The sequence below is a fragment of the Methanosarcina baikalica genome (assembly GCF_031461075.1).
Taxonomy (GTDB): domain Archaea; phylum Halobacteriota; class Methanosarcinia; order Methanosarcinales; family Methanosarcinaceae; genus Methanosarcina; species Methanosarcina baikalica.
This window is the reverse complement of the sequence record NZ_JAVKPK010000008.1, coordinates 1-57,671: the sequence shown is the minus strand read 5'-3', so window position 1 is coordinate 57,671 and position 57,671 is coordinate 1. Positions and strand designations below refer to the sequence as shown.

General features: G+C 41.8%; 47 protein-coding genes and 3 tRNA genes (1 of these 50 running past the window's edge). 22 read left to right on the top strand and 28 right to left on the bottom strand.

From position 1 onward, the window contains the following. A protein-coding gene (locus RG963_RS03260) for a glycosyltransferase family 2 protein (protein WP_310574844.1) crosses the window boundary here: on the top strand, positions 1–199 show its final stretch. It extends 728 nt beyond the left edge of the window; the window shows 199 of its 927 coding nt (coding positions 729–927); the start codon falls outside the window, past its left edge; the stop codon is at positions 197–199. On the opposite strand, the gene RG963_RS03255 is transcribed toward RG963_RS03260, so the two are convergent. From RG963_RS03255 to RG963_RS03245, 3 genes are read right to left on the bottom strand one after another with little or no spacing between them, the layout of a single operon-like run. Beyond that, positions 196–1,338, bottom strand: coding sequence for a glycosyltransferase family 4 protein (locus tag RG963_RS03255; RefSeq protein WP_310574843.1), 1,143 nt, complete (start codon positions 1,336–1,338; stop codon positions 196–198). The two genes, RG963_RS03260 and RG963_RS03255, sit on opposite strands and share 4 nt — an antisense overlap. Before the next feature lie 22 nt (positions 1,339–1,360). Next, positions 1,361–2,521 carry a glycosyltransferase family 4 protein gene (locus RG963_RS03250; RefSeq protein WP_310574842.1) on the bottom strand — a complete coding sequence of 387 codons (1,161 nt, stop codon included), beginning with the start codon at positions 2,519–2,521 and terminating at the stop codon, positions 1,361–1,363. A gap of 8 nt (positions 2,522–2,529) precedes the next feature. Further along, positions 2,530–3,660, bottom strand: a complete 1,131-nt coding sequence (locus RG963_RS03245; protein ID WP_310574841.1) for a glycosyltransferase family 2 protein — start codon at positions 3,658–3,660, stop codon at positions 2,530–2,532. Positions 3,661–3,945: 285 nt separating this feature from the next. Between RG963_RS03245 and wrbA the strand changes: the two genes are divergently transcribed. Next, the gene (gene wrbA, locus RG963_RS03240) at positions 3,946–4,575 is read left to right on the top strand and encodes an NAD(P)H:quinone oxidoreductase type IV (RefSeq protein ID WP_310574840.1); all 630 of its coding nucleotides are present in this window, start codon (positions 3,946–3,948) and stop codon (positions 4,573–4,575) included. A gap of 98 nt (positions 4,576–4,673) precedes the next feature. Here the strand turns inward: wrbA and RG963_RS03235 are convergent, their stop codons facing one another. Then, complete coding sequence (locus RG963_RS03235; RefSeq protein WP_310574839.1) at positions 4,674–4,829, bottom strand: hypothetical protein; 156 nt, start codon at positions 4,827–4,829, stop codon at positions 4,674–4,676. A 912-nt stretch (positions 4,830–5,741) separates the two neighbouring features. Between RG963_RS03235 and RG963_RS03230 the strand changes: the two genes are divergently transcribed. Then, complete coding sequence (locus RG963_RS03230; protein WP_310574838.1) at positions 5,742–7,466, top strand: glycoside hydrolase family 15 protein; 1,725 nt, start codon at positions 5,742–5,744, stop codon at positions 7,464–7,466. A 65-nt stretch (positions 7,467–7,531) separates the two neighbouring features. On the opposite strand, the gene RG963_RS03225 is transcribed toward RG963_RS03230, so the two are convergent. The 4 genes from RG963_RS03225 to RG963_RS03210 all read right to left on the bottom strand — a co-directional run bounded on the left by RG963_RS03225 (position 7,532) and on the right by RG963_RS03210 (position 11,144). Further along, on the bottom strand, positions 7,532–7,675 hold the full coding sequence (locus RG963_RS03225) for a hypothetical protein (RefSeq protein ID WP_310574837.1): 144 nt from the start codon (positions 7,673–7,675) through the stop codon (positions 7,532–7,534). A gap of 127 nt (positions 7,676–7,802) precedes the next feature. Beyond that, positions 7,803–8,789: a right-handed parallel beta-helix repeat-containing protein gene (locus tag RG963_RS03220; protein WP_310574836.1), complete on the bottom strand. Its 987-nt coding sequence runs from the start codon at positions 8,787–8,789 to the stop codon at positions 7,803–7,805. 596 nt (positions 8,790–9,385) lie between these two features. Further along, a complete protein-coding gene (locus RG963_RS03215; RefSeq protein ID WP_310574835.1) occupies positions 9,386–9,823 on the bottom strand; it encodes a GNAT family N-acetyltransferase in 438 nt (145 codons plus the stop codon). A 43-nt stretch (positions 9,824–9,866) separates the two neighbouring features. After that, entirely contained in the window at positions 9,867–11,144 is a 1,278-nt protein-coding gene (locus RG963_RS03210) for a M20 metallopeptidase family protein (protein ID WP_310574834.1), read from the bottom strand. Positions 11,145–11,493: 349 nt separating this feature from the next. Here RG963_RS03210 and RG963_RS03205 point away from each other — a divergent pair, with 349 nt between their 5' ends. After that, complete coding sequence (locus RG963_RS03205) at positions 11,494–12,435, top strand: nucleotidyltransferase domain-containing protein (protein WP_310574833.1); 942 nt, start codon at positions 11,494–11,496, stop codon at positions 12,433–12,435. 147 nt (positions 12,436–12,582) lie between these two features. Here the strand turns inward: RG963_RS03205 and RG963_RS03200 are convergent, their stop codons facing one another. Beyond that, positions 12,583–14,070, bottom strand: coding sequence for a PGF-pre-PGF domain-containing protein (locus tag RG963_RS03200; protein WP_310574832.1), 1,488 nt, complete (start codon positions 14,068–14,070; stop codon positions 12,583–12,585). A gap of 264 nt (positions 14,071–14,334) precedes the next feature. On the opposite strand from RG963_RS03200, the gene RG963_RS03195 reads away from it, so the two are divergent. From RG963_RS03195 to RG963_RS03165, 7 genes are all read left to right on the top strand, one after another. After that, a complete protein-coding gene (locus RG963_RS03195; protein ID WP_310574831.1) occupies positions 14,335–15,837 on the top strand; it encodes a DUF4139 domain-containing protein in 1,503 nt (500 codons plus the stop codon). 455 nt (positions 15,838–16,292) lie between these two features. Beyond that, positions 16,293–17,180 (top strand): prephenate dehydratase, encoded by an 888-nt coding sequence (gene pheA, locus RG963_RS03190; RefSeq protein ID WP_310574830.1) that lies wholly within the window; start codon positions 16,293–16,295, stop codon positions 17,178–17,180. A gap of 260 nt (positions 17,181–17,440) precedes the next feature. After that, positions 17,441–18,289: a DUF7502 family protein gene (locus RG963_RS03185; protein ID WP_310574829.1), complete on the top strand. Its 849-nt coding sequence runs from the start codon at positions 17,441–17,443 to the stop codon at positions 18,287–18,289. 199 nt (positions 18,290–18,488) lie between these two features. Then, a complete protein-coding gene (locus RG963_RS03180; RefSeq protein ID WP_310574828.1) occupies positions 18,489–19,463 on the top strand; it encodes an AAA family ATPase in 975 nt (324 codons plus the stop codon). A gap of 138 nt (positions 19,464–19,601) precedes the next feature. Continuing rightward, positions 19,602–20,483 carry a DUF58 domain-containing protein gene (locus RG963_RS03175; RefSeq protein ID WP_310574827.1) on the top strand — a complete coding sequence of 294 codons (882 nt, stop codon included), beginning with the start codon at positions 19,602–19,604 and terminating at the stop codon, positions 20,481–20,483. A 2-nt stretch (positions 20,484–20,485) separates the two neighbouring features. Continuing rightward, complete coding sequence (locus RG963_RS03170) at positions 20,486–22,363, top strand: DUF7408 domain-containing protein (RefSeq protein ID WP_310574855.1); 1,878 nt, start codon at positions 20,486–20,488, stop codon at positions 22,361–22,363. Further along, complete coding sequence (locus tag RG963_RS03165; RefSeq protein ID WP_310574826.1) at positions 22,360–24,855, top strand: vWA domain-containing protein; 2,496 nt, start codon at positions 22,360–22,362, stop codon at positions 24,853–24,855. The genes RG963_RS03170 and RG963_RS03165 overlap by 4 nt, the downstream gene beginning before the upstream one ends. Before the next feature lie 200 nt (positions 24,856–25,055). Here RG963_RS03165 and RG963_RS03160 read toward each other — a convergent pair whose 3' ends face one another. The 9 genes from RG963_RS03160 to RG963_RS03120 all read right to left on the bottom strand — a co-directional run bounded on the left by RG963_RS03160 (position 25,056) and on the right by RG963_RS03120 (position 31,837). Next, on the bottom strand, positions 25,056–25,652 hold the full coding sequence (locus RG963_RS03160; RefSeq protein ID WP_310574825.1) for a diacylglycerol/polyprenol kinase family protein: 597 nt from the start codon (positions 25,650–25,652) through the stop codon (positions 25,056–25,058). A 172-nt stretch (positions 25,653–25,824) separates the two neighbouring features. After that, a complete protein-coding gene (locus tag RG963_RS03155) occupies positions 25,825–26,919 on the bottom strand; it encodes a lysylphosphatidylglycerol synthase transmembrane domain-containing protein (RefSeq protein WP_310574824.1) in 1,095 nt (364 codons plus the stop codon). Between the two features lie 327 nt (positions 26,920–27,246). Further along, on the bottom strand, positions 27,247–28,425 hold the full coding sequence (locus RG963_RS03150) for an NDP-sugar synthase (protein ID WP_310574823.1): 1,179 nt from the start codon (positions 28,423–28,425) through the stop codon (positions 27,247–27,249). 61 nt (positions 28,426–28,486) lie between these two features. Further along, complete coding sequence (locus RG963_RS03145; RefSeq protein ID WP_310574822.1) at positions 28,487–28,897, bottom strand: hypothetical protein; 411 nt, start codon at positions 28,895–28,897, stop codon at positions 28,487–28,489. Between the two features lie 3 nt (positions 28,898–28,900). After that, positions 28,901–29,398 carry an FKBP-type peptidyl-prolyl cis-trans isomerase gene (locus RG963_RS03140; RefSeq protein WP_310574821.1) on the bottom strand — a complete coding sequence of 166 codons (498 nt, stop codon included), beginning with the start codon at positions 29,396–29,398 and terminating at the stop codon, positions 28,901–28,903. A gap of 128 nt (positions 29,399–29,526) precedes the next feature. Beyond that, the gene (locus tag RG963_RS03135) at positions 29,527–30,102 is read right to left on the bottom strand and encodes an FKBP-type peptidyl-prolyl cis-trans isomerase (protein WP_310574820.1); all 576 of its coding nucleotides are present in this window, start codon (positions 30,100–30,102) and stop codon (positions 29,527–29,529) included. Beyond that, positions 30,099–30,581 (bottom strand): FKBP-type peptidyl-prolyl cis-trans isomerase, encoded by a 483-nt coding sequence (locus RG963_RS03130; protein ID WP_310574819.1) that lies wholly within the window; start codon positions 30,579–30,581, stop codon positions 30,099–30,101. The genes RG963_RS03135 and RG963_RS03130 overlap by 4 nt, the downstream gene beginning before the upstream one ends. Before the next feature lie 122 nt (positions 30,582–30,703). Continuing rightward, positions 30,704–31,363, bottom strand: a complete 660-nt coding sequence (locus tag RG963_RS03125; RefSeq protein WP_310574818.1) for an SdpI family protein — start codon at positions 31,361–31,363, stop codon at positions 30,704–30,706. Positions 31,364–31,516: 153 nt separating this feature from the next. Then, on the bottom strand, positions 31,517–31,837 hold the full coding sequence (locus RG963_RS03120) for a hypothetical protein (protein WP_310574817.1): 321 nt from the start codon (positions 31,835–31,837) through the stop codon (positions 31,517–31,519). A 562-nt stretch (positions 31,838–32,399) separates the two neighbouring features. On the opposite strand from RG963_RS03120, the gene RG963_RS03115 reads away from it, so the two are divergent. Further along, positions 32,400–32,906, top strand: coding sequence for a hypothetical protein (locus RG963_RS03115; RefSeq protein ID WP_310574816.1), 507 nt, complete (start codon positions 32,400–32,402; stop codon positions 32,904–32,906). 212 nt (positions 32,907–33,118) lie between these two features. Here RG963_RS03115 and RG963_RS03110 read toward each other — a convergent pair. After that, positions 33,119–33,190: transfer RNA gene (locus tag RG963_RS03110), tRNA-Ala, on the bottom strand. Between the two features lie 225 nt (positions 33,191–33,415). Here RG963_RS03110 and RG963_RS03105 point away from each other — a divergent pair. After that, positions 33,416–33,492: transfer RNA gene (locus RG963_RS03105), tRNA-Ile, on the top strand. Between the two features lie 63 nt (positions 33,493–33,555). Then, positions 33,556–33,632: transfer RNA gene (locus RG963_RS03100), tRNA-Ile, on the top strand. A 706-nt stretch (positions 33,633–34,338) separates the two neighbouring features. Here the strand turns inward: RG963_RS03100 and RG963_RS03095 are convergent. Both RG963_RS03095 and RG963_RS03090 read right to left on the bottom strand, forming a co-directional pair. Beyond that, a complete protein-coding gene (locus RG963_RS03095; protein ID WP_310574815.1) occupies positions 34,339–34,752 on the bottom strand; it encodes a transcriptional regulator in 414 nt (137 codons plus the stop codon). 671 nt (positions 34,753–35,423) lie between these two features. Continuing rightward, complete coding sequence (locus RG963_RS03090; RefSeq protein ID WP_310574814.1) at positions 35,424–35,825, bottom strand: transcriptional regulator; 402 nt, start codon at positions 35,823–35,825, stop codon at positions 35,424–35,426. A gap of 565 nt (positions 35,826–36,390) precedes the next feature. Here RG963_RS03090 and hdrA point away from each other — a divergent pair. The 8 genes from hdrA to RG963_RS03050 all read left to right on the top strand — a co-directional run bounded on the left by hdrA (position 36,391) and on the right by RG963_RS03050 (position 47,896). Further along, complete coding sequence (gene hdrA, locus RG963_RS03085; protein WP_310574813.1) at positions 36,391–38,808, top strand: ferredoxin:CoB-CoM heterodisulfide reductase subunit HdrA; 2,418 nt, start codon at positions 36,391–36,393, stop codon at positions 38,806–38,808. Beyond that, the gene (hdrC, locus tag RG963_RS03080; RefSeq protein WP_310574812.1) at positions 38,805–39,515 is read left to right on the top strand and encodes a ferredoxin:CoB-CoM heterodisulfide reductase subunit HdrC; all 711 of its coding nucleotides are present in this window, start codon (positions 38,805–38,807) and stop codon (positions 39,513–39,515) included. Before hdrA ends, hdrC begins: the two co-directional genes overlap by 4 nt. Next, complete coding sequence (hdrB, locus tag RG963_RS03075) at positions 39,469–40,410, top strand: ferredoxin:CoB-CoM heterodisulfide reductase subunit HdrB (protein ID WP_310574811.1); 942 nt, start codon at positions 39,469–39,471, stop codon at positions 40,408–40,410. The genes hdrC and hdrB overlap by 47 nt, the downstream gene beginning before the upstream one ends. A 182-nt stretch (positions 40,411–40,592) precedes the next feature. Next, positions 40,593–41,429, top strand: a complete 837-nt coding sequence (locus tag RG963_RS03070; RefSeq protein ID WP_310574810.1) for a metal-dependent hydrolase — start codon at positions 40,593–40,595, stop codon at positions 41,427–41,429. Positions 41,430–41,568: 139 nt separating this feature from the next. Continuing rightward, positions 41,569–41,733: a hypothetical protein gene (locus tag RG963_RS03065; protein WP_310574809.1), complete on the top strand. Its 165-nt coding sequence runs from the start codon at positions 41,569–41,571 to the stop codon at positions 41,731–41,733. Further along, on the top strand, positions 41,733–45,533 hold the full coding sequence (dsr1, locus tag RG963_RS03060; protein ID WP_310574808.1) for an anti-phage defense-associated sirtuin Dsr1: 3,801 nt from the start codon (positions 41,733–41,735) through the stop codon (positions 45,531–45,533). Before RG963_RS03065 ends, dsr1 begins: the two co-directional genes overlap by 1 nt. A gap of 700 nt (positions 45,534–46,233) precedes the next feature. Continuing rightward, positions 46,234–47,466: a homoaconitase large subunit gene (gene hacA / locus RG963_RS03055; protein ID WP_310574854.1), complete on the top strand. Its 1,233-nt coding sequence runs from the start codon at positions 46,234–46,236 to the stop codon at positions 47,464–47,466. A gap of 247 nt (positions 47,467–47,713) precedes the next feature. Further along, entirely contained in the window at positions 47,714–47,896 is a 183-nt protein-coding gene (locus tag RG963_RS03050) for a hypothetical protein (RefSeq protein WP_310574807.1), read from the top strand. Between the two features lie 123 nt (positions 47,897–48,019). On the opposite strand, the gene RG963_RS03045 is transcribed toward RG963_RS03050, so the two are convergent. The 7 genes from RG963_RS03045 to RG963_RS03015 all read right to left on the bottom strand — a co-directional run bounded on the left by RG963_RS03045 (position 48,020) and on the right by RG963_RS03015 (position 57,655). Next, positions 48,020–48,871 (bottom strand): 2-oxoacid:ferredoxin oxidoreductase subunit beta, encoded by an 852-nt coding sequence (locus tag RG963_RS03045; protein ID WP_310574806.1) that lies wholly within the window; start codon positions 48,869–48,871, stop codon positions 48,020–48,022. Next, positions 48,858–50,600 carry a 2-oxoacid:acceptor oxidoreductase subunit alpha gene (locus RG963_RS03040; protein WP_310574805.1) on the bottom strand — a complete coding sequence of 581 codons (1,743 nt, stop codon included), beginning with the start codon at positions 50,598–50,600 and terminating at the stop codon, positions 48,858–48,860. The genes RG963_RS03045 and RG963_RS03040 overlap by 14 nt, the downstream gene beginning before the upstream one ends. Before the next feature lie 710 nt (positions 50,601–51,310). After that, complete coding sequence (hmgA, locus tag RG963_RS03035; RefSeq protein WP_310574804.1) at positions 51,311–52,567, bottom strand: hydroxymethylglutaryl-CoA reductase (NADPH); 1,257 nt, start codon at positions 52,565–52,567, stop codon at positions 51,311–51,313. A 607-nt stretch (positions 52,568–53,174) separates the two neighbouring features. After that, positions 53,175–53,543, bottom strand: a complete 369-nt coding sequence (locus RG963_RS03030) for a DsrE family protein (protein ID WP_310574803.1) — start codon at positions 53,541–53,543, stop codon at positions 53,175–53,177. A 530-nt stretch (positions 53,544–54,073) separates the two neighbouring features. Further along, positions 54,074–56,683 carry a valine--tRNA ligase gene (locus RG963_RS03025; RefSeq protein ID WP_310574802.1) on the bottom strand — a complete coding sequence of 870 codons (2,610 nt, stop codon included), beginning with the start codon at positions 56,681–56,683 and terminating at the stop codon, positions 54,074–54,076. Positions 56,684–57,072: 389 nt separating this feature from the next. Continuing rightward, positions 57,073–57,255 carry an HAD family hydrolase gene (locus RG963_RS03020; protein WP_310574801.1) on the bottom strand — a complete coding sequence of 61 codons (183 nt, stop codon included), beginning with the start codon at positions 57,253–57,255 and terminating at the stop codon, positions 57,073–57,075. Between the two features lie 19 nt (positions 57,256–57,274). Continuing rightward, positions 57,275–57,655 carry a hypothetical protein gene (locus tag RG963_RS03015; protein WP_310574800.1) on the bottom strand — a complete coding sequence of 127 codons (381 nt, stop codon included), beginning with the start codon at positions 57,653–57,655 and terminating at the stop codon, positions 57,275–57,277. Positions 57,656–57,671: the final 16 nt, after the last annotated feature.

Genomic DNA, 57,671 nt, shown 5'->3' with positions numbered 1-57,671 from the left:
ATTCTTTGTTGCGGTTGTCATATTTTTGGATCTGCGGTTTATGCTGGGTCATGCATACAAGCCGAAAGAGATTGTTAAGTGGATTCCAGAAGCCTTTGTAAGGCATTTCGTAGAAGCAATAGGTTTCTGGCTGGGCTTGCATTTTGATCTGCTTCCCCTTTCCCTAAAACGTAAATTTACCGCTTCAGGGCGGTATTAATCCCACTCAATGTATTTTTTATAAACAGTTTCTAATTGCTTTGCTGAATTTTCCCATGAATATTTTTCTGCAAGCTTTCTGGCACTGGTACTCAGTGTTTTCTGGAGTTCTTTATCACCCATAAGTTTCTGCATTTTCCCTGCCAGTTCCCTGCTATTTTGAGCCTTCACAAGCAGCGCATTTTCTCCATGAGCAAAAACGGAAGGTATGCCTCCTACCTCAGTAGCTATTATTGGCAATCCGGCAGCTGCAGCTTCCAACAATGTCAGCGGGAGTCCTTCCCATAAAGAAGGTAATACGAAAATATCACACCTCATGTACTGCTCAATGAGGGCATGTTCGCTGAGTTTTCCGGTGAATTTGACTATGTATTCGACTTCAAATTCTATTGCAGTCTTTTTGAGATTCTCTGCCTCTTCTCCATCACCTGCGAGGATAATTTCAAAATCATTTTTCTCTTTCAGGAAGTTTGCTGCGTGTATCAGGTACTCCAAACCTTTTTGCTTTTCAAGCCTGCCTACAAACAGGAATCTTGTCATTCCATCTGATTTTTTTTCTTGCTTCCTTTCAAATTTATGAATGTCCACCCCGTTAGGCACATAAATTCCTTTTTTTATTCCGGCTTTTTCCAGAATCTTAAGTCCATTTTTATCCACGACTATGATCTTCTTAAAACCAGAATATCTAAGGAAAAATTTTTCAGCCAATCTTTTCAAGAAAAAGTATTGTTTATCATCAAAACTGATTCCGTGGCAGGTGCTGACAACCGGTATCCTGTAAAATCTGGCTGCAAAGGAAATAAAAAAACCCATGTCTGCGGAATGGGAATGGATGATGTCGGGTTTCAGTTCTCTAAGTTTCCTGAAGCCCCAGAAAAATAAAAAAGCTAGAGATATCAACCTTTGAAGTGTAATTTTGTCCAGATTTGAAGAGCTGTCTTTCAGGCCGAATTTGAAAACTTTTTCGTCCCGAGCAATTTCATCACAATTGGAAGTTAAGATATAAACTGTATGCCCAATTCTTATTTGCTGTTTTTTCAGACAATTAACAGTATAAGCGTCCCCTCCTATCATAGGATAATATTTTTTTGCAAGGTGTAAAATTTTCATAAGTACGTCCCGGCTGTCTACAAAAATCAAAACTAATTTTTTCTTCAATGTATTATATTATTATTTCCATGTACTGCAAAAGAAGCTGTTCAAATATCGTATCCCACTCATATTTTCCAGCTCTTTTAGACGCAGAAGCAGCCATCTCCTCATAATAATTTCCATTTTCAAGTATCTTTCCTATTCCTTCCGCAATTTCCTTCTCCCCTAGCTCCACCACAATCCCGCAGGAATCTTCAATAAGCCCCTGCGCCGCATTATACCTCTCCCTTACCGTCACTACTGGCACTCTGCACGCAAACGCCTCGATCACAACCATCCCGAACCCTTCCCTTGAAGAAGGCAACACAAGCACCTTTGACGTCTTTATCTTAGCTATCAGTGCCTCATATTCCTGAAAACCTGCAAAATCCACATTCTCCCGAACACCGAGTTCACCTGCGAGTCTCACCAGTACTTCTCTTTCAGGACCGTCTCCTACAATGCAGCACCTTATTTCTGGAAAATTGGCTTTAAAGAGGGCCACCGCTTTAATCAGAACGTCAACGTTTTTTTCCTTTATAAGCCGTCCTGCAAAAATGATATCATAAATTTTGCTTTCAAGCCCTGCAGAAGTCTGGCCTCCTTCTGGTTCAATTTCCGAAATCCTATTAAAATCGATCCCGTTAGGGATAACTGTGATATTCTTTTCAGGAACCCCAAGGATTTCAAGCCTTTTTTTCGTCCAGTCGGAAACCGCTATATTTTTGTCCGAGATTTTTGAGACCAGTTTTTCGACTAATTTTCCGAAAAAGCCTGCTCTTCCTATGTATTCGTACCAGTAATCGTCCCAGACTTCATGCCAGGTAAACACTGAAGGGTTCTTTTTCAGGACTGAAACCACTTTTACGGTAAAACAGGAAAAATAGGGAAATACACTTACATCTATAAGGTCAAATTTTTCTTTCCTTAATGCAGGGAACAGTTTTGCAGCAAAGATAACCGCTTCGGAAATTGAGCGTCTGCCGTTTACATACAGATTTCGAGCTTTGCAGACGCCGTGCAAGGTCATGCCTTCATACTCAATAGTTTCTTCTCCTTCCCACCATTTGACCCCGAAGATGTGCACTTCGTTTCCCCTGGCAGAGAGCCGCTTTCCCAGTTCATGAATGCGCATTTCTGCGCCGCCTTTGACCCAGGGATAGACAGCATCGTACACGAAGGCGATTTTCATTGCACCACTTACCAGTCCGTATCCACTTCAAGGAGCATTACGCTCAGGATAATTGCTGAGAAAATCATCTGGAGGCCTATAAAGGCAAAAACCATTGAAATAACTGCATTTTTCACTTCCGAGAGAGACCCGTACCCCGAGCTAATCCAGGTGTACACTACTTTCAGTCCGAGCAACAGGCCTGCCCCCAGGATAAGTGAACCTACAAGTAATTCTTTTTCAAGGGAATGATAGTTCAGCCATTTTGCAGTACTGCCTTTATCCTTAGGGTATACACCTCGGACAATGCCATACGTTTTCATATAGCCGCCAGTAGATAACGTCTGTCCTCCAAGAATCAGGAGCATACAGCCTAAAATGAATGAGTGTAACCTGCTCTCTGCCGCATTTGCGCTAATCAAGAGAGAACCGGTTATCAGGACTCCAAGGATAAAAACCACAGCTCCCGGAAGAAGGAGAAAAGGCAGAGGACGGTATAACATCATAAACCTCATATGCCGCCAGCCATCATGAAAAGAGCGCAGTTTGGAGGGAGCTCTGCGTGAGTAATAGGTTATGGGAACTTCTTTAATCCTCAGTTCACATTTTGCAGCTTCAATAACCATTTCAGATGCAAGCTCCATGCCATAAGTTTTAAGGTTCATTTTTTCAAGGGCTTCTTTTGTAAAAGCTCGCATCCCACAGTGAGCATCCGAAATTTTCGTCTTGAAAAGAAAATTCAACGTTCCAGTCAGGAAGGGATTGCCTATATATTGATGCAGCCAGGGCATAGCTCCTTTTTTGATATTTCCTTTAAGCCTAGTGCCCATTATAAAATCCGCTTCTCCTGCCATAAGAGGATCAAGAAATCTGTCAAGCTCAAGCAGATCATACGTATTGTCTGCATCGGCAATAGCAATATAATCTCCTTTTGCTTCGGCAAGCCCTTTAAGGTAGGCGTTTCCGTACCCTTTTATCGGGCCTATTACCCTTGCACCCATTGATGCTGCAATCTCTGCAGTCCTGTCTGAAGAGTTATCAGCAACTATTATCTCCCCTTCTATACCATATTTTTTGAATATAAACTGAGCTTTCTCTATGCAAATTCGGATGGTTTCTTCTTCATTCATTGAGGGCATTACGATAGAAAGAGAGGGCATATTTGGCTTATACAGCATATAGCCTAATAACTATTTTGATACGCCTAATTTATAAGGAATTAGTAATTCGGAAATCTGTCTTTTAAAGTTCTGTCTGCGGAAGAACCGAAAATAGAATGAAGAATACAGAAGCAGGGAAAAGAAAATTGACTTTTGCTAATAAGCTATATAAGGCATCAGAAAACTATTTTTAAGAAAGGAGCTGGGATTTCCGGGATTATAAACCCATTTAACGTATGGTTGGAATCGTTTCTTACAGTTCAACAGATTTAAAGGAGAAATTAAATGGTTAAGATAAACGTGATATTCCACAGTATTCATGGTCACATTTACAAGATGGCAGAAGCCATAGCTGAAGGAGCAAGAGAAGTCGAAGGAGCTGAAGTAGAAATTTATCAGGTGCCTGAGACTCTACCTTATGAGGTTCTGGAAAAAATGGGGGCAATCGAAACAAAAAATCTTTTTGCCCATATCCCTGTGCTGACCAGAAGAATGTATGAAGATGTGCTTGCAGGAGCCGATGCCATTATTTTTGGGACACCTACACGTTACGGAAATATGACTGCCCAGATGCGCACAGTTTTTGACGGTCTTGGAGGGCTATGGAGTAGAGATGCTCTCGTAGGAAAGGTGGGAAGCGTCTTCACTTCCAGCGGAACGCAGCATGGAGGCCAGGAATCCACAATCCTGACAACTCATGTTACCCTGCTCCATCTCGGAATGATTATTGTAGGGCTTCCGTACTCAGAAAATCGGCAGAGAAAGATGGATGAAATTACAGGGGGTAGCCCATACGGAGCTTCAACGATTGCAGGAGGGGACGGAAGCCGCCAGCCTTCAGAAAACGAACTTGCAATGGCCCGCTATCAGGGCAGGCACGTAGCCCAAATCGCAAAAAAACTCGCTGGAAAGTAAAGGATATTATTTGGTTATTTCCAAATAAAAAAGATTGGAAAACGTTTCCCTATTTAAGGGTGTTCTCCGTATTTTGGATATTTTACCTTACAAAATGCTCAACCAAGACCTGGGAAGGCCAAACCTCTGGATTCAAATTTCTCCTGAGCTTTTGCCATGCATGCCAGAGTACAATAAATTGCCTTTTCCTCAGCATTTTTAAGGACGAAAAATTCTTTCCCGCAAGTGGGGCATGTTTTTTTCACGTCAGACATTGTAAACACGCATTCTCTGTATGTGAGTTTTATTTAATAGTTCGTTTTTATAAGATAGAGCTCATCCCAAAACTCAAAATTGCTTCTCTGAATTTCGTATTCTGAATAACCAATCAAGGTTTCTGATCATGGAAATTATTTCTGGAACTCTTGCCGATTGAGAATAAAACAGTTTTGGGATGAGCTCGATATACTAAGATAACGCAATAAAATATAAACTTTATTATTAAATTTAAATATATCTTCAATAAGAAATTAAAGTCGTTTTACTGGCCAGATCTAAAGATGTAATTACATCAACTGAAAACGTTATATAGAGGCACATCTCCATTTAAATAGAATTTAGAAATTAATATATTTATTTATTTATTTATTTATTTATTTATTTATTTATTTATTATATATGCCTTTAAGAAAGATTTTTTTAAGGCTAAAGTTCAGTTCTCAGCGAACTTTTTTCCCTAAAATATTTGAGGCAATAAATTCATTTCTTATGATGAGCTAAATTCGAGCAGATGATTCAAACCTGATGGAATTATTATTTTTCGAGAATATTGGTTGAATCTTCATACCTAAAATAGACGACTGATTGCGGGGTAATGGAAACTCAACGGAAAGCAGGAGGTATTCGGGATTAGGCCGCTTATTTTCGGAAATGGGAGAATCCTGATCTGTGAAGATGAAAAAGGGACTATAAGGGATGTCTATTTCCCATACGTAGGGCTTGAGAATCATGGGAACTCGATAAAGGCAGGCATATGTGACCTCGATTCCCTTTATTGCAGCTGGTTTGAAAGCTGGAAAATCCGGCAGAGGTATAAATCTGAGTTTAAGAAGGATTTCTGTAACCGTATTCTCGAAACCTTACAAGACAGCGGGAAAGGAATAAGAGAAGAAACCGATAATCCGGGAATGCCTGAAGCCTGCAGGAGAACTATCTCAAATATAGGGGAAACCGTCTTCGAAAACCCTGACATCGGGCTCAGGACCACGGTATGGGAAGCTGTCCACCCCTCGGTAAATATTTTTTACAGGACTTTTGAAGTCAGGAACACTTCAAGTGTGCCCAAGCATCTGCGTCTTTTTTCAAACCAGAACTACAGGATTCTTGAAACTAAAATCGGAGAAACAGCTGTAATCGATAAACGTACCCTTATCCATTACAAGCGCGACCGCTATTTCCTGCACGCAAGCGACCCTGCCTTTGACCAGCATGCCGTAGGGACTGCGGAATGGAAGGGGCTTGAAGGCACCTGGAGAGATATGGAAGATGACGCTTCCCTTAGCGGAAATCCTGTTGCTCACGGCTCTGTGGATTCCACCCTTGGCTGGACCCTCCCTGAACTGCAACCGGAAGAATCTACAATGATACACTACTGGATTGTTTTGGGAAAAAAGTACTGCAACGTGCTCAAAGTCCATAAAAGGGTAAAGGAAGCAGGACGAAGAGCCCTTTTCCACCATAATTTCAATTTTTGGAACTCATTTACCGAAAGGGTAGCCGTACTTCCGGAATTTGTCCGGATGCCTCAGCTGCCGGAGATAGTCTCAAAGTGTTTTTACAGGAGCCTTCTTACAGTTGTCGCCCACATGGATATTACCGGTTCTGTGATCGCATCCTGCGATTCGGATATAAAGCAATTCGGAGCAGACCTTTACAGCTACTGCTGGCCCAGAGACGCAGCCTGGGTCTGCCTTGCGCTCGACAGGGCGCGATACCACCACCTGAGTGCCGAAATATTTGAGTTTTTTACAAAAATAATCACACCCAGAGGCAACTTTCTTCATAAGTACACGCCTGCAGGGGATTTTGGGAGCACCTGGCATCCGGTACCCATGATTCAGATCGATGAAACAGGCCTTCCGCTGTATGCCCTTTATAATAACTGGGAGATTGCAAGGAGTGTTTGGACCACAGGAAGGTACTACAGAACGCTTGTAATCCCCGCAGCTAACTACCTTGTAAAAGCTATTAACAGGGAAACAGGCCTTCCAATTTCGAGCTTTGATCTCTGGGAAGAGCGAAAGGGCGTGCATACATACAGCGCCTGTACCGTCTATGCCGGCCTTAGCGGCGCATATGAACTTTCCCGTTCCCTTGGAGATTATGACAGCGCAAATGTCTGGAAAGAAGCTGCAGACCGCATGAAACAATCTATCCTGGAGAGACTTTATGATGATAAACTCAAGCGTTTCAGGCGTTCTCTCGACGACCCTGCACTTGACTCCTCGGTATTTGCAGTCTGGTATTTCGGGATTCTCCCGCCGGACGACCCAAAAGTTGTGCAGACAATGGAGGCTATTGAACGTGAACTTAAGCGCCCCTCCGGAGGGATTGCCAGGTATCTTCACGATAATTACTATGGTTATATGAACAGCTGGATTATCTGCACTCTCTGGCTGTCCCAGTGGCATTCGGCAGTCGGAAACCTGGACAGGGCTCTCGAACTTCTTGACTGGTGTGCAGCCCATGCCCATCCCACAGGCCTCATGCCCGAACAAATAGATGACAGAGGCATGCCTCTGTCAGTTCTCCCACTTGCCTGGTCTCACTCAGCCTATGTGCTTGCTGTTCTTGAATACCTGCAGGCCCTTGAGAAAAGAGAAGGCGTTTCCTGCAATTATCTGGAAAAATAAAGGCTATTTAAATAAGGGACTTATCCCAAAACCAATTTTATTTTTAAATTAGTAAAGTTTCATGACTATTTTCCATGGTCAGGAACTTCGTTAATCATTTGGAATACGGGATTAATAGAAGCGATTTTTAGTTTTGGGGCCAGCTCATCCACAATTCTATCGGTCAATTTATACAGCTCGATGTAACTTCCAACTTTGCATATACTCATTTCCAACTTTGCATATACTCATCTACACGCGCAAGGCTTTGATAGCAACATGATTCACTGAGAGCAGCAAGCTCCATTGGAATCCTTTGAGAAAAATAACTTCTTTACTTATAGGTAAACTTTTACATTATTTTACTCTGAATACACCACCGGTTCGGTTTTCGTTTGATGTATAAAGTTCCCCTTCCAGTGTATTGTTTGTACTGTTAAAACCATAGATTACTTTAATTTCAGTATTAGGACCTGCAGTGTTATCTTTTAAGGTATTATTTTGAGAATGAGCAAGTGCGACTGAAAAAGAGTATCCACGTTTCACAATAGTATTATTTAAAACTTTATTATTATTTGAATTTTCAAGGCTAAGGCTGAAATAGTTATCTAAAATAGAGTTATTATTTAGCTCATTGTTAGAAGAATTAGTAAGGTTTACACCTTCCCATAATCCTGATATGGAATTACTCATCAATTTGTTGTCATTTGAATCTTCTAAATAAATTCCCCATGCTTCATTATTAAATCCAACAAATATTCCAACACCTGAGACATTATTACTACTTAGTTGGTTATTATTAGAAGCCTTTAGATAAATTCCAAATGAATTGTTATTCACTTCATTATTATCTAGAGTATTCCTAGTTGAATTATTGATGTAAGCGCCATACATGTTGTAGCTTAATTTATTTCCCGTTATGTTGCTATCAGAACCACTACAATAGATACCAGATTTATCCTGTGATCCAGTTATATTGAAGCCACTGACCGTTACATTGTTTGCAGTTATATGAAATATATCTTCTTCTGGGTCTGCAGCCTGGACAATAGTGTAATTAGTTTCTCCTGGTTTTGATATTATACTCAAAGGTTTGTCAATAACCAAGTTCTCTTTGTATAATCCAGAGGAAACAATAACAGTACCACCTGAACTTATATTGTTTATCGCGCTTTGTATAGAATCTCCTGGGTATACGTTGGTTATTGAACTATTGTTATTATTACCAAAAAAAGTGTCAGAATATTTTTCTTTATTTTGTGGATAGAATATATATAATGCTGAAATGACAAAGACTAAAAATAAGACAAGTATTAGTTTTTTATTAATTTGTGAGAGAGGCATAGTTATCCCTTTTTGCCTTCGGATATGCAGGATTTAGGGGTGGTTTGCAAACTTCACTGAACTCTACAGAATTAATCACACCATAACTAATAAAATATTATTTAAATGTTTTGTGCCAAAAGTTTCTAACAGTTAGAAATTGGGTACTTTGTTAGAAATTGGGTACTTTTACAGATAGATTCATTTATCGAGCTCATCCCAAAACCAATTTTATTCCCAAAAATCGGTAAAGTTTCAGAACTATTTTCCATAATCTGAAGCTCGATTAACTGTTCAGAATATAGGATTCAGAGAAGTAATTTTGAGTTTTGGGATCAGCTCAACCACAAAAACACGGGACATACCGAAAATTTCGGTCCCACAAATCAGCCCTCTTGGCTCAGCTAAGAGCCTATCCGAAAAGTCAGTAATGCATGTTGAAAAGTCACAATAGAGCTATAATATCCGAGTATCCGTTCCGGTTTTGTATATTGCCTGTTTGGTAAAAGTTACAGCAGGTAACCACTTTTCGGATAGGCTCTAAGTATCTTGATTATAATTCAGCTCTCTTGAGCAAAGCGAAATTCGGGCGGTCCTCCCGAAACGGGACTCGGGTATTAGAATATTTTCTCAAAATACAGGTATCCTGTTTCTTCTTTCTGGAAAGTAAAGCCATGTTTGAGGTACATGTCTATCGCTTTCGTAAGGGTCGAATCGGTTTTAAGTACGACACCTGAACAGTTTTTTTCAGCAAAATCCAGGGCAGTTCTGAAAAGCTGTTTTCCGTTGCCTTTGTTCCTGAAGGCTTTTTTAAGGTAGATGCGCCTGATTTCGCACAGGTTCCCATCAAATTTTCGGACGCCTGCCGTTCCTACAACCTTACCCTCAAAAATCCCTACGAAAAAAGTACCTCCGCTTCCAAAGTAATAATCGTTTATGTCCTTGAGGTCGGCATCTTTAAGTCTGTCGTATTCAAAGCCATGTTCCAGCAGCACTTCAAGGACAACATCATGGACTTCTTCCTTTCTGGAATCGTCGTATCTCTGGATTATCATTTAGTTCTCTCCGTAAACCGGGCCGAGAAGTCCCTGTGCTTCCTCAACTGCGTGTTTTCAGGCTATTTCTTGATATTTTAGGGTTAAAATATTTCTGTGAATCGAGGTATTTATCCGGATTTTTCAGAAAGTCAAGGGAAATGGTATAGAAAATCTCCGTGCCGGTGATTAAGATTTGTTCATCAATATCAAACGCACATGAGTGATTGATTTCTACTATCTTTTTTTTCGGGTTGCGGGTACCGAGTGAAATAAAGATCCCTGGAACTTTTTGTAGATAACTTGCGAAATCTTCGGCGGCAAAGGTTTTTTCGATCTCAGGATAGATGGTGAGTTCCGGGAAACTCTCTTGCAGCTTTGAATTCACAGCATCTGTGAAAACGGGGTCATTTATAAGGACAGGATAGCCGTGCAGGATATCAAGGTCGTAATCTGAGAAGCCTGAAAATTCTTCCCCGGGTTTAATATATTTTATTACTACCTCGTCCAGGCACTCCTTTATCGTCCTGTCAATTATATCCGTGGTCTCCCTGTCAAAAGTCCGGTAGCTTCCGAGAATTCCTACACTATCAGGAGTCCTGTTAAACTGAGCTCCTCCCTGGATTCTTCCCACTCCAAGGACATATTTATCCGGTTCAAGCTTCTTTTCCAGAGCAGGATAGAGACTACTTATAAAGTCTGTTGCCATCCGTACAGGGTCAATGCAGCTTTCGGGCTTTGAAATGTGGCCTCCTTTTCCTTTAAGGGTAACTTCGAACCTGTTGGTGCTTGCCATGAAAGGTCCTGGACGAAAACCCACGCTTCCGGATTCGTGATTCGTAAAAATGTGCATGCCCATAACCGCATCCACGTCATCAAGTCCTCCTTCGGAAATCACCCTTTCCGAGCCACCCGGAGGGATCTCTTCTGCAGGCTGGAAAATCAGACGGACCTCCCCTGGAAAATCCCTGTTTTCCTGAAAAAGTCTGGCAGCCCCAAAAAGCATTGCCATGTGTCCGTCGTGTCCACAGGCGTGCATTACTCCATCTTTTCTGGAAATATAGTCGCTATTCCTACCTGTTAATTCTTCCTGTACCTGCAGCCCGTCAGTGTCCGAGCGAAGGGCAATGCAGGGTCCGGGTAATGTTCCCCGGATGCTTGCAAGTACGCCGGTATCTGCAATTTTTCTGGCCTTTATTCCCAGTTCTCCAAAAATTTTCAGGATTCTTTTCTGGGTATCATATTCTTCAAAACTGAGTTCGGGATATCTGTGAAACTCGCGTCTCAGCTGTATAAGCCAGGCTTCAAGCGCTTTTGCACTCGGGTGATCTCTCAAAAGCATTACCTCGGATTTTCTGCATCTGCAGTTTATTCCGTTTACTGGTTTGGAATATTTAATATGAATTATTTTAATATATTTTATTTAGTATACTTTATTTTACGGTATTTTATTTGAGTGTGGTTTATTTGATTTCTTCGGTATATATCCTTTCAGTATCTGTTACTCCAGATATATATTATTCCATTTTGTTAGTCATTTGTTCAAAAAGCAAAATACCTGATAATTATATACATGAATGGTACAATACATTTCCTCCCATTTATTATAAATTATTATAAAGCCCGACAGTTAAGGTTCCTTAAAATCCAAGTACTCTTAAATATTTACATAAGTTCCAGGATGGTATAAAATGCTCAAAACGCGCCTGAGGGATTTTCTTGTCACAAAAGACAACTGGCTTTTTGCGGTTTCCGACTATTTTCGTAACGATGGAATCCGGGCCACACTCCGCTATGTCCCCGATGAAAATGGGGAAAGAGAATTAGACGGGAAAAGATATAAAAAATACGATTTTGGCCCGGCTTTCGAGTTCATGAGGAAGCACAGGCCGGAATGGGTGCAGGATGTCCATGTCGTTCCGGAATCCGAGGTAAAACAGGTGCTTCGCCCTTCGGATTTGATTCCCGAACTTGTAAATTCCGATAGCCGCGTGAGGGAAATCGTAAAAGTGCTTGATATGGCCGGAATCCCTAGGACAAGTATGGGAGTTACGGGTTCTATGCTCGCAGGTCTCCAGAATGAAAGTTCGGATATCGATTTTGTCGTCTATGGTCCTTTATGGTTCAGGGCACGGGATGCCATAACTATTGCAAAACAGCAGGAAGGGCCCATTGAAGAAATCGATGAGGAGATGTGGCAGAGAATTTACAGAAAGAGAATTCCCGACATTTCATTTGATGAATTCATACTGCATGAATCCAGAAAAGGCAACAGGGGCATGGTCGAAGGCACTTATTTTGATCTTCTTTTTGTGAGGGAATGGGATCAGATTAAAGAACCTCTTCTGCGCGGAAAGGACACAGTCAAAATGAAAATCGAAGCCGAGGTCAAAAATGCTGACTTTGCTTTTGACAGCCCTGCTTATTATAAGGTAGAACATGATGAAATCGACCATGTGCTCTCATACACCCATACCTATGCAGGCCAGGCTCTTCCCGGAGAGATTATAGAAGCCTGCGGCATTGTTGAAGAGGTGGGAGATATGAAGAGGCTTGTCGTGGGTACCTCGAGGGAGCCAAAAGGAGAATGGATAAAGTCCCTTACCTGGCTTGAGCAATGCGGATATATTTGAAAGGAGCAAAAAGCAAAACAAAGGAACCTGAGCTTTGCTCCAAACAGTCCCGGGTTGAGAGAAAAAGGGAACTTAAGAAAAGACGGCTTTTACTAAAAAGTTCTGTTAGTCAACTTTTTCGTCCAGTTATCTTCTTCTCTTTTCGGATTATTTTTTTCTCCTTAATATCCCGTACAAAATCAGTAATTCAGCTCCTGCAAAGGCTATTCCAGGGCCAGGAGAGCTTTCAGTTTCTTCTTTTTCGAGATCTGAAGCATAAATTCCGTTTTTTACCTTGTCAGACGGTTTGTCCTCATTCAGGGTTTGATTTTCTCCTTTTTTGGCTGTAGAAATCTCAACAGATTGAATATTTTTTTCCGTGCTTGAGATTGCAAAGGAAGAAAACCCCGGGGTTTCTGCAGTAAAGTAAAAATAAGCTTCGTCTTCTCCGCTGAGGGCCGTAGACAACTGGTCCCATGTGTCCTGACCGTACCTGTACAGAGTTACTGTATTTTCGCTGATCCCCTGTTCGACAACCCAAGCCCTGCTCACCCTAAAACTTACCCTGGTATTTTCAAGGTTTTCAGGATTTGAAAAGCCGCTATTCCCAACCCAGATATTTACGTTTTTGTAGATCATTCCGGGGGCAGGTTCCTTAACTATTGAAGAAGTATTTTTTAGCATCTCTACAATAGCGGTTGTTTTTCCGAAGTTCTTTTTCGGATCGAACTCCACAGTGACTATTTCATTTGCCCCGCCTTTAAAAGTAAAACATGTGTGAGTTCCTTTGAAGACCTGTTCATTTGAAATTTCCTTGAGCTCTATATTCCTGCTTGATTCCGGAGAGCCTGCGCCTCCCCCGCCTCCACTTCCTCCTCCGCTTATTCCTTCACCTTCTTCCGAACCGGAGGGTTTCTCTAATACGGTTATATATCCTGTTTTTGTTCTGGTGTCATTTCCATAAGTACTGTTAGTCACCCTAAAGGTAACATTGTAGATGCCCGGGTTTACGTATGTGTAAACCGGATTCCTTTCGTTTGAGTCAATGTTCCCGTTTCCATCAAAGTCCCATTCCCGGAAATCTGGATTGAAGGCGGACAAGTCTGTGAACTGGACAGTCAGGGGTACGGAACCCAGGAGAGGGATTGCGGAAAAGTCGGCTTCACATGGATAAGTAACTACTATCTCTGAAAATCCTTCCACAGGGACAGTAGGTATGGAATAAGCGGAAATCGTACCCGAGATTGTGAAATTTCCAGGCTTGGAATTTGAAGGGACGGCCACATTATATATAATGGTCTTTTCTTCCCCTGCCGAGAGGTTCTCAGCCCAGATCCACTCCAGAGTTGACTCTTTGAAAGTGCTGATTTCCTGGAATGTATCCCGGTTATTTCCCATCCGAATTACATGCCATCCATCAGGGAGATTTTCATCAAGTGTCAGGGCTTCAACGTCCTGGTCTGCTCCTATATGTACGGTTACTGTAAAATTTTCGCCTGGGCTAACCGTCCCGGTAGATATTTCCCTGCTTGCCCCAATCCCTGCGGCCGATGTAGGGATTATTGTTCCTGCAAGAAGAAAAATAAGAGCGATACCTGAAATAAAGCGTGAGAACCTGATCCAGTTTTTAGCCCTGAAAACTTTGGTAATATTCATGAAAATGAATCCTTAATTATTTTCCAGATCTTTTTATTGTCTAAATATTGCCCGGATTTTTTCCAAATACTATTTAAAATTATTAATTGTGTTTTGGTGTATATTATTATAACTGTACTCTGCTTTATTACTTTGATTATCACAGAAAAATAGAGTTTACACCGTGTGATACTTTTGGGAGATAATTAGAAGCCGGACAGATAACTTCAAACATGTCCGTAGTCAAAGTCAGATATAAATAAGACAGTTACCTATCTATCTTTTATGAAAATAAAGAAGAGTTATGTGTGGCTTATGCTGGTATTCGTCTGTATCGTGACCGCAACTGCAGCTTTCCTGTGCCCTGATTCTACAGGAAATACAGCTCAGGCAAATAGATCTCAAGCTGCAACTAACGGGATCGAATTCGGTTCAAGCATGGTTACTAAGGTACAACTTTCAAATCCTTTGGAGATCCTTACGGCCAAGGCTGCAGGAACGAGTGCGGATACTGAAGTTACTGTTTATAATGATAACCTTGCCCTGGTAAAAGAAAAAAGGGAACTTGATCTCAAGTCTGGAGTCAACAGCGTGGAATATACGGATGTTGCTGCCCTTATTGACCCGACTTCAGTAATGTTTGAGGACACAAAAAATAAGGATACTGCTGTACTGGAACAGAACTACGAATACGATCTTGTGAGTAGTCAGAAGCTTCTGGAAAAGTTCCTGGACAAGGAAATTACTGCAACTGAAAAAGAAGGAAATACATATACAGGGATTCTCATGAGCTATGATTACGACAGAATGGTGCTCAAGTTGAGTGACGGAAAGGTTGTAACTCTTTCCGAAGTCTCAAAAGTGGAATTTCCTGACTCTGCCGATCTGCTCACGAAACCTACTCTGGTCTGGCAGGTCTACTCTCCTACTGCAGGCAATCGGGATGTCCTTACTTCTTATCTTACAGGAGGTATGAGCTGGAAAGCAAACTATATCGTAAAGACCAGTGCGGATGATACGAAGGCTGATATTCAGGGTTGGGTCACCGTTGATAATAAAGCAGGAACAACCTATGAGAATGCCAAACTGAAACTGGTTGCAGGTGACGTTCACCGTGTAGCTGTACCTCAGGAAATGTATAAGGGTGAAGCAACTATAGCATCAGAGGCTGTATCTGACGAGGCCAAAGGCGGTTTCGTTGAGGAATCTCTTTTTGAGTATCATCTTTATACCCTTGAAAGGCCGGCTACTCTGAAGAATAACCAGATCAAGCAGCTTTCCCTGCTCTCCACAGATTCAGTGCCTGTGGAAAAAGAACTCGTTTTTGATGTTTCAAAAAGCAATGATATCCAGGTTGTTCTGAACCTGAATAATTCTAAAGAAAAAGGCCTTGGAATGCCTCTTCCCGCTGGTGTTCTAAGGGTATACAAAGCTGACTCCGAAGGCCAGCTTCAATTCCTCGGGGAAGACAATATAGACCATACCCCAAAAGATGAGGAGATAAATGTCGTTGTCGGAAGCGCTTTTGATGTAACAGGTAAGAGAACCCAGACTAATTACGATAAAGTAAGTACCAATGCCTGGAAAGAGAGTTACGAAATAGAACTCAAAAATCACAAATCTGAAGCTCAGAAAGTAAAGATTGTGGAAAAGATCTATGGAGAATGGAAGATTACCGAAAACTCTGACCCGTATAAGAAAAAAGATGCTAACACTGCCGAATGGGAAGTAACCGTGCCTGCTGATAGCTCAAAGAACGTCACCTATACCGTGCAGCGCAGTTATTAACTCAAAGACAGCAGTAAGCTGCCAAATCAGGGACCTATAACCTATGAGAGCACGGAAAAACCCAATTCAAATTACTATTAAGCATGAAAAACACGGGAATCACGGAAAAATTGTGCACTTTTGCCTTTATTCCATGTTTTCCGTGCTTTCAACGGTTTCAACTCTTTCTAACCTCTAAATTAGAGCCTGTCCAAAAAGTCAACAATGCATGTTGAAAAGTCATAATAGGTATATAATATCAGAATATCGTTCCGTTTTTGCATATTGCACATTGTAAAAATTACAGCAGGTAATCACTTTTCGGATAGGCTCTTAGTCCTCTTGAGCGCAGCGAAAAGGACCCCGTGCTCCCGAAGCGGAACTCGGGAAGGACAGCGCACTGCAGAGCCGCAACTCTGCTGGCGCAACTCGGGCATCAAAAAATATTACTACCATCCCCCCAATTAACTCTTCAAATGATTGTAGGCGTAATGGGGCCCGAAGGCTCTTATTCTGAAAAAGCTGCAAAGTTGTGGATGCAGAAATACAGTATGAGCGGCTCAGAACTCCGGTATTTTGCAGATATAGAGGATGCGTTCCTGGCGACGGTACAGGGGAAATCGGATATCTCAATAATACCGATAGAAAACTCTATTGAAGGTTCTGTAGGCGTTACTCTCGACCTCCTTTTAGAGAACGAAGCTAAGATAGTCGGAGAGATAGTCGTCAGAATCGAGCACTGCCTGCTCTCGAAAGGCGGGCCTGAAAAGGTAAGGGTCATACTTTCACATCCTCAGGGGCTTGCCCAGTGCAGACATTTCCTGAAGAAACATTTTCCTGATGCCGAACTCAGGAGCACGGGCAGCACTTCCCATGCGGCCAGGCTTGCAGGAGAGTTTGAAGAAATGGCAGCAATAGCGTCCCCTGAAGCTGCAGAGTGCTACGGGCTGAAGGTTCTTCTCTCAAATATTCAGGATAAGAAAGAGAACTACACCCGTTTCATTGTTTTGAAAGCCGGAAAAAAAACTTTGACCGAACCTGAAACCGGGTCTGAGAAATGCAGCTCTTCAGCCTGCAAAACTTCCCTTATAGTTTATCTGGAAAAAGACAGACCAGGAGCATTATATGAAATTCTCGGGACTTTTGCAAAAAGAAAAATTAATCTGACAAAAATCGAGTCCAGACCTTCGAAAAAGGAACTTGGAGACTACTATTTCTATATCGATTTTGAAGGGCATGACAGCGACGCACTTGTAAAAGATGCTTTAAAAGATATAAAAGCTAAAACTGATACTCTAAAGATACTGGGTTCCTATCCCGCTTTTAAAACATTCAGGTCTGTGAATATTGACAAAGGATATTGATTGGATCCCTGCCATATTCAAAGGTGCGAATTTAAAGACAAAAACTCGGATGGGTGTGCAAATCTGCAAAAATGCATACCCTGGAACGTGCACCTTTATATACTATCTTTCTATAGTATCTTTCTAGAATATCTTCCTACAGTATATTTACATGTTTCGTGCACAATTCGTACTTATTACCACGGCCGACATTTCCGGTTGCAAAAGGGAGCGAGATAGCTCTGAATATTGAAGATATAGTAAACAAACACGAATCGGTTTTGAAAAAATATAGAGGACTCTATGATTTTGCAGACTTGCTTGCAACTTTTCTCGTCCTTTATGTCCTTTTCATGCTTTTTAACATGCGAGATTTATTCCTAATGTTTAGCACCTTCGAACCTTATACCGGCGCAAAATACAATATTCTGGGTTTCGGAGTTATTTTTGAAACGCTCGGGCTTATTTTCCTGGCTTTTGCTTTCTCCCTTATCCTCACAGCCATAAGGCATTACAGAGCTGAAAAGAAAGATGCTATTTCCCTTCTAGAAGAGACACACCCTGTGCTCAAGGAGAGGTTAAGGACCGCCTATGATAATCGGAATACGGACAACATCATTGTCCGGGATCTTATAGGCGGGGTTATAATTGATTCGAAACCTGTGAAATCCTCATCCTTTCTTAACAGGAGAAAGCTTGCAAAGAACCTGCTTGTAATAGTGTTCGCGGTTTCTCTTCTTGCATACGTTGCCGGAACCGGATACCAGACAACTATCAGCCCCACTGACCTTAACGGAGTGATCGAAAAAATCCCCCTTGCCTCGGATTCAAATACCGACCTCTTCCCTGTAGAGGAAAATGGCGGGACATCGAATAACGACAGCCAGAAAGACCTCTTTGGAGAACCTGCCGTTATTGTGGTGGAAGGCAAAGAAGTTGATCTGAAGATTCCTCCGGGTGCAGGCCAGGGCTTTACAAGCCAGGAAGAAGGAAAACAAATGAACGAATCATTTATCCAATCAGACCTTGTAAACCCGGAAGCGGTTGCTTCCCAGGCTTATTATGAAAATCTACCTGAAGGATACAGGAATGTTATCCAGAGTTATTTTGAAGGACTTGCAGAAGAATAATTTAGAAAATGTATCTGAAATTAAGAAAATGCATCTGAAAATGGACTTATCTGATTCAATTTAATCGAAAGTTATCTAAAAACAGTTTTTGAATAACAGGCTGTGTTCTGGATGGTACACTGTTGCAGGAGCAAGTAACATCCGGTAGAAAGCGGGCTTCAAGATCTGCGAAAACAGCAAATTAACAGGTGAAGTAAATATGAGTGAGAATAATACGGACTCTGGGCAAGCTGCCACGACCTATCAGAACGCAGGCAGGATTTTCAAAAATTTCTTTGAAGAAATAGGGCACGTCATAGTAGGCCAGAATAAAGTAATCGAACAGATTATGATTGCAATTCTCTGTGAAGGACATGCCCTCGTGGAGAGTAATCCAGGGCTTGGAAAAACCCTTATGATCTCTACTGTTTCAAAGGCTATGAACCTGAAATTCAGCAGGATTCAATGTACTCCTGACCTTATGCCTTCTGACATCATAGGGACAAATGTTATTGAAGAGAAAGAAAACAGAAAAGAATTCAGGTTCTCCCCGGGGCCGGTTTTTGCAAATGTCGTCCTTGCGGATGAGGTTAACAGGGCGTCTCCGAAAACTCAGTCAGCCCTGCTGGAAGCTATGCAGGAACAACAGGTAACAGTAGGAAATGATACCTTCCTGCTGGACAGTCCCTTCTTTATCCTTGCTACCCAGAACCCCATAGAAATGGAAGGCACATATCCCCTGCCTGAAGCCCAGCTCGATCGTTTTCTCTTAAAAATCCTTGTAGATTACCCCTCCTATGAAGAGGAAATGGAGATAATAAACCGATATACGAAATCCGAAACCCCGAAGATTTCCAGGGGCCTGGATAAGTCCACCCTTCTCGATTTGCAGAAACTCACCAGGCAGGTCCCTATCTCCGAGGAACTCAAGCAGCGCGTCCTTTCTATTGTCGGCATGACAAGAAAAGACAAAGACCATATCGAGTACGGGGCTTCTCCCAGGGCATCCATCGGTATTATCCTTGCTGCAAAAGCCAGGGCCCTTATAGAAGGCAGAAATTTCGTAAGCAAAGAGGATATTGATTACATGGCATATCCGGTTCTGCGCCACAGGCTTATCCTGACTTTCGAAGCCGAAAGAAGTGGGATGACCCCTGACCAGGCCATTGAGGATATTCTCAAGAAAGTAAAGTAAAACCTGAGCATGGGTGATGGCCAGAAACCGAATTATAGGGTTGATGGCCAGAAACTGAACTGTAAAATTAAGTTTAAATGACCCTGAAGGGGTTTTCCGGGTCCGGGATAAACCGGACTTTTTGATTGACGATCCAGAATGACTCGCACAAAACAAAAAATCGAAACGGACTTTTTCAGGCAGCTTGACCGCTTTACATTCTCTGTCCGGAAGCGGGTATCGACAGTTTATGCCGGAAATCGTCCGTCCACCCGAAGCGGACACGGCATAGATACCATCGGGTTTAGAGAGTATGACTCTAGCGATGCCTTAAAAGACATTGACTGGAAAGCCTATGCGAGGACTGAAAAACTCTATGTGCGGCAGTTTGAGGAAGAGAAAACCCTTACAACCCATATCCTTCTGGATGCCAGCAAAAGCATGGATTATCCTGAAAAGGGGACTTCGAAGTTCGAATATGCTGCAATGCTCGCTGCAGGCTACGCCTACATGGTAACAAAATATAACGACAGGTTTGCAATCTCCACGTTTACACAGGAAGTTGATATTAACAAACCCAGCCGTGGAAGAAAAAGCCTTTTACGGGCGATTGATAGGTTGACAGAGCTCCAATTATCCGGTGGGACTTCCATAGGGGAAGCAGTCCTAAAGTACAGCCGGGAAATCAAGTCCAGGTCTCTTGTAATCCTTATCTCGGATTTTCTTCAGGACCCTCAGGCAATAGAAACAGCAGTTTCCAGACTATCTGACCACGACCTTATTCTGATCCAGGTGCTCGATCCCACGGAAAAAGTGCTCCCACTTAAAGGAAACAGCAAACTTGTAGACCTCGAAACAGGAGAAGAGATCAGGACTTATGTAAGTGAAAAATTCAAGGAAAGGTATATTGGAAAGCTTGATGACCACAACGCAAGGATCAAAAAAGCCTGCATGAAGGCAGGGGCCGAATTTTATACCTTTACAACCGACACCCCTATTTTTGATGCTTTTTACCATACTATCAGGAGAAGGAGGCGCTAAAAATTCCTTTTGAAAACCCATTTGCTCTTGCCGCTCTCCTGAGTGTCATCCCGCTTATTATTCTTTACATGCTCCGCCCAAAACCAGCGGTGCTTTCGATCCCCTCACTCATGTTTGTCCTTAAACTTGAGAGGGAAAGAAAACGGGTTTATGCTTCGCTCACTAAAATCGTGCAGGACCCGCTTTTCCTGATTCAGCTCCTGATGCTGATCCTTCTTTCCATTGGGGCAGCAGGTTATTACTATAACTCGGAAGAGCCTTTGAACGGAGAGCATACAGTGCTCATCCTTGATACATCTGCAAGTATGCAGGTTGATTCCCGCTTTGAGGATGCGGTTGGGATTGCTGACGACTATGTGAGTAAGAAAAATAGCATAATCCTGGCTTCCGATACACCTCTGCTTGCCCTTGAGGGAGGAGACGCATCAGCTGCACACGATATTTTCAAGAAGGTCAAGCCAGCAGCCGGCACTGCCGACCTGTCTGCAGCAATTACCACAGGTATGCGTCTTCTCTCCAGGGAAGGAGGAAGAATTATCATTATTTCGGATTTCACCAATTCGAAGGGAGACGATCCTGTTGCCTCCAAAAACCTGGCTGAGTCTTATGGGATTGAGGTCAATTTCGTAAAAGTGGGAAAGCCTGCTGATAATATAGGGATTATCAATGGCTGGATCGAAGCCGCTGACGGAAAATATGGCTATACAGGTGTAATTAAAAACTACAGGGACCATAACGAAAGCGTTGAGATCGAAACCGGCAGAGGAACTTCAGGAAATGCTTCTACGTCTTTTTCCCTTGATGTCCCTGCAGGCGAGACAAACCAGTTCACTCTGGAAAATCTGGGGCCAGGAATCACAACAGTTCGGCTTAATGTAGAAGATAGCCTGCCTGTTGACAATAAAGCCTATATTTCTATTCCGGATACCTCAGAGCAGCATATACTCTATGTTACTGATAATGGGAAATTGCCTTCAAAAACTGCACTCTCACTGCTCCCGGATAGTAACCTGACGGTCTCGAAATCCGTGCCTGATGAACTTGACAATTACACACTTGTTGTACTTGCTCAGAAAGAAACCCCTATTGCCAACAACTCGGTCGAAAGAATTGAAAGCTATGTCAGGAATGGGGGCAATGCAGTCTTCATTGTAAGCGGCGCCCTGGTTCCCGAGAAAACTGAGGTTGACCTGATCAAGATCCTGCCTGTGAAGCCTATAGGAATCGAGGAGGCAGAAAACGGACTTGGAGTTAAGGAATCTCTGCAGAGCAGCATTACGAAGGATATTAGAAGTGATGAAATCTCGGTCCGCAAATATCTGAATGCAACTGAAAGGACCGGCTCGACAACCCTGGTAACTCTCGAAAACGGTGTCCCTGTACTAAGTTACTGGCAGGTAGGCAAGGGAACTGTTTTCTATATGGGATTAAGTGATGAGTTAGGAGAAAATTCCTGGAATAATTTCCACAACCTTCCTGAGTACCCTGTCTTCTGGATTAAACTTGTCCAATGGCTCGGAGGGGCAGGAGATATTTCCGAATATAATCTGAATACAGGCACATTGACCTCCCTGTCGAAGACCGAAGAAATCAAAACTCCTTCAAAGACTTTTACTTCAAACCATATCCTTTTTGATGAGGTTGGGGTTTACGAGATTTCAGGGAAGAAAATTGCAGTCAATCTCTACAATGACAAGGAATCTAACACTACAGTCGATGCCTCGGAATTGATCCAACGGGCTGTTGCGAAAGACGGACCAAAACTTGTGAAGGCAGATTCCTATACCGCCAAAAATGACATTACCGATTATCTCATAGGAGTTATGTTCCTGCTCATACTACTTGAAATCTTGATCATACGCGGGAGAGGTGAATTATGAACATATCCCTTGAACGCCCGGAAATGCTCCTCCTCATAATTCCCGTTATAATTGCCGGGTTCTATTTCCTGCGGAAGACAAAAACGAAACTTGTAGAATGGAGGATGCTTGTCGCTGTCCTCCTTGTACTTGCTCTGGCTGCTCCCTTTACTACGGTTACACAGACTACTAGTGAAGAAGATCCATCACTTGTGTTGGTTCAGGACCAGACAGCAAGTATGGGTATTTTTCCTGAAGAAACTGGCACCGAACTGTATAAAGCCCTTACAGCCAACACTCCCACAACTTTAGTTCAGCTAACCGGGGATAAAACGTTTCTTGGAGATACCATTACCCAGTATGCAGGCAGCGGCAACCAGATAGTGCTGGTCAGTGATGGAAATAGTAATGCAGGAAAGAGCCTTGTCGATGCCCTGGAGCTTGCAAAAGAAACCGACACTCCGGTTTACCTTGTCCAGCCCGAACTTAAGGCAAATGACCTGAGCGTCGAGGTTATCGGGGACAAAACAGTTGTCGTGGATAACCAGAACGAGTTTGAGGTAGTTGTCCGCCAGGCTTTTGAACAAAATATCAGTTATTCTCTTGAAGTGTCTGTGGACGGGGAGCTTGTCCGAAGCGGACCTTTTTCTCAGAATACTCGAAACTATACTATTCCATATAATCAAGATTTCACCACTCTCGGCGCTCACAATATCAGTGTAAAGATAACCCCAGCAGGGGAAGACCTGAACAGCATTAACAATGAGTTCTCCAAATCCGTGTACGTAATTCCCAAACCGAAGCTTACTCTTGTCACGAGTGAGCCTGATTCTCCCCTTGCTCAGATTCTTAATAGCCTTTATAATGTTTCTGTTGCCAGTAGTTACCCCGGAGCAGGTGTTCTTGAAGGCAGCAAAGTTCTGGTGCTTGACAATCAGCTTATAAGTTCCCTTTCCGAAGCCCAGATGAAAGAAATCAAAAATTATGTCAGCAATGGAGGCGGGCTGGCTGTTGTGGGAGGAGACAAAGCTTATAACTACGGAAGTTACCTCAATTCTTCTCTTGAGGAAATCCTGCCTGTGCTTTCAAAACCTTCCGAATATAAGGGAGGAAGAAACCTTGTCCTGATCCTTGACATCTCTCCAAGTGCAAGGGATCACGGAGCTCAAGGGGATATCCTCGGAAATGCTATATATATTATCCGTAATGAAAACCTCAGAGATGCAAATGCTGCGGCTATAGCTTTCGGAAGCAAGGATTATGATATTTTTGGAGGATTTTTGTCTTTGGGGCTTCCTCAGAACCGGGCGATTATGGAAGACAAAATCTCGCGGTTGACCAGCGACGAACAGAGCAAGACTTCACTTGATCAGGGGCTTATAGGCGCAAAACAGATGCTTGCAGGCAAAGATGGCGAACTTGATGCCATTATAATTTCGGACGGAGGAATCGAGGAGTCCTACGAACCAAGCCTTCAGGCTGCAAAAGACCTGCAGAAACTCGGTGTAAACCTGTACTTTATCCATGTACACTCGGCAGCTCCTTCGCAAACTGATAAAGCCAGAAATTTCTATGCTGAGATGTTAATGAAGGAACTTGGACTTGAAAATAACTATAAGCGAATCAATGTGACAGAAACTGGTCAGGAGCCAGAAAGGGTAAATTTTGATTTTGGGACAACTGAAGAGTCTCCGGAAGAAGAAAAAGAGAATGAAGAAAATGTAACGCCTGATTATTCTCTCTATGCTTATTCTCCAGATAGCTTCATCACGAAAGATGTAAACCTTACTGCCAATATTACAGGATATAATGATGTGACCCCAAAGGCAGGAGCTGAGCGCCTGGTTATTACCACGACAGGAAAGCCTGTGCTCACCACATGGCGCTTCGGGCTCGGTAGAGTTGCAGCCCTTACCACGGACAATGGAGAAGGTGAAGGTTCTCGCTGGGCGTCTGTTCTTTATAACGGGTCGAATGCCAAACTTATTTCAGGCACTACGAACTGGGCAATAGGAAACCCGAGAGCTGAAGAAGGGGCTGTCCTGGACGGCCCGGATACCTGGCTCGGAACTCCTTCCGACCTCATTCTTACGATGTACGATGAGGGAATCCCGCAACTGAAACTGGACGGAAGCCCCCTGGATCTTGCTCTAACCGGAAGGAACACATATGAGGCAAGCGTAAATCCCGAAAATATCGGAATTCACGATATCTCCGGCTATCCGCTTGCGGTAAATTACCAGCTTGAGTTCAGGGATATCGGGCTCAATAAGGATATAGAGCCTCTTATCCTTGCAACCGGAGGGAAAATTTATAATGAGAAGGATGCAAGAGCCCTTCTCCTGAAAGATGCCAGGCAGAACTCGGAAAGGCAATCAAACGAGCCAGTAAGCTTGAAAATATATGTGCTCCTTGCAGCTCTTGTGCTCTACCTCGGTGAAATCATTGCCAGGCGCATAAAGGAAATGAGAAAATTCAAGAATATGCAGGGGGAGATTGAAACAGAAGCTTGAGAGCCCATTACGGGCTTTTTTTCTACTTTTGTCAGGAATGAAAACCCGGAATTGAGAAGTCTCTGAAGTTTCACCTGCTTTTTTCCCTTTTATTTCTGTTTGTTATTTTTCTCATAGTTCTCTCCCCTACATTTAAAAAAATATTTCACCGACTACTCTTTGGAAAATCTTAAAATCGCAGGATAATCTGTGAAAAATTGTTATAAATATGCTAGAAGATTTAGGGTTATCTGCCCGAAAAAACCGGCGAAAACCGGCACCATAAGGTTATCATCAATTTTATTGACTGCAGTTTCCGTAAGGGTTGCAAAAAAAGCCATTATCAAGGAAACAATAGGGTTCCCGATAATAAGCAGCCCTATAAAAAAATCAATCGTAAATTCGGAAGCGGAACCTTCAATTGATTTATCGTTTTTAAATATTTTTTGAAAAACTCTCCTTTTTCCATAGAATTTTCCTATAAGGGCTGCAGCCAGATCCCCGAAAGTGGTCATAAGGACTGCTGCATATGCTATTTCTTTGGTGAAGAGAGCTATTACCGAAATTGCTCCGAGCGCAAAGAATATGTGGCCTCCTAAGCGGTCGGCTTCATGCTCCCGATACATTATGTAGAAAAAAGGTATTCTCACGTCGTGCTCGAGCCTGAAGTAGTCAAGAATGAGAACCGTTACAAGAAAAGACATCAGTACCCAGAGAACGACTTCTTTTCCGAAAAATTCATAGATGAGCACGATCAGGGTTGAGACCAGGTGCACACCTTTTCTCCGGGCTTCAAGGAAAAATTCTCTGGAGGGCATTCTAGAAGGAGTTTGTGAGGATGAAATATAAATATATCTTTATCAGGTTACAAAAGATCTTCCTTACAGGCTGATTAATTTCAGGAAAATCATCCCCGTTATTTATTTAGCATTATTTAGTTAGCATTTTCCTGTGCAGTGCACAGGAGTTTTGCCTGATCAAAATCTTGCCTCAGGTGTCCTTTTTGAGTTCGGCCGAATCCCCAGTCAGTTTTTTAGGATCTCCTATCGGCTTAGAATTCTCGGTCAGTTTTTTAATCAGATCCATGTCCCTAAGTATTTTCAGGCTCATAATGCCTCCTAGAAGCATATTCATATGGTATGTCAGAGCTCTCCAGGCAAGCACTGTAATTCCCAGGACAGGCGAACTTACGAAGATTAAAAAGATAGAAGCCGCTCCTAATTCCGCGACCCCACTTGCCCCGGGCGTTGCGGGAACTAACAAGATCACTGTCAGTAGCACCTGAGCTGCAAAAACGATAAGGAGAGAAGGTTTTTGTGAAAGACCCATGAGGATAAAGACAAGCAGGGAAAAGTCCACAATCCAGAAAAGAAGAGTATAAACCATTCCCCAGAGAACCCCTTTTCTTCCTTCCGAAAAAAAGATCCTGACACTATCATGGAAATGATCAATTTCCCCATCTATCTGGTCCATGAAATGAGAAAACGCATTATCGGTCCGCTTTCCAAAAAAAGGAGCAAGCTTGCCTGCAATCCTGTGAATTATATGTTTTACTTTTTCGGGTTTCCAGATTCCATAAATAAAGAACATGAGAATTGTAAAAACCAGAGAATTTGCTATTAAGAAAGCTGCATCGAATTTATAATTCAAAAGCATATCTCCCAGAATATAAAGGGCAAAAGGCAGGGAAGAAAATATAAATAGAGCATCAAGAAGGCGCTCACCTACAACGATCGCAGTCGCCCTACCCAGAGGAATCCCATTTTTATTCAGAAGATGCATTCTCAGCAGATCTCCCCCTGCACAAGAAGGAGTAATTCCAGACACAAAAGTGCTTGAGATGACTATTTCGGTTAACTTCATTACGCTAACTCTATAACCAAGAGCTTTACAGAGAGCCCGGGTTCGAAAACTCCAGATAAAGTATAAAAAAATGTGAGAAAGAGCTGCAGCCAGAATATATTCCAGTTTGATATTCCTCAGAGCCTCAAGAGTATCGGAATCAAAAGTCAAACCAGTAACCAGGACAATTGATACCGCACTTATGATCAGGGCTGTAATAAGCCATTTTTGGTATTTGTTCATGACAATCTATATGAATTTTTTTTGGCAGAATTGCCTTCTAGTTGAAAAATTTTATTTCCCAATATATATTAGTTGCAGAGCAAGCATCTATGGCGTGCTGGTTTAAATTATTATGTATATGTTTGAGAAGTTATTGGGATAGTAATTGAGAACCAGCTCAAAAATAAGTGAACGATTCCGGGAAAACGAGAGATAATTAAGGAAGGTATACACATGAAAAAAGTTAGATTTGAATTAGACTAAACCTGCTTGTCTAAACAAATTAAGCTGAATTCAAACCCTCTAAATTCAATTTGGTTTTGGTTTCGGTTCTTTTAAACGTGTATTTCAGGAGCCTTCGTTGGTAATGTCATAATCGGAATTGATTAAAGTATCTTTTATGCTTGAGTTGTTATCTATCTTGACTTCAGGCCAGACTTTAACTCCGGAATGTATTGTCGAGTTATTTCCAATAATTACTTTATGCCCTATAACGGTTCCATTTTCAAGGAAGCAGTGTTCTCCTACAATTGTTTCGTCTGCTACCACACCGCCTGAGATATTGGAATCCTTTCCTATGGAAACATTATCAAAAAGGTAAGATGAAAGAATCTTTGCATGATCATCTATGTTGCAGTTCGAGCCTATAACACTGTAAGGCCCTATAAGGACATTGTCGCCGATTGTTGTGTTTTCCCCTATAACTATTGGCCCTACAAGGGAAGAATTCGAACCTATGGACACGTTGCTTCCTATGGATAAGGGGCCTTTTATTCTTGCGTTTCTGGTTGTAAAATTCCCCTCAATTGTCGTTCCCGGAAGGGCGTCGAGCATCCAGCGTTGGGCCTGTCTGTAAGCTGCCGAACTTCCTACATCAGTCCATTTTCCCCGAACAAGCACTCCATTGATTTTTTCGTCGGCAGTAAGCAGGGAGGGAAAGAGATCTTTTGCAAAATCGTATTTTTTGTTTTCAGGTATCCATTCGAAAATCGAAGAGTCGCAGACATAAATGCCTGTGCTTGCAAGGTTACTGAATATCTGGCCTGCTTTCGGTTTTTCAAAGAAGCGGTGGATCCGGTTATTAATATCCATATCCGCAATTCCAAATTCTCTGGGGTCATCAATAGAAATAAGTCCTATGGTCACAAGGGCATCGTTTGTTTCATGGAAACGGTACATTTCTCTCAGGTTGAGGTTAAGGACGTGATCTCCACCGAGCACAATAAATGGCTCGTCTTTCAGGTATTTAACGGCATTTTTAACCCCGCCTGCAGTTCCAAGCTTTTCTTTTTCATATACGTAATCAATATGCACCCCGAACATGTGCCCGTCTCCGAGCTGTTCTTCTATCCGCTCTCCCATATACCCCAGGGTCATGACTATTTCATTGAACCCTTCTCTTGAAAGATGCTCAATCAGATGTAGGACTGATGGTTTATTAAGAATCGGTATGCTCGGTTTAGGGTGCTTGAATGTCAGCGGCCTGAGTCTTGTCCCTGCCCCTCCGCACATGATACATGCTTTCATGTTTTCTCAAATGTTATTATATGAATATATCATTAACGATCTGTGGTCTTTATTTGAGAGATTATTGATGACGGTTATCCAGAACAACATCTTCTTTTCTTTCTACCTTGATTTCCCTTTTCCCTTCATACTCAGAGACGGTGCCTGTTAAACCGATCAGATCCCCTTCCCTGATTGACATGTTCAGCGCTTCAGCACCTGCAGCTTTCGGGATAAAAACGCTAAGGACTTCGGAGTTGCAGTTCACCTGTAAAAGCAGGTGTTCCCCTGTATAAGTAAACCGTTTGCTCAGGACTTCAGCTTCAAGGAATACCTTTCCCCCTTCATTGGATTCCCGGGTATACTGTCTGGCTTCTCCGCCGGACTTTTGTCCGGAGTCTGCAAGTTCTGATCCGAAACAAAGATACGCTGTCATAAGAGAAGATAGTGTCATAAATAACAGCATTACCATGACTTTCTCTTCCTTTTCCATAACTCACCACCTATTTTGCGGGTTCTGGAATAAGCTTACAATTGAAACAAGTTTTATTTCAAGAATCAGGGTTTTGCCTGCAAGTTCATGGTTGAAGTCCAGAGTGGCAGAAGTTTCTGTGGAACTGAGCACTTTAACCTCCTTCCCTCCGGGCGTTAGGATTTTTGTTTCAGTTTCAGGAGGAAACTGTAGCCCAAGCCTGGAGAGAGGTATATCCTGAATAAGATACTTCTTATGTTCTCCGTAGGCATCTTCAGGTGAGATTTTAAGGGTTTTTTCTTCTCCTTCTTTCATTCCGAGAACGCCCACATCGATACCTTTTATAACCTGACCTGTATATGCCCTGAAAAACAAAGGCCTGTATTCCTTTTCTTCACAATATATTCCTGCTTTAATGGCTTTTTCCTTTGACGTGGTATCGAAGACTGTCCCGTCCTCTAATTTTCCAGTGTAATCAATAAGAAGATAATCTCCCTCTTTCACAGTACGAAAATTTTCCATTAGCTTTTTCCCCTCAGTATTTTCCTTTCGGCACTTCAATCTCCCTAAAATGTTCTATTGTGCCGAAAGGACGCATAACTCTAAAATAAATTCTACAAACTCTCAATTTGATTTTCAAGAACTTAAATTTATTCTATAGAGACGAGTTTTATATCAAAAACCAGGGTCTTACCTGCGAGCTCGCGGTTGAGGTCAAGAGTAACATGCGTGTCATTCACGGCAATTACTTTGAACGGATTTCCGTACATATCTCTAAGTGTTTGCCCGACTTCTGGAGTTTCGGTTAGATTTAATTCTTTTATAGGAATTGCCAGGATCTTTGATTTGTCGTATTCTCCATAAGCTTCTTCAGGTGGGATTGTGATAGTTTTTTCTTCTCCCACTTTCATCCCGATCACACCTTCGTCAAAGCCCTTGATCATCTGGCCTGTCCCAGCCACAAATGTTAGAGGAGTGTAAGTCCTGTTAGAGTCGTATGTACCAGCCTGCTTTGCAACTTCTTCTATCGAAGTGTCAAAAACCGTTCCGTTTTCGAGCTTTCCGGTGTAGTCTACCTGGACGGTGTCTCCAGTTTTTACTATTCTGCTGTCTCCAGTCTCGTTTACGTTCCCTTTATCCGTGCAACCGCTTCCAAGGAGTATGCTTCCAAGGAGCAGTATCGATATGAATAAAATTGCTCCGTTCCGGACTTTCATTCTTTTCATACCTCCATGGAAACTACTTTGACTTCGAATATCAGGGTCTTGCCTGCAAGTTCGTGGTTAAAATCCACAACAAAATTTTTCTCGCCTACTTCTGTGACAATGCCTTTGAGGCCGGTTTCTGTCACCAGCTGCATTCCAACTTCCGGATTAAAATTAACAGCTTCAACCGGCAGTTCCCTTAAGAGATCTTCTATGCACTCGCCATATGCTTCTTCGGGTGGAATTTTAAGAATTTTTTCTTCTCCTACTCTCATCCCGACAACCCCTTCGTCAAAGCCTTTTATCATCTGGCCTGCGCCAACGGTAAATGTCAGAGGTTGATAGCTTCTCATGTCATTGTAGATCTCTGCCTCAACGGCTGCTTCCTTTACGGATGTATCGAAAACGGTGCCATTTTCAAGTTTACCTACATAATGAACGGAAATGGTATCCCCATTTTCAATTTTTTTGCTGGAATCATTTGTTATATCCTCGGCCATAAAAATCAATAAAACAAAAGAGAACATGTTAGATAAAAGTGCTGATAAATAAAAAGCCAGAAACCGAGTAAATAAGGATTTCAGGAATTGGAATATGCAGAAATCCTTAAAGCGTTCTCTTTTTAAGTTTTGATTTGAGATTGAGGATTTTTCAGTTCTTTTTGATACTCAATATATGAGTAAACAACTGTGAACCCGGCAACAAACAGCGCAGGCACAATAGTGAAAAAAAATGCAAGTTTAGGGAAAAAAACTCCAAAAATAGCAGATATCCCTGCAATCCTGAATAATTTTCCTCCTAGCCTATTAGTTTTTCTCCAGACTCTGTCGCTGCTGAGGGTCCAGGGAGTCCTGATGCCGATGAACCAGTTTCTCTCTGCATTTTCCATAAGAACCCCTATGTAGTAAAACAGAAGCCCTATTCCCACAGGAAACACGGCATTCGGGCTAATTCGGATCCCTATGTTCCAGAGCAGTACCTGGAGATGAACGGCAATCAGAAAAAAAATCAAAAGAAATATAAATCGGTCATAATACTTCCTGAATTTTGCTATATTTTCTTTCTTCGGGTCGATTCTTGGAATTACCAGAAACATAATTGCAAGTCCGGTAATCACTAACGGCATGAAAAAGAGCCCCCAGAGCTTCGACATATAACCGTTTACCTCTCCCTGAGAGTCCCAGTGAGTTGCCATCTGTTCAGGCACCAGCGGAAAAAAATAGATTGAAATTATGAAGGAAAGAAAAATCAGTCCTGTAATTGTGACTTTGGTTTTGCGCATGCAGACTATTAAGATTTTTCAAATATTTAAAAAATGTGGAGGCTTAGAGGTATGAGGATACTTTAAGGTATCTCAGGGATACGGCGGGAGTACCTGGCCTGAAGTGCCTTTCATCCTGTTCGGGACCTTTATCCTGCATGTGAGGAAGATTTATCAGACCTCATACTGAGTCCACCTATTAATGCTGCAATTCCACCCACCTACAATAAGAGAGAAAACATATACCCAGGGAAGGATAACAGCGCCGGCAAGAGGATTAAGGAGCAAGAGTATGCCAAGGATAATTGTCAGGAGCCCGAGGACATCCATTCCTATACCCCCTCCCTTAAACGCCCAGGCAAGTTTGAACCATATATCACACTCCATACCCCGAGTAATATAATAAGAAAGGTCAGGATGACAAAAGGGCTTAATGGATATGCGAACACAAGAATCCCAATAAGGGTCCCCATGATACCCGAGAGGATTTTCCATCGTGGATTCTCCCTATCCCCCAGTATTGACCGTGCCAGGAGGTTAGCTAAGATACAGACTGGTTACGCCATTTGCGATTTGCTGCGGAGTTTATAAACAAATAAAAAGATCAATCTGAATGATTCGCAAAAATTGGAAATATTGGGGGAATTCAAACTCACTGAATCCTTCCTTCTCTACCAGACCCCACGATAGAACTAAAAAGAGATAGAGGAACGTAATAGACTAAAGAAATCGATATAATATAGAATATGTGACCTCAAATTTTTTCAGTCAGTAGATGAATAAAACTCATTTACTCTTAAAAACTCCCTTAATTGACGCTCAGATAAAAAATACTTTAATTCCCTATAGTTTACTTTCCTTATACAATTTTGAAGGTAAGAATTAGTTCCTTTATTCCTTCTATTTTTTGGCTAATTTTCACATTTTATCCTTTACTAACAAAGGTTTAAAGTATGATTTCGTGCATAACAGTGTAATAAAAATGAATATGTCGTGGGTAGTTATGGTAACAAGTCAAGAAAGACAGAAGACAAATCTGGCCAGAATGAAACAACTAATGAAAGAAATTGAAAGCATAACAAACGACTTTGATCTAATCGCCGAATTACATGGGCTTATGAAAAAGCAGTATTCACTGTCTCTAAAATGGCATCTGATCGTATTTAAAAGTGAAGTTGATAGAAGTTTATGGTATCTGGAAGACATAAGAAAAGAAGAAATTGAAATAGAAAAGAGAAAGCGGAGGCAAAGAAAAGAGCCAACGGAAGGACAAAAACAAATTTACTGTAAATCCTCCGAGATACTCAGCGAGCTTAGACTTGATTACCACATGGCGTATGATACGGAAACAAATCAATATAAATGGTTAAAGTGCAACACTTCTAGAAACATAAGAGCAAACATTTTTGCAATTCCAAAGTCTATGATTGGAGATGGTAAACTCCAATGGAGTGAAGAAGTGAAACGAAAATGGGGAGAAGACAATATTGGACAGAGAGAATTAATGGAAAGGAGTATTCATAATGAAAAATATCTCAAATCAGGGTACACCGAAAAATGCTGAACCACTCACCTATATATATTTCCCCCGGGTAGCACGTTTCGTAAATTATATTATTAATTTTGTCTTGAAAACCTGTTTTACGTATGAGTAGTGTTACGTTTTCAAATTATTTTTATCCAAAAACCTTGTTTTTTGTTTCCATTAACACTTTATGAATGAGCATGAAAAAAGTATAAAAATAGTAGTGCTCTAGACTGTCAAATATTTTTAAGTGGACCGGTCGGGAATTGAACCCGAGGCCTCTACCATGCCAAGGTAGCGATCTACCCCTGATCTACCGGCCCATATCAGGCTCTGCTTTATCAGCATTCCCTCATACACTCAATATCTTATATAAAACTGTCGCCAGTCCTGCTCGGCTTCCTGTAAATAAATTTTTGGATCTCTGAAACTAAAAATATTCAAGCAAAAGTTATAAGTAGTAAATTGAGTATTAAAAGTGTTGTCTGATTGGGACGCTTTCCCGAAAAAGCCTTTCAAGTCTGATAAATCGAAAAAACCTGATATATGGGCCCGTAGCTTAGCCTGGTGGAGCGCACGGCTGATAACCGTGAGGTCCTGCGTTCGAATCGCAGCGGGCCCACCATAATTTAATAATCTCTTTTCCAGAGAAATTTAAGGTTTTATAACTGCATTTACCCTTCAATTAGGGCCCGTAGCTTAGCCTGGTGGAGCGCACGGCTGATAACCGTGAGGTCCTGCGTTCGAATCGCAGCGGGCCCACCACATTTTCTTTGAATTTCTACCACATTTCTTTTATTCTGTTGTCCGATTTTATGAATCCTTATTTTTCTTTCGCTTTTAGATTCTCTTAATTTTATATTTAGGATCCTCTTCTTTTAGCGTTGGTTAACGAATTTTATGCATAACTTCGAATACCACGTATAGCGATTTTCCAACTGAATTCTTAGATATATGGCATAAAAAATAACACTTTTTGACGTTTTAAACCTTAACCGAATCCAAATGGGATCCTCTTATATTCAATCTGCCATATTCTATCTACCGGTTTCTATATTTTATTTTCATACTTTACCCATCTCTTTATTTACGTATATTTTTTATAATCATTTTCTCTTTCTTTCCTTTTACTAATGAAATTTAACTCCGTAACTTATGAGTGGCTTATAGTTGAAGATATGATTAAGCTCTGAAAATTAATCGAGATCAAGTTCTCAGACAGGGAACATAAGTTCAGACAAGAAAAAATAAACTAAGACAGGAAAATTAAATTTTAACGAAAGATGCTTTTGAGAAAAGAGTTGTTAATAAGGAATATTTATTGAAGCAAAAGAGTTGGCAGTTAGTAAAAAGTTGGGGTAGGGATGAATCCCCTTCAAGACAGGACGGCTTTGAATAGTAAGAGTCAAGATACTTTCTTGTATGAAACTCGCATCGAGTCCCAGGGCCATTCTATTCCCTATCATAAATTTCAGGCAATGTGCTTCAGGCGTTCGATATTCCTCAGCACAAGTCTACTTTCGGCTATGATTTCTTCTTCAATCTTACTGACAATGCGATCCATTGGGACTATGAGCCTGTACAGCTTTATCGGTCTGCCCTTACCTTTTGATTTTTTTTCTTCCCGAATATTAATCCAGTTGTTTTCGCGGAGGTAACGCATTGCGACACTGACTTCAGGCTGCCTCAGGCCTGATATCATTTCAATGCTCTGGGAAGAAATTTCCCTTCCTTTTGCAAGACAGGTAAGAGTAAGAGCAATTGGCCTGCTGACATTGATTCTTCTGAATAATTCTATCATTTCATATTCGCTTGATCCCATGGTTATTGGGGTCTCATCCTTTAGGTTAGCAAATTCTATAGCTAAACCACGTTCATCTACCATTTAATCACCCGAAGAACGATTATAGAGTCAATTAATATAAATATCTACTTATGTTTCAGTTTAATATTTATCGATTTATACTCATATTTGAGAGTGTTTTTACTGTTTAATCGTTCTGGATGCACCCAGCAGATGCTGTATATTGCTGTATATATTTATCGGTTCAGGTTTACAACTTCGGTTTTCTAATGTGAAAATATTTGCAAGTTGCCATGAAATTCTTTAAAAAACTCCAATCTGCCCTGAAAATAGTAACATTCAAAAAAAAAGAATTCGACATTGAGGAAGACCTGAAATGAGCTACAGTGTTTTTTTCAGCGTTAGCTTACTAAAATTAGTTGGATGTGAAAAGAAGCTGTAGAACCCTATTAAAGTGAAATTTAATTAAGCTCGCGAGACGCACTTTTCATATCTACTGAAATGTTTCTTTTTGGTATACTTTTGTATTTTATACTTTGTATTTGAAAGATTTCAGTTTTGTATTATTAAAATTCAGTTTTGGATGAAAAAAGAGATGTTATAAGAATGTAAATAAAGTTTGAATTACTTTATATTTAGATATGATGTGAGAAACTATTTCCGGGTTAGGACCGGGATATTATAATGAGAATAAAATTTTCCTGTAATTTTTATGAAAAATGCTTCTGATATGTCAGCTTCTAAATCGACTTTCAGGAAAGATTCTTAAGGCGTTCTATGTTCTGGAGCACGGCCTTACTTTGAGCCATCACGTTTTCTTCTATTGTGTCAACAATTGTTTCCATTCGGACAACTAGTTTGTACAGCTTAACCGGCCTGCCTTTGCCCTGATTCTTCTTTTCTTCTCGCATGTCTACCCAGTCATTTTCGCGAAGATAGCGCATTGCAATGCTGACTTCAGGCTGTCTCAAGCCTGATACCATTTCGATACACTGGGAAGAAATTTCTTCTCCTTTGGAGAGGCACGCAAGAGTGAGAGCAACTGGTCTGTTGATATTAAGACTTCTCAAAAGCTCCACCATTTCGTATTCAACCTCTCCCATTTTAAAGCCGCTGTCCTCTAATATAAACCCATCATCTGCCACAACTATCATCTACCGTTTATACCGAAAGAATAACTTCCACTTGCTTTCGATATCCTTTTTTATCCAGTATTACCAGATCAATAGAAACATATTATTTTAGATAAGTTATTTTCAAAGAGTTATTTATTGCCTTAGAAAATATATTTCTATTTATATGAGTTTCGGATCTGTGGGAGTATCTCACAAAATCTGTTTTCCTCAGTTGATTTAAATAATAATAATAATAATACTTTCTCCATATATATAATTATATGCCTATAAAAGAGTTCTTACAATAGGAGGTCCTAAACTCTTATACATTAATACCCTGGAAAATACAGGAAGAAAAATAAGTTATAGAGTCCAGATTCCTGCAAGCTTTTATTTATATAGAAGAAATGCATTTCTTATTATAGTATTTCTTTGTTCAGGAATATAATTATAATCAGAATAAAGTAGAGGGAGAGTTTAAGTGTACGTTTCTCTCGAAAAATGTCTCTTTTGGGTTAATATTTGTTGTATTCTTTCCTTTTTGTGACAATATTTTTATTATTCTGGTAAGTATTAAATACAAATCCCTGAAAGATTTAGTATAATGAATGCTGCCCTGGACAAAACCGCTGTATTTATCTGCCATTGCAGTGGGAATATTTCCGAACATATTGATATAAATTATCTTAAGAAAACCCTGCAGGCAGAAGGGGTTCCAGTCTTCGATTACGAGTATCTTTGTTCAAGAGAGGGACAGACCCTGATCAAAAATAAGATCTCTGAAGGGAACCTGGACCGGATAGTTATAGGCTCGTGTACTCCTTCCAAACATGGCACTCTTTTTAAAAAATGTATTCAGGAGGCAGGACTTAACAGAGCAATGCTCGAAATTGCAAACCTCAGGGAACACTGTGCCTGGGTACATCCAGATAAAGCCGAAGCTACTGAAAAAGCTCTCTCACTTCTTCGGGGAAAACTCAGACGCCTGGAAAATATCGAGCCCCTTGAAGAAATAAAAGTTGACATCGCTCCACAGGCCCTCGTTATTGGCGGAGGGATTGCAGGGATAACTGCGGCAGTGAACCTTGCAGATAATGGAATTTCCACCTACCTCGTTGAGAAAGATTCCAGTATAGGTGGGAATATGGCAAAAATAGGCAAGGTCTTTTCTCCTGACAAGCTTGCGGAAGAGTGCGCAATGTGCTCACTTAGCCCACTGATGAATGAGGTAGTAGCTAACCCGAAAATAACCCTTCTAACCTGGACTGAGGTGGATCGCTTAAGCGGAAGCGCCGGCAACTTCACGGTCAGGCTCAGGAAAAAACCGAGATACGTGCAGGATAAATGTACCGGCTGTGGTCGATGCAGCCATGTCTGTCCTGTCCTGGTTGAAAATGAGTTCAACTGCGGACACATGGACAAAAAAGCAATTTCCCTGCGTTTTTCCCAATCAGTGCCGAAGACTTACTGCATAGATCCTGATCACTGTCTGCAGCTGAATGGTGAAACCTGCGGAAAATGCGCAGAGGTCTGTAAATCCGGAGCAATTGATTTTTTGCAAAAGGAAGAGATTATTGACCTCAATGTTGGTGCAGTTATTGTTGCTACCGGCTTTGACGAGTATGATGCATCCCAAAAACCTCAGTACGGGTACGGGATTTTCAAAAACGTGATGACGCAGATGGAACTCGCCAGAATGCTTGGAATTAACGGCCCTACAAAAGGGATGCTGCTCAAGCCTTCTGATTTCAGCATGGCTTGTGAGGCTGTCCGATCTTCAACAGGCACTTGTGGAAGTAAGAATTCCTCTGACAATCCTTCTGACAACTCAAATGGAACCGGAACACCTAAAAGAATAGTTATGATCCAGTGTGTGGGTTCGAGAGATGAAAAAGAAGGTGGAAATCGTTACTGTTCCAGGTACTGCTGCATGGCAGCCCTAAAACACTCGAGCCTGATACTCAAAAAATATCCAGGCACAGAAATAACAATTTGCTATATTGATCTGCGAGCTCTTGGTTTCTACGAGAATTACTATCGCGCAGTCCAGGATATGGGAGTCAACTTTGTAAGGGGAAGACCTGCCGAAATTGTGGAAAAGCCGGATAAGAGTCTTGTTGTAAGAATTGAAGATACCCTGGACCAGAGGATAAAGGAGATTCCTGCAGATCTCGTTGTACTCTCTGCAGCCATGATCCCTTCCAGAGGGACCAGAAAAATTGCCAGTGTACTGAACTTGAGCCAGGACGAAAGTGGCTTTCTTAAGGAGAGACATTCGAAATTGAAACCTGTAGATAGTTCACTCGACGGGATCTTTGTCTGCGGCACTGCTCAGAGCCCTAAAGATGTTACAGACACTATTTCCCAGGCAGGGCTTGCAGCGGTAAGAGGAAGGGCCTTTATTGCGGACAGCCCAAAAGCACTGGTAAATGAAATTCCGACTATAAACCAGCTTCTCTGTGCTCAGTGTAAGGAATGTCTCAAGTGCCCGTTTGATGCTTTTTCTTTAAAAGAGAATGGAAAGATTGTCGTAGACCCGCTGGTCTGTACAGGCTGCGGATATTGCACTGAACTCTGTCAAAACGGGGCTATTCAGATCGCAAGCTTCACGAAAACTCAGCTAAAAGCCGAAATTGAGGGTATACTTAAAGAGGGAGACCTGCTTGGCTTCGTAAACAGCGGGATTGCATCCTTGACCTGCGATAATATAGGAAATAGCGTGCTGAGCTATCCCTCAAATGTCAAGTTGATCAAGGTACCCACAAACCTTGTTGTGGACAAAGATCTGCTACTTCACGCCTTCAAATGTGGGGCATCTTCTGTACTCTTTATTGAAGATCCCCCTGACAGCCCTAAAGCCGAGATTGTATATCCTTTAACTGTCAGCCATTTCGAGAAATTAAAAAAAGAGCTGGGAGATTCAGGAAACCGGCTCTATTTCAAAAAAGCTTATGTTCCAAATACAAAAGGGCTTGCAGGCACTTTTACCAGCCTTGCCCGGGAAGGAGAGATGATCAAATGATGCCATATGTAAACGAATACGATACTCCGGAATGTAAAACTCTTGCAGAGACTGCAAAGAAAAGCATCCGGACACCCGATTCTCTTGGGCTTGACCGCTGCATCCAGTGCGGAGCCTGCACTGCTTCCTGTCCAGCAGCCCGCTTTACTGATTACAGCCCTCGCCAGATCGTGAAAAAGGTACTAGAAAACGACCGCAGTGTGCTTGAGTCCGAAATGATATGGTCTTGCTTCTACTGCTATTCCTGTAACCTGCGTTGTCCCAGGAATAATAGCCCTGTAACAATTGTACAGGTGCTCAGGCAGATGGCTATAAACGAGGGCATAGGGGTTGAGAAACTTGCCTACTTCCTTGAGATAGGAGAATATCTTGCCGAGAACGGAGCCAGCAAGATTCCGGGCCCCGGAGTCAAAAATATGGAGAGGGACCTCGGAGAGCACTGGATAAAGTTTAAAAAGAATATTGAATCAATCCGTGTCGAACTAGGGCTCAGTTCCAGGGATATCAGGAATACCCATGGAGAAGTTCAGGCTATTCTTGAAGGAACAGGTTATTTTGAAAGAGAAAAATGGCTCAAAGCAAAGATTCAGGAAAAACGTTTGCATCAGCTCCTGAAGAACCAATGTGTGAAAAAAGAAGACAAGAGCGGAGATTTCAGCTTTGAAAACGATAGAGAATATACCGGACAGGCAGCTCTTATTATTTAAAAGCTGTATGGTCGGGCAGGAGTACCCGGGAGTAGAAACTTCCACTCGTTACGTGTTCGATAGACTTGGAATTGATTACTGTATAAACGATGAGCAGTCCTGCTGCACAGGGATAGGACATTATACTGACATCTTTGAAGGACTGACAACAACAGCTATTGCAGCCCGGAACTTCGCAGTCGCAAAAAGATGCGGCTATCCTAATATAACCTGCCTCTGCTCAACCTGTTATGCCATAAACAAGGAAGCCTGTGAAGTTCTTAACAATAATACCGAGGTCCGGGAAAAAGTTAATTCCATCTTCAGAGAGCACGGCCTTGAAGACCTCGTTTATGAAAAAGACGATATGAATGTAAGGACAAACTTCTACCATGCAGTAGAGATTCTATTAAGTAAGGCCGACAAGATCAAGGAGCAGAAGAAGTTCGACTTCTCAGGGGTCAAAGCTGCAGCCCACCATGCCTGCCACTACTATAAAGTAAAGTATCTCGATGTCCTCGGCAACCCTGAGAACCCTCAGTTAATAGACACTATAGCCGCAGCCTGCGGAGCCGATATGGTTCGCTGGTACGAAGACCGCACTCTTACCTGTGGGATGGGCTTTTCTCAGCTCCACCTTAATAAAAATACTTCCCTTCAGGTGACAAAGACTAAACTCGATAGCCTTCAAAAAGCAGGCGTAGAGCTTATGATCCATATGTGTCCGAATTGCCATATCCAGTACGACCGCTACCAGCCAGTTATTGAAAAAGAGTTTGGCGTAAAATATGATATGGTGCACATGAATATTGCCCAGTTCGTAGCCCTTTCCATGGGCGCTGACCCCTACAAAGTATGCGGCTTCCAGACTCATTCCGTGCCTCTAGAAGGATTTCTGGAAAAGTACTGCCAGTAAAAGAACTTTATTACATCTGTAAGCTGCAATAAATATGAGTTTTGAGTGTGCTTAAAACTTCGCCTGTATAAGAATTCCATTCTGAATTCAGAGGGGGATCTTCTATCTCAGAATATTCATTTGAGATTTCCCCAATAACTTATAAAATAAATTGATATAGAATTAGACATATATTTTTTGATATGTTGGGTAAAGATCATGTTTCTATAACACTTGGAACAGTATTTCCATTTACGATTCCACTGATATTTTCAGAGAACTCGCAGCCTGTATACGCCCTCTGTGTACTTGTGGCTGCTCTCATAGGCTCGCTGGCACCTGATGCAGACAGTGATGGAAAGCCCAAGTTACACTATGATTTCAAAATCATTTATTATATCATGGTTCCTCTTCATAAGCTGATAGTTTTTTCTTTCAGCTTCTTCAATTTTAAAGAAAAAATGAATCTTGAATACGTAGTAGAGGAGCAACATAGAGGCGTAATGCATTCTCCGATTGGGGTATTCATAAGTTCTTTTTTACTCACTCTGTTGACAACAATAGTTGGCTATTTTATTTTCCATGAAATAAATGCTACTCTTATAGGTTTCTTATTTTTAGGTTTGATATCTGGTCAATTCTTACACCTACTCGAAGATTCCTGCACGGTTTCCGGCATCAAGTGGTTATTTCCATTTGGGACCGGTGAGTTAAAAGGTAGTATTTACACAGGTAACAAAATAGAAGGAAAAAAGGATATCAGGCCTTTTTTATACAGAGTTTTCCTATTGTTTTTCTCTGCAATACTGTTGATCTTTCATTCACTGGGAACTATAGATGTAAACGAACCGGCTGTTTATCTCTTTATTTTTGCAGCTGTTACGTTAATATGGGGTTTGATATTTCTTATCGCAAAGATCGATAACGATAACCTATGGATGCAGGATGCTAAAAAGGTACGAGAATTAGAGAGAGCAGTAGATAGAATTGGGAAGCACGATACTGTAAGAAAAAGAAGGAAAAAAAGATACGGAAATTAGAGAGTGGTAGATGGAATTGGGAAGCAAAACGCTGTAAGAAAAAGAAGGAACAATGGCTTCAATCTGCTTTTAGGACTGAAAAAAACCCGGAAGGTAAAAGTAAATTAAAGAATATAGTGGAAAATAGAAGGAGAATCATATGGTGACTCAACTTGGACACGTTGAAGTAATAAAATCCATTAAAGCAGATTGTGATGATAGCTTGTGTAGTGTTCTGCTCAAAAACGAGTATAAGGAATTTGATGACGGCACTATAGGAAAAATCTTTCTCCAAGGCTTTGCAAAAGGAGATGTGGTGCTCTGATGCCTGCCTTTATCGTCAATGGTCCAGACATCCCTGAAAGTCTATTGGAAGCACATGAAGAAGGAAGAATCGTCTTTTTTTGTGGTGCCGGTATTTCCTACCCTGCGGGCCTTCCTGGTTTCCAAGGTTTAGTTGATAAAATATATGAAAAACTTGGCACTACAAAGACTTCCACGGAACAGCAAACTTATGCCAACAAGCAGTTTGACACAACATTAGATTTATTGGAACGCCGCCATCCCGGCCAGCGCATTGCGGTAAGAAAAGCATTAGCTACTGTTCTCACTCCATCACAGATTAAAGACGACTCTACAATAACCCACAAAGCTCTGATTCAATTAGCTACTAATCGCAAGGGTAAAGTCCGGCTAGTCACGACCAACTTTGACCAACTTTTTCAACATATAATTACAAAAGACGATATGGACATTCCAATTTATTCTGCACCTCTTTTACCCATTCCCAAAAAAAACCGCTGGGATGGAATTGTGTATCTTCACGGATTGTTACCTGATTCTTTTGACGAAACTGAACTTAATCGACTCGTTTTCACTAGCGGGGATTTTGGTCTGGCCTATCTCAATGAACGATGGGCATCTCGTTTCGTCACCGAGCTGTTTCGACATTACACGGTTTGTTTCGTTGGATATGGAATTAACGATCCGGTCTTGCGCTACATGATGGATGCATTTGCGGCAGATGAATTACTTGGCGAAACCCGGCCCGAAGCCTTTGCTTTTGCATGTTATTACAATGGAGAAAGAGAAAAGGCAAAGATTGAATGGGAAACGAAAGGTGTCATCCCCCTGCTCTATGAGGTGCCTGCTGGCACGCATGATCACTCTGCGCTTCATAGGACTTTAAAAGAGTGGGCTGATACCTACCACGACGGTGTTCAGGGCAAAAAGATGATTATCTCGCAGCACGCAAGAACCCCACCACTGGCTCCATCACGAACAGATTATGCAGTCTGTCGAGTACTCTGGGCACTAACAGATGATTTGGCAGCGAAACACTTTGCCGATCTGAATCCTGTGCCTCCATTAGAATGGTTGGAGCCGCTCTCAGAAAAGCAGTTTGAACATCGAGATTTATCACGTTTCGGGGTTGCTGCTAACAGCACTGAAAATAATGATTTACGTTTCAGTATATTTCACCGTCCAACACCATATACGCGTTCACCCTGGATGTGCATTGTTGATAATGGAGCACAAAATAGCGACCTTGATCTTGTAATGAGTCATTTGTCCCGTTGGCTCATTCGACATCTCGGTGATCCAAAACTAATTCTTTGGCTTGCTAGATATGGGGATCATTTGCATAAAAAATTCATCAATCAAATTTCCAATAGATTAGATGAATTGGATCGCCTTGTAGCAAACGGGGGAGAAGACGAAATTAATCGTATTATTGCAGATGCACCTAATGCCATTCCCGGTCCACCAATGAGAACTTTATGGAGACTCTTTATGACCGGAAGGATTAAATTACAACAGTCAGGTCATTCAAACTTATATCATTGTGTAGACCTTATCAAAAGAGAGGGGTTGACACCTTCTTTGCGTATGGAACTTCGTGATAATCTGGCACCTCGGGTGACCTTGGGAGCACCTTTCAATTTAATTGAGAATGTATACGTCTCATCTAAGCCAGTGAGTATTAAAGATTTAGTTAATTGTGACCTTGTATTACAAAGTAATTATGTGCATCATTTGATAGATAAATGGTCAGCAAGTCAGAATTACCAGGACGTTTTGCCAGAACTTTTACAAGATTTCACATTGTTATTGCGTGATGCATTGGATTTGGCAAGGGAATTAGGCGATGCGAATGACAGACATGATTTGTCTTATATAGAACAACCTTCCATCAGTCAACACTCTCAAAATAGCAATCTCCATGATTGGACGGCTCTGATTATATTTACAAGAGATGCATGGCTGGCAACTGCGAAAAGTGATTCTAAAAAGGCTAGACATGCCGCCGAAGGTTGGTGGCAGCAATCTTATCCAGTATTTAAGCGTTTAGCACTATTTGCTGCTCCACATGATGAAGTGATTTCACATCGACAAGCTCTTGACTGGCTACTGGGAGATAATTGTTGGTGGCTGTGGGCAGTGGAGACACGACGCGAGGCAATGCGTCTATTAGTCACTTTGGCACCAAAAATTGTTTCTTCTGAGGCGCTTGAACTGGAGCAGGCTATTCTGATAGGACCACCACGTGAGATGTTCAGAGAAGGTCTTGAGGATGAAAAGTGGGAATATTATGTGAATCAGATGGTATGGTTGCGTCTTGCGAAATTTCAGGCTGTCGGTGGGGAGTTGAGTGAGCTAGCCAATGCCAAATTGGATAAATTGAATCAAGAATATCCGAGTTGGAAACTGGCCGAAGATGAAAGAGACGAGTTTCCGTTCTGGAAGGGAGGAGGGGACGAGTGGCAAAAATTTTCTCGCACACCACAGGACTTTACAGAACTGGTTGAATGGCTCAAGAAACACGAAAATCCCGATTATTGGGAGGAAGATGACTGGAGTCAGCGTTGCAGAGATGACTTCTCTACTACATCCAGCGCTCTGTGTAAGTTGTCTAAAGAAGGTAAATGGATTATTGGACGTTGGAAGCAGGCACTCATGGCTTGGTCGGAAGACAAGACCAACAATGAATCATGGCTCGATATGGGCCCTTTTCTGAACGATGCGCCTGGTGAGATTATACAGTCGCTTGCTCATGAGCTGAGTTGGTGGCTACGGGCCATTGCCAAGAGTTTTGAACGCCATGAAAAAATTTTCTTGAATCTTTGCCATCGCATTCTTGAACAGGATTACCCAGATGAAGATAACTCGGAGGATCCTGTTATGCAGGCCATTAATCGGCCTGTAGGCATCGTAACAGATGCACTACTACAATGGTTGTATCGGACTCGGGAAGATGATCAACTCTTATCAGAAGAACTCAAAGCCACTTTCACGGAGATATGCAACGTAAAAATAGGCAAGTTTCGACACGGACGCGTCTTACTCGCTGCCCACGTCATAACACTTTATAGTGTTGATTCTAATTGGACTAAAGAATACCTTCTGCCTTTGTTTAACTGGAGTTCATCTACTGAAGCTAATGCGGTCTGGGAAGGTTTTCTGTGGTCTCCTCGCTTGTACCGACCACTTTTGGCAGATATAAAGGAACCTTTTCTGGAGGGAGCAAAACATTATCATGAACTCCGCAAACATGCAGGACAGTTTGCAGCGTTTTTGACATTTGTATCCCTTGATCCTGGTGACATTTTTACAACCAAAGAACTGACCTACGCGACAGGATGTTTGCCAGTAGAAGGACTAGAAAGGGCAGCCAAAACACTAGCTACTTCTTTTGACAGTGTGGGGGACCGTCGGAAGGAGTACTGGCATAATCGCGTGCTTCCATATCTTCACTCTATTTGGCCAAAGAATTCCAATTTAATAACACCTATAATATCAGAAAGTTTTGCACTATTGTGTTTGACCGCTGATGAATCATTTCCAGAAGCATTACAGGAATTAGAGTACTGGATCAAGCCGTCGCAAAGTCTACCTCTCCTATTTGATCTCATGAATGAAAATAAGATCTGTACGAAATTTCCGGAAGAAGCGCTTAAATTTTTGGATTTGGTTGTTGGCAATGATCCAAATTGGCTTTTAAGGGATTTACAGAAATGTTTGAATGATATTAAACAAAATAATGAGAAACTTGAAAGCGATCCTCGTTTTGTTCGCTTAAATGATTTAGCTGACTTTCCGCAGATGTCCTTTCAATTTTCATAATTTTTCCTGCTATCGTTTTTTCTGAAAACCGACTTGGTTACTCAAAATGTGTTTTTGAATTTTTTCCAAAACTTTCGACCTTTTGCCTTCATTTAGGACTTATAGCAGCCATTTTCTTAAGCTTCAGTAAAGATAATAACTGCAAATTTTCGAATATTTCTCCAAAAACGAGAACAGGAAAAATGTTATTTTTTTGAAGACATCTGCGGAAAGTCAGATTTAGCTAAGAGGTATGGTTAAAAAATAAAGTAACTATTCAGCCTAAACAAAACAACATCAATCGCCATCTTAATCAAAGTTGCGCTGGCGCAATCTGCTGCAAGCTGCGGGGTATTCGACTGAAATAAAATGAGGCAGAAAGCCATGGGTTTTTCAACCCCATGGCAGTTTACTTCAGTTTAATCGAGTTTTTGGCAACTTTTCTTAATATCTGGCTTTGGTATTATCAAGCTCAAATGTCATATTTTTATTAGAGCCAACTTTGATCACCTTGGTGTCAGATGCCGGACAGAACGAGTAGGTGCGTCCTGCTATTACGTGTCTTTCTCAAAAATGCTTTTCAAAACTCTTCTTTTTATAGAACCTTCAACTTACAAATCCATTAAGTATATATATTTCATTATACTGAGTTCAGGAACCTGAATTTTTTCTCATACTTCATATTATTTGATATCGGACAGGAGACTTACTTTTGGGAACAATTAGCGAAAAGATATTATCCCGGGCAGCGGGAACAGAGGCAAAAGCAAACGATTTTGTTATGGCAGATATCGATTATGCAATGGCGCATGACGGCACCTCAGTGCTTGCAGTTAATGCTTTTAAGGAAATGGAAATGAAAAAGGTCTGGGACCCTTCAAAGATCGTAATTCCTTTTGACCATATCGCACCTGCAAACACTGAGACCTCAGCTACCCTGCAAAAGGAGATCAGGGAATGGGTAATAGAGCAGGGCATTCCGAACTTTTATGAGGTCGGAGAAGGGATCTGCCACCAGGTGCTTCCGGAAAACGGCTTTGCCCTGCCTGGAAAGCTGATTGTCGGGGCTGACTCGCATTCCTGCACCTATGGGGCTTTCGGGGCTTTTGCAACAGGGGTAGGGGCTACCGATATGGCTGAGATCTTTGCCACGGGAAAGCTCTGGTTTAAGGTTCCTGAAAGTTTCAGGATGACGGTTGAAGGCAGCCTTTCGAAAGGTGTCTATGCAAAAGACCTGACCCTTTACCTGATAGGAAAGACCGGAATTGACGGTGCCACCTATAAAGCCGTCGAGTTTTACGGGCAGGTGATTAGCGAACTGTCTGTCGCCGGCAGGATGACTCTCTGCAACATGGCAATCGAAATGGGAGCAAAAACCGGGATTGTTCCGCCGGACAAAAAGACCTTCGATTTCCTGAATAAAAGAGCGGCTGCTCCTTATGAACCTGTTTATGCCGATCCGGATGCTGTGTACGTAAAGGAATTAACCTACTATGCTGACGATATCGAGCCTCAGGTAGCCTGCCCGCATCAGGTGGACAATGTAAAGCCTGTGGGAGAGGTTGAAGGTACCCATATAGACCAGGTTTTTATCGGGACATGCACTAATGGAAGGCTTGAAGACCTTGAGGTCGCAGCAGCGGTTCTGAAAGGAAAGAAAGTTGCGGTAAGGACTATCGTGATTCCTGCATCCCGCACAACTCTCCTTGCAGCAATTGAAAACGGGACAATGGAAACTCTACTGAAGGCAGGAGTGACTCTTGCGACCCCCGGTTGCGGGCCCTGTCTTGGCGCCCATCAGGGAGTGCTCGGGGAAGGAGAAGTCTGCATTTCAACTGCAAACAGGAATTTCAAAGGCAGGATGGGAAAAGACGGTTTTATTTATCTGGCATCCCCGGCAACTGCAGCAGCCTCGGCGCTAACAGGCGAAATTACCGATCCAAGGTCCGTTTGAATCTAAGCAGTTAGCAGAAATAGTTTAATAAGAACATTTTGAGCAGGATAGTTTGAAACCTGAGAGGTAGAAATCAGGTTTTTAAACTATTTTATTTATTTCAATCTATTCTCTCTTTTTATCGGATTCATGCGACAGTATAAAATTTTGAATTAAATCCAGCGGGAATTTATACCATGAATTGCATATATTCGGACAGGAGGGAACAGCTATCACTGAAGAACTTAATCACGACAATCTTTCGCATTTGATTGAACACTGGATCGAGCATAACGAAAGCCATATACAGAGCTTTAGGGAATGGGCTCAGAAAGCCAAAAAAGATGGTTTTCTCGAAGCTTCTGAAGATATTCTTGAAGCTGCCACTAAAATTGAAGAAGCAAGCGAGTACCTTAACAAGGCAAAAGAAGGGCTTTTTCATCTACGTTGAAAAGTGTAAGAGCTAGACCCAATAATTAGTATCTTCTAATTAATATCTTCTAATTCTCTGTGCGGGTTTTTCCCGTCACTATCTTTTATTTTTTTTTGTACAAAAAATAGACAGTATAAGATTTTAATAGAATTTTTCGATCTCGTGCTTTACTTCTTCGATAGAAAACTTTTGCCTTACAAGGGGCTTTTCCCGGATAGCCGGTACCCTCTCCTCAAGTATATTTCGATCCTTTTTGTAAAAGATGCCGTTCGGAATTTTATCTCCCCATTCCAGGGACCTTTCGAACGCCTTTACATGATTGTAAGGGTCATAATCTTCCTCGAGTTTGTAGATCCTGTCCCGATACCACTTGAAAGTATTTATTTTGTTGAAAGTAACACAGGGCTGAAGAATATCAAGAAGGGAAAAACCCTTGTGTATTATCGCAGCCTTCATAAGTTCTTTGAGATACTCCTGATCTCCTGCAAAACCCCTGGCTACGAAACTGCAGTCCTGAGAAATTGCCATTGCAAGAGGGTTCATTGATCCCTCAAGGACACCGTAGGGCTGAATTGTTGTGTAGGTTCCCTGAGCTGTAGTAGGAGATGCCTGCCCCTTAGTCAGTCCATAGACCTGATTATTATGCACGAACAGAGTAATATTTGGATTTCGGCGGATTGCATGAAGGAAATGATTCCCTCCTTCTCCATAGCAGTCCCCATCTCCCGCAACTGCGATCACATGAAGGGAATGATTGGCAAGTTTTGCAGCTGTAGCTACAGGCAGGGTTCTTCCATGCAGTCCATTAAACGTATGGCATTTAATATAATGGGGCAGTTTTCCAGCCTGTCCTATCCCAGAAACAACAAGGACTTCCCATGGCTCTATGTCAAGTTCGACAAGTGCGTGTCTGATGGTCGAAAGAATCTGAAAGTTTCCGCATCCCGGACACCAGGCAGGAACCTGGCCGTTGTAATCTTCAGATGTAGGCATGCAGTTCCTCCTTCAGGTTTTCAATAGTAAAAGGCCTTCCGTCATATTTGGAAATCTGATGGGAAAACTCAAAGCCCGTCTCTGCCTTTATAAGTTTTGCAAACTGCCCTGTGGCATTGTTTTCTATGCAGATAGTAACGTCTGCGTTCTCAAGAACAGCAATATAATCGAATTTATCCCTCTCGGAAAGCGGGTATATCTGGCTGAAGTGCATCATCGCAACTTTCTTATCTTTAGGAATGGTATCAACCACCTCTTTTATTGCACCGTAGGTAGACCCATGCCCTACAAGCACTGTTTTTGGAGAGATATCGCCATATAGAAGTGGGGGTTCGATTTCTTTCGTTATAAGTGGCAGTTTCTTTAGCAACCTTTTCTGGACCATTTTGATACGTGTTTCGCCATCTTCTATAATATGTCCTTCTTCATCATGTTCATCGCTGTCCGCTACGACAAGGTGTTTTCCGGCTTCGCCCGGGATTGCAAGAGGGGAGATTCCCGTATCTGAATATTTGAAACGTTTATATTCCTGCACTCCTTCAAGGTCTTTTTTCCTCAACCGATAATCATTGTAGACCAGTTTCTCCAGGTCAAAGCTTTCAAAGGTCCATTCGGACTCCGCGAGATACTGGTCAGACTGAATGAATACAGGAATTTGATATTTTTCTGCAAGTTCGAATGCCCTGTTCGTAAGGTGGAAAGCCTGTTCTGGGGTTCCGGGCTCAAAAATTACTCTTGGGAACTCCCCATGTCCTGCATGAAGGATAAAAAGCAAGTCCCCCTGTTCCGTACGTGTAGGCAAACCCGTAGCAGGTCCAGGACGTTGCATTTCCGCAATCACAAGAGGGGTTTCGGTCATACCTACGAGGGAAAGTCCTTCTACCATAAGAGCAAATCCTCCTCCAGACGTTCCTGTCATGGATCTTACACCTGCAAAAGAAGCTCCTATAGCCATATTAATAGCTGCAATTTCATCTTCCGCCTGCTCAACAACCAGGTGATATTCTTCTGCTCTGGAAGCAAAATATTCCATAATTCCTGTTGAAGGTGACATAGGATATGCGGAATAAAACTTACAGCCGGAAATAAGAGCTCCCATCCCGATTGCATGCAGTCCGGTTATAAGCATGAGCCTTTTATCTTCAGGCTCACGGATTTCGAAGGTTTCGCAGCGGGAACAAGTTGTAAGAGCATATTTATATCCCGCTTCTGCACAGGCTATATTACTCTGGATTATTTCGTCCCCTTTCTGCCTGAAAGTTTGTCTTAAAATATCCTTAAGGACTTCAAGTCCCAGATCAAGCAGTCCAAGTACTGCCCCGGTTGCTACGGTATTTGCCATAACGCTATTCTTTCCGACATCCAGGGCTATTTTTTTGAAAGGGATATCTACGAATTCAGGCTCTTCAAATTTCTTTTTGACAGTCTCGGAATCATAAAGGATAAATCCGCCGCCCTTTACGCTTTTTGTGTGAATCTCTATAGTGTTCAGATCAAGAGCCAGAAGAATATCCATCGTCTCTCTTGAGGCAGATATATTCTGGTCAGAAAAGCGAATCTGGTAAAAGTTATGTCCACCCCGTATCCTGGACATGTAGTCCTGGTGCGTAAATACATGGTAACCTAATCGGGAAAAGATTTTCGCAAGGGCTCCTCCTATTGTCTGTAGCCCCTGCCCGGCTTCTCCTCCTATTCGAAGTGTATAGTCCAGAAACTTAACCTCCAACATTTTTATTATTTTTACTTTCTCCGGACAAATTAAATTATATATAAAGAAGTTTCCAATTTCATTAATTTGAATTTTTTACGGCCTTTTAAAAATGATTGCAGCAAAACAAAAATTTCTTCCGGCCAGTTTTCTACGGTTACTGACTCAATTGACCTTTTCTTCTTTTCAGTTCCCTTGAAGAGATATTATTATTAGACCTTAAGTAATCTTGCTTCTCGCTCTTATCTGAAATTAAAGGCTGGAGAAAGTCGGGAGTTTAGTATAAAAATAAATAAAGCGCCTTTCCAAAAAAGAATACAGCCTATAAAAGCAATTCCCAATATCCATATGTCCATTTGGAGTATCCTGTATAATATCAAAAAGCAAAATATAGCCACCTCAAATTCAGAATTAAAGAGGGATAGAAAAAGGATGAATAAATAGAGGAAGATAGAATTCTCTTCATTTTAAGTAATACAAAAGTTTATAAAGTAACTTAATTTTAAGATTCTCAAACTTTATAAGAAAAAGAGATGAAAATATTACGGTAGAATAAACGGAATTAAAAGATAGTCCTTATCCCCGCGATCTCTTACCGGGGAAGAGGACTTTTTGCCTGGAGGGCTTTCTGCTTAAAGGGCTTTCCTGCTGAGGGTGGATTTATCTTTGTTTCCTCATGCACTGAGATAGAACTTTAAGAGCTTTACCCAGAGACTTTTTAATTCCTCAATTTAGAATTTTCCACGGCCTAACTGGGCGTGAGCACGTGCCAGATGTCCGGCAGCCTGGGCTCCAATTAGGGAAATCTCTCCTGCAAGCACGGCAGACGCTACAATTTCTGCAAATTTTCGAGAATTACTCCCGGGAATATCTCCTGCTCCTGCAACGTCAAGAATATTAAGGCAATCTCTTTGAGTCCCAAGGCCAGTACCTCCTCCGACTGTTCCTACAGGCAGAGAAGGCAGGGTAACAGAACAGTGAATCTCCTCATATTTCGTAAGTTCCATGCTCGTAATTGCAGTGCTGCCTTCAACAACATGAGCTGCATCCTGTCCGCAGGCCAGGTAGATAGCAGCGATAATATTTGCAGCATGTGCATTAAAGCCAAGAGCTCCTGCTCTTGCCGAGCCTAAAAGATTTTTGCTGTAGTTTACTTCAAACATGGACTCAGGTGTGCATTTTAAGGTTTCCTTGACGATTTCTTGAGGAATGGTAACCTCAGCTACAACAGTTTTTCCTCTCCCGAGAATCGTGCTTATTGAGGCCGGTTTCTTGTCGGTACACATATTTCCTGAAAGAGAAATAGCATGTGCTCCGAATTCGTCTTCTATCAGGTGCGATATTGCATCAGTGGCTATGGTCACCATGTTCATACCCATGGCGTCTTTTGTATCGTACGAGAATCTGAGGTATACATATGTACCTGTTACAAAGGGTTTTACAGAGAGCAGTTTTCCAAAGCGGGTAGTTTTTTCGGCTACCTCTTTCATGTGCTCGAAAATCTCAGGACACTTAACCCATTCATAAAATTTTTTGGCCCTATCAAGGCTATCAAGCTTAAAAACAGGAGCTCGGGTCATCTCGTCTTCAAAAATTCGGACATTTGCTCCTCCTGACTTCGTAATGGCCGAGCAGCCGCGATTTACACTGGCAACAAGAGCCCCTTCAGTTGTAGCAAGGGGAATATAGTACTCAGCATTTGCGTATTCTCCTTTTACTTTTAGAAGCCCGGCAACTCCAAGAGGAATCTGAACCGCACCTATCATATTTTCAATATTTTTCTTAGTTGTGGTTTCCACATCAAGGGAAAAGTTCTGGATATGCTCGAACTCAAGTTTTGCAAACTCCTGTATTGCAAGCCTTCTGAGTTTTACTGCTGTTAAAGGGTCTGTAAATTCCTCAATCTTGCGAAAGGCTATATCTCCGTCCACGATTTTCTGTAAAAGAAGTTTATCTTCTTCATTTAGTTCATAGTCCTTTTGAAACATGAAACCACCTGCTTAAATTATTTTCCCGTATCCTCAAAATGAATTAACTAAAAGATTAAAATATTGAATATTAGTTGAAGTATTATTTTATTAGCTGAGCCCAAAACCCATTTTGTTCTTAATCATTAAGATTTTTTAAGATTGCTTCCATGATTGAAAACCCGACTGGTCACTCAAAATACGCGATTTAAAGAAGTGAACTTTGAGTTTTGGGATTGGCTCTATATAAAATGCATTTTTATCCCAATTATACGTATATTGGAATATAGTTCATTCCTTGATATTACATTTTCTAGTATTTTAAAACTGTATAAAAAAAATAGCATTGAATATAAAAAGCTTTGTTGGTTCACACAAACAATGAAAAAATAGTTATAAATATTTATGAATCAAATTTAAGATTTTATCGAGAAATTTTCAGGTCCGGAGAAATTAAGCACTCCAATTCAAACTTAAATGTCCGTGATTGGAGATAGTCGAGTTGAAGTACAGGTAGGTTGAAGAAAACCTTATTTAAGAAAAGATCACAGCAAAACGAATCTAAATGTTTAAAGCCAGTGTTTATCAATATCAAGTACTGGACATAATTTTTAGAGATCTTTCAGGCTTAGAAATTAATGATAAGCTGGTTTTCTTCGGTATATCTAAGAAAAAGTCCGGCCACATCTTTTGAACATATAAATTCGATTCCCGGAATCAATTCTTCTTTCTTAAGCCCGATCATGTCCGAGGCAAGCTGGCAGCACCGGAACTCTACTCCCATATCTATGCATTCCTGAACAGCTGCATTATACTTGGGTGATCCTCTTATTTTATCTTTCTTTGCAAGCAATACTCCCATCGGTCCCCATAGAATAACAAGCACATCGAGTCCCTGACTCCGGTAATACTTCGCAAACTTGAGAGTTTCCTGCGGGCTGGTGCTTTCATACACCATATTTTTAAGCAGTAGTAATACCTTTTTGACTTTTGACATAAGAACTCCAGGTCTAAATAATACATTTCTGAAACAGATTACCTGGATGTATATAAAGTTTCACATTGGAAGTGAGAGTATACATTTTTTCACTTTAGTTAAATAATTTTATTCCTCTGTCCGGAAACCAGCGAAATCTGGATAGTTACACCTGATTAGCTAACTCTATATAAGGCTCATTAACCCCTAAAAATGAATCAATTTTTGAGGGCCATATTTATGTTGTAAACTAAGAGTTTTATTTTATCACTCTTTAAATCTCTACAGTAGTAAGACGAACTGCTTCATAAATAAACACGAAATTGGAGATAACTGCAAAAATCTAGCTGACAACTATGGCAGTTTAGAAACTCACCGAAAATAAAACTGCAGTTAGGAATGAGAAAATTAATTTCATAATTGGCGTGCAGGGTTAAAGTTGGGGGTTGAATTTAATGAAATTCAACCTTAAGATGCCCTTAAAAAGCTGGAAAAAATAGACAGTATTTGAATCATAACTTAGATTTTTATGAAAAAAGGTAAGCATAAGCTTACCTTACAATCACAACAACCGCACCTCTGACTTCAATCACATCGACTTCCCTGCCGCCTGAGATTACTTCTTTTCTTATCTCAACGGCTTCAGGTTCGATATCGACCTGTTCGCCATTTACAATAACGGTTATTTTTCCCGAAACTGCCTGGAATTCAACAGCAGCAGGAACTTCTGCCTTGAGGGCTTCTATAACGGCACCTGCATCTTTCCTGAAGCGGGGTCCGAGAATGCCCATATTTGGTTTAACTTCCACGGGCACGTATTCAAAGGAAGGAGCACCTTCCATCAACTCAACTTCCGAGTTTGTAGCGCCTGCAATATCCCCTGTATCAATATCTGCGTTGTAGATCTCGATCTTTTTCAGGGGAGCATTAAGAGCCATTCCCAGGTCAGACTTATACCTGCGAACTTCACCTGTAATGTTCTTGATCAGTTCTCCTGCGGCTTCGGCGTCTTCACTTATAAATTTTTCATCGACTGCCGGCCAGGCCTGTGTGTGGACGCTTTCATTGCTAAATCTGGAATACAACTCTTCCGCAAAGAAAGGTATGAAAGGCGCAAGCAGAAGCGAAAGAGTTTTTATTGTTCTGTAGAGAACGTACTGGGCTGCTCTCCTGCCTTCAGGCTCATCGCCATAAAGCCTGCCTTTTACAAGTTCCAGATAGTTGTCAGCAAGAACTTCCCAGGCGAAACCTCTTATGGCCTTAAAAGTAGAATCAAACTGGTATCTGTCAAGCTCTTTTGTGGAAGTGTCCACAAGCCTGTTAAGCTTGCTCAGGAGCCACCTATCAATTGTAAGGAGGGAATCAGTCGGGAATGTTTCAACATCTTCAAGCTCGAAGTCCTTCAGGTGAGACATTGAGAAGCGATAGATGCTCCACATCTTCTGGAGGAAACGAGAAGCTGAAACTACATCCTTCCAGCGGAACATTACGTCCGAACCTGTGGAGCCGCCAACTGCACCCCACTGCCTGAAAGCATCAGCACTGTGCTGTGTGGTTACTTCTTCGGGGGAAATAACGTTTCCAAGGGACTTGCTCATCTTATGCCCATCAGGCCCGAGCACCATGCCGTTGACCATTATGGAGTCCCAGGGTTTCTTGCCTTCAACGGCCAGGCTCCGAAGGATCGTATAAAAAGACCAGGTTCTGATGATGTCATGGCCCTGGGGACGTATCTGTGCAGGCAGACGGAGTTTGTGCTCGCTTTCCCAGCCAGTGACATGCAATGCCGTAATCGAGGAATCCATCCAGGTGTCCAGCACATCGGTTTCAGGTTCAAAATCAGTTGATCCGCAGATACATGCTTTCTTTGGGGCCGCTTCATTTGGGTCAATCGGAAGCCAGCTCTCTTCTGCGATCATGACTTCCCCGCACTGTTTGCAGTACCAGATCGGGATCGGGGTTGCAAAGATTCTCTGCCTGGAAATACACCAGTCCCATTCCATGGTGTTTGTCCAGTTCTGGAGCCTGACTTTCATATACTCAGGATACCAGTTAATTTCATCTGCAGCTTTCAGGATGCCCTCATGGTCGATCTTTACGAACCACTGAGGCCCGGAAAGGGTCTCTATGGGAGTGTCACAGCGCCAGCATAGCCCGACATTCTGCTCCAGGGGCTTCTGGTCATAAAGGAAACCTGCGACTTTGAGGTCAGAAATGACAGCTTCTCTGCATTCAGTAATGCTCATGCCTTCGTACTTGCCTGCAGCTTCTGTCATCTTGCCCTGTTTATCAATTGCTTTTACAAGAGGCAGCCCGTATTTCACCCACCAGCGTATGTCCTGCTTGTCCCCGAAAGTACAGATCATCACAGCGCCTGTACCGAATTCAGGCTCAACGGCTTCATCAGCAATCAGAGTAACTTTCTGCTTGAAGATGGGCACTGTAATCTCCTTACCAATATACTGGCTGTAACGCTCATCTTTAGGGTTGACTGCAACTGCGACGCAGGCTGCCATCAGTTCTGGCCTTGTAGTTGCGATATCTACCTTGTCGAAGTGGACGAAATTAAGTTTAGTTTGCCCTTCATTATATTCGACTTCTGCAAAAGCAATGGCAGTTTCACAGCGAGGGCACCAGTTGACAGGATGATCCTCATGATAGATGTATCCATTATTGTACATTCTGACAAAAGATTTCTGTGTTTTTACAAAGTATGAGGGTTCCATGGTAACAAATTCGTTACTCCAGTCCACAGAAAAACCCAGGCGCAGCATTGTCTTGCGCATCTTGTCGATATTTCCCGCAGTCAATTCCCTGCACATTTTCCGAAACTCTGCACGAGGGACCTGATTTTTAGTTATCCCGTGAGTTTCTTCAACCTTAACTTCGGTTGGCAGGCCATGGCAGTCCCAGCCCTGAGGGAACATCACATTGTACCCGCGCATGCGTTTATATCGGGCAACAAAGTCAATATAGCACCAGTTGAGCGCATTTCCGATGTGAAAATTGCCTGTAGGGTAAGGGGGTGGGGTGTCGATAATGTATTGGGGTCGGGTATCTTCTCCCCAATTGAAGTGGTACATGGAGAGGTTCCACTTCTCCATCCACTTTTCCTCAACCTCATTTGCATTATATTCTTTTGAAATTTCCGATTCTGTCATAAAGACACTCCATGATTGGAAAATAGTATAAGAATTTCTTGGGTTTTAGAGTGCTTGCGATTATTTAAATATATCTGGTTTTGGATGGAGTGAATATCTCTTACCGTTCAATGACTATCCAATGTCTATCAGGAATATACATCTGGCTTTCATTGATTGCATTTTTATCCGCAGAACCTACTTGAAGGAATAAAAAGAGATTAGAATCAGTTTAATGACGATTTCATGTTCTAAGAAGATAACAATGTAGCCAGTAGATAACAATTATCAAGAAAATTGTGGAAAAGTGTTGAGAGGGAGAGAAATACCTTTAGACTAAAATATAAAAAAGAAGTTCAGCTTAAATTCAGCTTAGAAAAGGCTGATTTCTCTACTTTTCGCCCCCATTTTCATGAATATTTCCATGCATTACGGATATGAATTCCATTCATTCCAAGACTCTGGGGTGGGTAGATGTCGTTTTCGGGCGTGTCACCAATTGAGAGCACTTCCCGGGGTTCAAGTCCAAGGCGATCGAGAGCCATTGTGAAAAGGCGCGTGTCAGGTTTCTTTATACCATGATCGGAAGACATTATTACGAAATTAAAGCGGTCATACAGGCCCAGAAAACGAAGTTCCTATTCCGTAAAGACCCTCTGGGCATTGGAAACTGCATTTAGGAACATTTCTGTATTTTTCGAGCAGGTGCGAACTCTGAGGGTAAGCTTCCAGTTTTTTTAAAGATACAGTCCTGAAGGTTCTGGCAGCTTCAATCCCAAGCCAGAAGGGATTAACTTCTCTAAAAGCATTTTCGGCACAGATTTCCGCAAAAATCTCTTCTATCCGAATATCCGGGTGCTGCTGGCCTGAGCTTCCAAGCCTGACTATGACTTTCCGCCTGTATTCTTCCCTGAGTCGATCAGGCTCAATTCTCACTCCCTGGAAAAGCAGCCATATGTTTAGGAATAAGACATATATAATTTCATTGGTCATCTGTAATGTTTGTTAG

Coding starts and splice junctions, on each gene's coding strand:
- hmgA (WP_310574804.1), bottom strand. CDS start 52,567: ATGTTTCAAAAGGACTATGAACTAAATGAAGAAGATAAACTTCTTTTA.
- RG963_RS03175 (WP_310574827.1), top strand. CDS start 19,602: ATGACTCGCACAAAACAAAAAATCGAAACGGACTTTTTCAGGCAGCTT.
- RG963_RS03155 (WP_310574824.1), bottom strand. CDS start 26,919: ATGAACAAATACCAAAAATGGCTTATTACAGCCCTGATCATAAGTGCG.
- RG963_RS03210 (WP_310574834.1), bottom strand. CDS start 11,144: ATGCTTTTGAGAGATCACCCGAGTGCAAAAGCGCTTGAAGCCTGGCTT.
- RG963_RS03235 (WP_310574839.1), bottom strand. CDS start 4,829: ATGTCTGACGTGAAAAAAACATGCCCCACTTGCGGGAAAGAATTTTTC.
- RG963_RS03180 (WP_310574828.1), top strand. CDS start 18,489: ATGAGTGAGAATAATACGGACTCTGGGCAAGCTGCCACGACCTATCAG.
- RG963_RS03245 (WP_310574841.1), bottom strand. CDS start 3,660: ATGCCCTCTCTTTCTATCGTAATGCCCTCAATGAATGAAGAAGAAACC.
- RG963_RS03020 (WP_310574801.1), bottom strand. CDS start 57,255: ATGTCTTCCGATCATGGTATAAAGAAACCTGACACGCGCCTTTTCACA.
- RG963_RS03125 (WP_310574818.1), bottom strand. CDS start 31,363: ATGCGCAAAACCAAAGTCACAATTACAGGACTGATTTTTCTTTCCTTC.
- RG963_RS03220 (WP_310574836.1), bottom strand. CDS start 8,789: ATGCCTCTCTCACAAATTAATAAAAAACTAATACTTGTCTTATTTTTA.
- RG963_RS03145 (WP_310574822.1), bottom strand. CDS start 28,897: ATGGAAAAGGAAGAGAAAGTCATGGTAATGCTGTTATTTATGACACTA.
- hdrC (WP_310574812.1), top strand. CDS start 38,805: ATGATGCCATATGTAAACGAATACGATACTCCGGAATGTAAAACTCTT.
- RG963_RS03165 (WP_310574826.1), top strand. CDS start 22,360: ATGAACATATCCCTTGAACGCCCGGAAATGCTCCTCCTCATAATTCCC.
- pheA (WP_310574830.1), top strand. CDS start 16,293: ATGATTGTAGGCGTAATGGGGCCCGAAGGCTCTTATTCTGAAAAAGCT.
- RG963_RS03025 (WP_310574802.1), bottom strand. CDS start 56,683: ATGACAGAATCGGAAATTTCAAAAGAATATAATGCAAATGAGGTTGAG.
- RG963_RS03215 (WP_310574835.1), bottom strand. CDS start 9,823: ATGATAATCCAGAGATACGACGATTCCAGAAAGGAAGAAGTCCATGAT.
- RG963_RS03030 (WP_310574803.1), bottom strand. CDS start 53,543: ATGTCAAAAGTCAAAAAGGTATTACTACTGCTTAAAAATATGGTGTAT.
- RG963_RS03070 (WP_310574810.1), top strand. CDS start 40,593: ATGTTGGGTAAAGATCATGTTTCTATAACACTTGGAACAGTATTTCCA.
- RG963_RS03015 (WP_310574800.1), bottom strand. CDS start 57,655: ATGACCAATGAAATTATATATGTCTTATTCCTAAACATATGGCTGCTT.
- RG963_RS03040 (WP_310574805.1), bottom strand. CDS start 50,600: ATGTTGGAGGTTAAGTTTCTGGACTATACACTTCGAATAGGAGGAGAA.
- RG963_RS03160 (WP_310574825.1), bottom strand. CDS start 25,652: ATGCCCTCCAGAGAATTTTTCCTTGAAGCCCGGAGAAAAGGTGTGCAC.
- RG963_RS03090 (WP_310574814.1), bottom strand. CDS start 35,825: ATGATAGTTGTGGCAGATGATGGGTTTATATTAGAGGACAGCGGCTTT.
- hdrA (WP_310574813.1), top strand. CDS start 36,391: ATGAATGCTGCCCTGGACAAAACCGCTGTATTTATCTGCCATTGCAGT.
- RG963_RS03200 (WP_310574832.1), bottom strand. CDS start 14,070: ATGAATATTACCAAAGTTTTCAGGGCTAAAAACTGGATCAGGTTCTCA.
- RG963_RS03045 (WP_310574806.1), bottom strand. CDS start 48,871: ATGCCTACATCTGAAGATTACAACGGCCAGGTTCCTGCCTGGTGTCCG.
- RG963_RS03250 (WP_310574842.1), bottom strand. CDS start 2,521: ATGAAAATCGCCTTCGTGTACGATGCTGTCTATCCCTGGGTCAAAGGC.
- RG963_RS03150 (WP_310574823.1), bottom strand. CDS start 28,425: ATGAAAGCATGTATCATGTGCGGAGGGGCAGGGACAAGACTCAGGCCG.
- RG963_RS03225 (WP_310574837.1), bottom strand. CDS start 7,675: ATGAGTATATGCAAAGTTGGAAGTTACATCGAGCTGTATAAATTGACC.
- RG963_RS03140 (WP_310574821.1), bottom strand. CDS start 29,398: ATGGAAAATTTTCGTACTGTGAAAGAGGGAGATTATCTTCTTATTGAT.
- RG963_RS03205 (WP_310574833.1), top strand. CDS start 11,494: ATGCTCAAAACGCGCCTGAGGGATTTTCTTGTCACAAAAGACAACTGG.
- dsr1 (WP_310574808.1), top strand. CDS start 41,733: ATGCCTGCCTTTATCGTCAATGGTCCAGACATCCCTGAAAGTCTATTG.
- RG963_RS03115 (WP_310574816.1), top strand. CDS start 32,400: ATGAAAGAAATTGAAAGCATAACAAACGACTTTGATCTAATCGCCGAA.
- RG963_RS03130 (WP_310574819.1), bottom strand. CDS start 30,581: ATGGCCGAGGATATAACAAATGATTCCAGCAAAAAAATTGAAAATGGG.
- RG963_RS03230 (WP_310574838.1), top strand. CDS start 5,742: ATGCCTGAAGCCTGCAGGAGAACTATCTCAAATATAGGGGAAACCGTC.
- RG963_RS03135 (WP_310574820.1), bottom strand. CDS start 30,102: ATGAAAAGAATGAAAGTCCGGAACGGAGCAATTTTATTCATATCGATA.
- RG963_RS03195 (WP_310574831.1), top strand. CDS start 14,335: ATGAAAATAAAGAAGAGTTATGTGTGGCTTATGCTGGTATTCGTCTGT.
- RG963_RS03095 (WP_310574815.1), bottom strand. CDS start 34,752: ATGGTAGATGAACGTGGTTTAGCTATAGAATTTGCTAACCTAAAGGAT.
- wrbA (WP_310574840.1), top strand. CDS start 3,946: ATGGTTAAGATAAACGTGATATTCCACAGTATTCATGGTCACATTTAC.
- RG963_RS03065 (WP_310574809.1), top strand. CDS start 41,569: ATGGTGACTCAACTTGGACACGTTGAAGTAATAAAATCCATTAAAGCA.
- RG963_RS03120 (WP_310574817.1), bottom strand. CDS start 31,837: ATGGAAAATCCTCTCGGGTATCATGGGGACCCTTATTGGGATTCTTGT.